The organism is Candidatus Brevundimonas phytovorans, from assembly GCA_029203145.1.
GTDB lineage: Bacteria > Pseudomonadota > Alphaproteobacteria > Caulobacterales > Caulobacteraceae > Brevundimonas > Brevundimonas phytovorans.
Genome location: CP119309.1, coordinates 2,328,203 through 2,385,250, shown reverse-complemented (window position 1 = coordinate 2,385,250; position 57,048 = coordinate 2,328,203). Strand labels below are relative to the sequence as shown.

Annotated in this window: 49 protein-coding genes (2 of these 49 only partly in view); 29 read left to right on the top strand and 20 right to left on the bottom strand. The window is 68.6% G+C overall.

Annotation, left to right across the window (positions count from 1 at the left end; genetic code table 11):
- Positions 1–41, top strand: the final stretch of a protein-coding gene (locus P0Y52_11720; GenBank protein WEK57203.1) for a DUF885 family protein. Its footprint begins 1,750 nt before the window's first position; 41 of the gene's 1,791 nt are visible here — the last part of the coding sequence; its start codon lies beyond the left edge, outside the window; the stop codon is at positions 39–41.
- A 56-nt stretch (positions 42–97) separates the two neighbouring features.
- Here the strand turns inward: P0Y52_11720 and P0Y52_11715 are convergent, their stop codons facing one another.
- The gene (locus P0Y52_11715) at positions 98–1,204 is read right to left on the bottom strand and encodes a DUF1176 domain-containing protein (GenBank protein WEK57202.1); all 1,107 of its coding nucleotides are present in this window, start codon (positions 1,202–1,204) and stop codon (positions 98–100) included.
- Between the two features lie 174 nt (positions 1,205–1,378).
- Here P0Y52_11715 and P0Y52_11710 point away from each other — a divergent pair, with 174 nt between their 5' ends.
- A complete protein-coding gene (locus tag P0Y52_11710; GenBank protein WEK57201.1) occupies positions 1,379–2,599 on the top strand; it encodes an NADP-dependent isocitrate dehydrogenase in 1,221 nt (406 codons plus the stop codon).
- 261 nt (positions 2,600–2,860) lie between these two features.
- Positions 2,861–3,409 carry a DUF2939 domain-containing protein gene (locus P0Y52_11705; GenBank protein WEK57200.1) on the top strand — a complete coding sequence of 183 codons (549 nt, stop codon included), beginning with the start codon at positions 2,861–2,863 and terminating at the stop codon, positions 3,407–3,409.
- Between the two features lie 191 nt (positions 3,410–3,600).
- On the opposite strand, the gene alaS is transcribed toward P0Y52_11705, so the two are convergent.
- The 4 genes from alaS to P0Y52_11685 all read right to left on the bottom strand — a co-directional run bounded on the left by alaS (position 3,601) and on the right by P0Y52_11685 (position 9,870).
- The gene (gene alaS / locus P0Y52_11700; protein WEK57199.1) at positions 3,601–6,246 is read right to left on the bottom strand and encodes an alanine--tRNA ligase; all 2,646 of its coding nucleotides are present in this window, start codon (positions 6,244–6,246) and stop codon (positions 3,601–3,603) included.
- Between the two features lie 133 nt (positions 6,247–6,379).
- Entirely contained in the window at positions 6,380–6,862 is a 483-nt protein-coding gene (rraA, locus tag P0Y52_11695; GenBank protein ID WEK57198.1) for a ribonuclease E activity regulator RraA, read from the bottom strand.
- A 256-nt stretch (positions 6,863–7,118) separates the two neighbouring features.
- Positions 7,119–8,198, bottom strand: a complete 1,080-nt coding sequence (gene recA / locus P0Y52_11690; protein WEK57197.1) for a recombinase RecA — start codon at positions 8,196–8,198, stop codon at positions 7,119–7,121.
- Positions 8,199–8,343: 145 nt separating this feature from the next.
- On the bottom strand, positions 8,344–9,870 hold the full coding sequence (locus tag P0Y52_11685) for a CHAD domain-containing protein (GenBank protein ID WEK57196.1): 1,527 nt from the start codon (positions 9,868–9,870) through the stop codon (positions 8,344–8,346).
- Between the two features lie 137 nt (positions 9,871–10,007).
- Here P0Y52_11685 and P0Y52_11680 point away from each other — a divergent pair, with 137 nt between their 5' ends.
- Entirely contained in the window at positions 10,008–11,573 is a 1,566-nt protein-coding gene (locus tag P0Y52_11680; GenBank protein WEK57195.1) for a GNAT family N-acetyltransferase, read from the top strand.
- Here P0Y52_11680 and P0Y52_11675 read toward each other — a convergent pair.
- From P0Y52_11675 to P0Y52_11665, 3 genes are all read right to left on the bottom strand, one after another.
- Positions 11,570–12,319, bottom strand: coding sequence for an SDR family NAD(P)-dependent oxidoreductase (locus P0Y52_11675; GenBank protein WEK57194.1), 750 nt, complete (start codon positions 12,317–12,319; stop codon positions 11,570–11,572). The two genes, P0Y52_11680 and P0Y52_11675, sit on opposite strands and share 4 nt — an antisense overlap.
- Before the next feature lie 125 nt (positions 12,320–12,444).
- The gene (acs, locus tag P0Y52_11670) at positions 12,445–14,385 is read right to left on the bottom strand and encodes an acetate--CoA ligase (protein WEK57193.1); all 1,941 of its coding nucleotides are present in this window, start codon (positions 14,383–14,385) and stop codon (positions 12,445–12,447) included.
- Between the two features lie 26 nt (positions 14,386–14,411).
- Positions 14,412–15,767 carry a DcaP family trimeric outer membrane transporter gene (locus tag P0Y52_11665; GenBank protein ID WEK57192.1) on the bottom strand — a complete coding sequence of 452 codons (1,356 nt, stop codon included), beginning with the start codon at positions 15,765–15,767 and terminating at the stop codon, positions 14,412–14,414.
- A gap of 172 nt (positions 15,768–15,939) precedes the next feature.
- Here P0Y52_11665 and P0Y52_11660 point away from each other — a divergent pair, with 172 nt between their 5' ends.
- Complete coding sequence (locus tag P0Y52_11660; GenBank protein WEK57191.1) at positions 15,940–16,554, top strand: response regulator transcription factor; 615 nt, start codon at positions 15,940–15,942, stop codon at positions 16,552–16,554.
- A 170-nt stretch (positions 16,555–16,724) separates the two neighbouring features.
- Here the strand turns inward: P0Y52_11660 and P0Y52_11655 are convergent, their stop codons facing one another.
- Together P0Y52_11655 and P0Y52_11650 are read right to left on the bottom strand one after the other, a co-directional pair.
- Positions 16,725–20,114, bottom strand: coding sequence for a PAS-domain containing protein (locus P0Y52_11655; GenBank protein ID WEK57190.1), 3,390 nt, complete (start codon positions 20,112–20,114; stop codon positions 16,725–16,727).
- An 89-nt stretch (positions 20,115–20,203) separates the two neighbouring features.
- Positions 20,204–21,877 carry an MFS transporter gene (locus P0Y52_11650; GenBank protein WEK57189.1) on the bottom strand — a complete coding sequence of 558 codons (1,674 nt, stop codon included), beginning with the start codon at positions 21,875–21,877 and terminating at the stop codon, positions 20,204–20,206.
- Positions 21,878–22,129: 252 nt separating this feature from the next.
- On the opposite strand from P0Y52_11650, the gene P0Y52_11645 reads away from it, so the two are divergent.
- The gene (locus P0Y52_11645; protein ID WEK57188.1) at positions 22,130–22,282 is read left to right on the top strand and encodes a hypothetical protein; all 153 of its coding nucleotides are present in this window, start codon (positions 22,130–22,132) and stop codon (positions 22,280–22,282) included.
- Between the two features lie 24 nt (positions 22,283–22,306).
- On the opposite strand, the gene P0Y52_11640 is transcribed toward P0Y52_11645, so the two are convergent.
- From P0Y52_11640 to P0Y52_11630, 3 genes are all read right to left on the bottom strand, one after another.
- Positions 22,307–23,752 carry an NAD-dependent succinate-semialdehyde dehydrogenase gene (locus tag P0Y52_11640; GenBank protein WEK57187.1) on the bottom strand — a complete coding sequence of 482 codons (1,446 nt, stop codon included), beginning with the start codon at positions 23,750–23,752 and terminating at the stop codon, positions 22,307–22,309.
- A 68-nt stretch (positions 23,753–23,820) separates the two neighbouring features.
- Positions 23,821–24,426 carry a response regulator gene (locus tag P0Y52_11635; GenBank protein WEK57186.1) on the bottom strand — a complete coding sequence of 202 codons (606 nt, stop codon included), beginning with the start codon at positions 24,424–24,426 and terminating at the stop codon, positions 23,821–23,823.
- The gene (locus tag P0Y52_11630) at positions 24,423–25,871 is read right to left on the bottom strand and encodes an ATP-binding protein (GenBank protein WEK59490.1); all 1,449 of its coding nucleotides are present in this window, start codon (positions 25,869–25,871) and stop codon (positions 24,423–24,425) included. The genes P0Y52_11635 and P0Y52_11630 overlap by 4 nt, the downstream gene beginning before the upstream one ends.
- A 388-nt stretch (positions 25,872–26,259) precedes the next feature.
- Between P0Y52_11630 and P0Y52_11625 the strand changes: the two genes are divergently transcribed.
- The 13 genes from P0Y52_11625 to P0Y52_11565 are packed head-to-tail and all read left to right on the top strand — an operon-like array spanning position 26,260 to position 36,621.
- Positions 26,260–26,982, top strand: a complete 723-nt coding sequence (locus tag P0Y52_11625) for a TorF family putative porin (protein ID WEK57185.1) — start codon at positions 26,260–26,262, stop codon at positions 26,980–26,982.
- 15 nt (positions 26,983–26,997) lie between these two features.
- A complete protein-coding gene (locus P0Y52_11620; protein WEK57184.1) occupies positions 26,998–28,941 on the top strand; it encodes a methyl-accepting chemotaxis protein in 1,944 nt (647 codons plus the stop codon).
- Positions 28,941–29,222, top strand: coding sequence for an STAS domain-containing protein (locus P0Y52_11615; GenBank protein WEK57183.1), 282 nt, complete (start codon positions 28,941–28,943; stop codon positions 29,220–29,222). The genes P0Y52_11620 and P0Y52_11615 overlap by 1 nt, the downstream gene beginning before the upstream one ends.
- Positions 29,219–29,584 (top strand): response regulator, encoded by a 366-nt coding sequence (locus P0Y52_11610; GenBank protein ID WEK57182.1) that lies wholly within the window; start codon positions 29,219–29,221, stop codon positions 29,582–29,584. Before P0Y52_11615 ends, P0Y52_11610 begins: the two co-directional genes overlap by 4 nt.
- Positions 29,585–29,597: 13 nt before the next feature.
- The gene (locus tag P0Y52_11605; GenBank protein WEK57181.1) at positions 29,598–31,877 is read left to right on the top strand and encodes a chemotaxis protein CheA; all 2,280 of its coding nucleotides are present in this window, start codon (positions 29,598–29,600) and stop codon (positions 31,875–31,877) included.
- 5 nt (positions 31,878–31,882) lie between these two features.
- The gene (locus P0Y52_11600) at positions 31,883–32,356 is read left to right on the top strand and encodes a chemotaxis protein CheW (protein ID WEK57180.1); all 474 of its coding nucleotides are present in this window, start codon (positions 31,883–31,885) and stop codon (positions 32,354–32,356) included.
- Positions 32,353–33,219, top strand: coding sequence for a protein-glutamate O-methyltransferase (locus tag P0Y52_11595; protein ID WEK57179.1), 867 nt, complete (start codon positions 32,353–32,355; stop codon positions 33,217–33,219). The genes P0Y52_11600 and P0Y52_11595 overlap by 4 nt, the downstream gene beginning before the upstream one ends.
- Positions 33,216–34,268 carry a chemotaxis response regulator protein-glutamate methylesterase gene (locus tag P0Y52_11590; protein ID WEK57178.1) on the top strand — a complete coding sequence of 351 codons (1,053 nt, stop codon included), beginning with the start codon at positions 33,216–33,218 and terminating at the stop codon, positions 34,266–34,268. The genes P0Y52_11595 and P0Y52_11590 overlap by 4 nt, the downstream gene beginning before the upstream one ends.
- Before the next feature lie 9 nt (positions 34,269–34,277).
- Positions 34,278–34,667, top strand: a complete 390-nt coding sequence (locus tag P0Y52_11585; GenBank protein ID WEK57177.1) for a response regulator — start codon at positions 34,278–34,280, stop codon at positions 34,665–34,667.
- Positions 34,664–35,209 (top strand): chemotaxis protein CheD, encoded by a 546-nt coding sequence (locus P0Y52_11580; protein ID WEK57176.1) that lies wholly within the window; start codon positions 34,664–34,666, stop codon positions 35,207–35,209. The genes P0Y52_11585 and P0Y52_11580 overlap by 4 nt, the downstream gene beginning before the upstream one ends.
- Positions 35,209–35,571, top strand: coding sequence for a hypothetical protein (locus P0Y52_11575; GenBank protein WEK57175.1), 363 nt, complete (start codon positions 35,209–35,211; stop codon positions 35,569–35,571). Before P0Y52_11580 ends, P0Y52_11575 begins: the two co-directional genes overlap by 1 nt.
- Positions 35,572–35,575: 4 nt before the next feature.
- Entirely contained in the window at positions 35,576–36,166 is a 591-nt protein-coding gene (locus P0Y52_11570; GenBank protein WEK57174.1) for a response regulator, read from the top strand.
- Positions 36,163–36,621 (top strand): chemotaxis protein CheE, encoded by a 459-nt coding sequence (locus tag P0Y52_11565; GenBank protein ID WEK57173.1) that lies wholly within the window; start codon positions 36,163–36,165, stop codon positions 36,619–36,621. The genes P0Y52_11570 and P0Y52_11565 overlap by 4 nt, the downstream gene beginning before the upstream one ends.
- Positions 36,622–36,774: 153 nt before the next feature.
- Here P0Y52_11565 and P0Y52_11560 read toward each other — a convergent pair whose 3' ends face one another.
- Both P0Y52_11560 and P0Y52_11555 read right to left on the bottom strand, forming a co-directional pair.
- A complete protein-coding gene (locus tag P0Y52_11560) occupies positions 36,775–38,148 on the bottom strand; it encodes a D-amino acid dehydrogenase (protein ID WEK57172.1) in 1,374 nt (457 codons plus the stop codon).
- Between the two features lie 247 nt (positions 38,149–38,395).
- Complete coding sequence (locus P0Y52_11555) at positions 38,396–40,093, bottom strand: alpha-amylase family glycosyl hydrolase (protein WEK59489.1); 1,698 nt, start codon at positions 40,091–40,093, stop codon at positions 38,396–38,398.
- Between the two features lie 176 nt (positions 40,094–40,269).
- Between P0Y52_11555 and P0Y52_11550 the strand changes: the two genes are divergently transcribed.
- Positions 40,270–41,565 (top strand): sugar MFS transporter, encoded by a 1,296-nt coding sequence (locus tag P0Y52_11550; protein WEK57171.1) that lies wholly within the window; start codon positions 40,270–40,272, stop codon positions 41,563–41,565.
- Between the two features lie 67 nt (positions 41,566–41,632).
- Here the strand turns inward: P0Y52_11550 and P0Y52_11545 are convergent, their stop codons facing one another.
- The 3 genes from P0Y52_11545 to P0Y52_11535 all read right to left on the bottom strand — a co-directional run bounded on the left by P0Y52_11545 (position 41,633) and on the right by P0Y52_11535 (position 44,279).
- Complete coding sequence (locus P0Y52_11545; protein WEK57170.1) at positions 41,633–43,300, bottom strand: MFS transporter; 1,668 nt, start codon at positions 43,298–43,300, stop codon at positions 41,633–41,635.
- Positions 43,301–43,546: 246 nt separating this feature from the next.
- Complete coding sequence (locus P0Y52_11540; protein ID WEK57169.1) at positions 43,547–43,888, bottom strand: hypothetical protein; 342 nt, start codon at positions 43,886–43,888, stop codon at positions 43,547–43,549.
- 4 nt (positions 43,889–43,892) lie between these two features.
- Positions 43,893–44,279, bottom strand: a complete 387-nt coding sequence (locus P0Y52_11535) for a response regulator (protein ID WEK57168.1) — start codon at positions 44,277–44,279, stop codon at positions 43,893–43,895.
- A 170-nt stretch (positions 44,280–44,449) separates the two neighbouring features.
- Between P0Y52_11535 and P0Y52_11530 the strand changes: the two genes are divergently transcribed.
- Genes P0Y52_11530 through P0Y52_11520 form a run of 3 tightly spaced genes read left to right on the top strand, consistent with a single transcriptional unit; the run spans position 44,450 to position 49,354 of the window.
- Complete coding sequence (locus P0Y52_11530; GenBank protein ID WEK57167.1) at positions 44,450–47,275, top strand: hybrid sensor histidine kinase/response regulator; 2,826 nt, start codon at positions 44,450–44,452, stop codon at positions 47,273–47,275.
- On the top strand, positions 47,272–47,736 hold the full coding sequence (locus P0Y52_11525; GenBank protein WEK57166.1) for a chemotaxis protein CheW: 465 nt from the start codon (positions 47,272–47,274) through the stop codon (positions 47,734–47,736). The genes P0Y52_11530 and P0Y52_11525 overlap by 4 nt, the downstream gene beginning before the upstream one ends.
- A 22-nt stretch (positions 47,737–47,758) precedes the next feature.
- A complete protein-coding gene (locus P0Y52_11520; GenBank protein ID WEK57165.1) occupies positions 47,759–49,354 on the top strand; it encodes a PAS domain-containing methyl-accepting chemotaxis protein in 1,596 nt (531 codons plus the stop codon).
- Positions 49,355–49,605: 251 nt separating this feature from the next.
- On the opposite strand, the gene P0Y52_11515 is transcribed toward P0Y52_11520, so the two are convergent.
- Together P0Y52_11515 and P0Y52_11510 are read right to left on the bottom strand one after the other, a co-directional pair.
- On the bottom strand, positions 49,606–50,415 hold the full coding sequence (locus tag P0Y52_11515) for a protein-glutamate O-methyltransferase CheR (protein ID WEK57164.1): 810 nt from the start codon (positions 50,413–50,415) through the stop codon (positions 49,606–49,608).
- On the bottom strand, positions 50,412–51,479 hold the full coding sequence (locus P0Y52_11510) for a chemotaxis response regulator protein-glutamate methylesterase (GenBank protein WEK57163.1): 1,068 nt from the start codon (positions 51,477–51,479) through the stop codon (positions 50,412–50,414). The genes P0Y52_11515 and P0Y52_11510 overlap by 4 nt, the downstream gene beginning before the upstream one ends.
- A gap of 129 nt (positions 51,480–51,608) precedes the next feature.
- Here P0Y52_11510 and P0Y52_11505 point away from each other — a divergent pair, with 129 nt between their 5' ends.
- The 6 genes from P0Y52_11505 to P0Y52_11480 all read left to right on the top strand — a co-directional run.
- Positions 51,609–52,562 (top strand): rhodanese-related sulfurtransferase, encoded by a 954-nt coding sequence (locus P0Y52_11505; GenBank protein WEK57162.1) that lies wholly within the window; start codon positions 51,609–51,611, stop codon positions 52,560–52,562.
- A 218-nt stretch (positions 52,563–52,780) separates the two neighbouring features.
- Complete coding sequence (locus tag P0Y52_11500) at positions 52,781–54,409, top strand: acyl-CoA dehydrogenase family protein (GenBank protein ID WEK57161.1); 1,629 nt, start codon at positions 52,781–52,783, stop codon at positions 54,407–54,409.
- A gap of 89 nt (positions 54,410–54,498) precedes the next feature.
- Positions 54,499–54,972, top strand: coding sequence for a helix-turn-helix transcriptional regulator (locus P0Y52_11495; GenBank protein ID WEK57160.1), 474 nt, complete (start codon positions 54,499–54,501; stop codon positions 54,970–54,972).
- Between the two features lie 117 nt (positions 54,973–55,089).
- Entirely contained in the window at positions 55,090–55,566 is a 477-nt protein-coding gene (locus tag P0Y52_11490) for a hypothetical protein (protein WEK57159.1), read from the top strand.
- The gene (locus P0Y52_11485) at positions 55,529–55,837 is read left to right on the top strand and encodes a hypothetical protein (GenBank protein ID WEK57158.1); all 309 of its coding nucleotides are present in this window, start codon (positions 55,529–55,531) and stop codon (positions 55,835–55,837) included. The genes P0Y52_11490 and P0Y52_11485 overlap by 38 nt, the downstream gene beginning before the upstream one ends.
- 162 nt (positions 55,838–55,999) lie before the next feature.
- Positions 56,000–57,048, top strand: partial view of a TonB-dependent receptor gene (locus P0Y52_11480; protein ID WEK57157.1) — the beginning only. It continues 1,285 nt past the right edge of the window; only the first 1,049 of its 2,334 coding nucleotides appear in the window; it begins with the start codon at positions 56,000–56,002; the stop codon falls past the right edge of the window.

Genomic DNA, 57,048 nt, shown 5'->3' with positions numbered 1-57,048 from the left:
CCCTGCCGCTGGCGGTGCTGGAAGCCCAGATGCGGGGCTGACCCCGCCCGTCGCAAAGACGTTCGGCCCGGATGTTTGCGTCCGGGCCGTTTTCATATCAGCGGCTGCGCCAGGTGGTCGGCCACTGGTCGGACGGCACGCCCCAGCACTCGCGCATCTCGCTCTCGGCCTGCAAGGCGAAGTCGCGACCCGTCCAGACCCAGGTGGAGGCGATGCCGCAGTCGCCGACTCCGCGCCCCTTGTTGAAGGCGCTCAGGGTGCGGCTGGCCGGATCATACTCGCCGTTGACCACCTCGTCGGCGGGTTCGCGCGAGGTGGGGAAGGCGACGGGCTGGGGGTTGGCGCCCCTAGGCCCGGTCACGAAGTAGCGCAGGCCGAAATTATAGGCGCCGGCGAAGCAGGGTACGCCCCACAGCTCCTGGTTCGGCGACAGGCGATCGACCGTGATCTGGGTCTGGAAGGTCGGGCTGAAGGCGGTGTCGCTGCGGCATTGTTTGACGTCGGCCCGCGCCTCGAAGGCGGCGGGCAGGACGGGCGGCGGCAGGTCGGTCTGGGCCACGGCCGGGGCGGGCGTCGGCCGGGGCAGGGGCGGGGCGGCAGGCACGGTCGAAGCGGGTTTGGCCCCGCGCCGCACCAGGGCGGTGGTCGTGCCGAGGCGGCCCTGGCGCTCGTCGATCCACAGCAAAGCGGCGGCCGCGCCCTTGGGCGACAGGGCGATGTCCTCGCCCAGACCGAGGCGACGCGCCTGGCTCAGGGCCAGGATGACTTCTGGCCCAGTGTTCGACATATGGCCCAGGGTGTCGCCATCCATGGTCAGGGCAAGGCGCCGGCCGTCCACCACCAGGGTCAGGCCCTCTGGCCCCGCCGCACGATCCACCAGGCCGGCGTGAACCTGCGGCCGGGCGTCGGGACCGGCGTCGAGCGTCACGCGGACCCAGCCGCCGGTCGCGCCGTCCGCCGCCGGACCGAAGGCCGAGCAGGTGTCGCCGTTGTCGCAGACGACCAGCCAGTCGCGGAACTTTCGGGTCTCGGGCCGGGACCCCTTCGCCGCCGTTGCGGCCGAGGCCGTCTCCGCAGGCGCATCAGATCCGGCGGTCGGCGGTGCGGCGCGCTCGTCGCCCTGACAGGCGGCCAGAAGCGGGGCGACCAGAAGCGGAGCAGCCAGAAGGCGGACGGGAAGAAGCAGCGAGCGGCGAGGCGTCATGAAGCGGTCCTGACAAGGCGGCGAGGAGCATGAGCGTGGGAATGGGCGTTCGGTTCAATCACCGACGTGACGACAGCCAGGTTCGGGGCGTCGTGCGCCTTTGCACCCGCGCTCGCGCCTCGCTATACCGCCCCCACGATTTCCTTCCCTGAATTTTAGAGACAGAGGCAGAGCATGGCCAAGATCAAGGTCGCCAATCCCATCGTGGACATCGACGGCGACGAAATGACCCGGATCATCTGGCAGTGGATCAAGGACAAGCTGGTCTTCCCCTATCTGGACCTGGACCTCGACTACTACGACCTCGGCATGGAAAACCGCGACGCCACCGACGACCAGGTGACGATCGACGCGGCCCACGCGATCCAGAAGCACGGCGTCGGCGTCAAGTGCGCCACCATCACGCCTGACGAAGCCCGCGTGGCCGAGTTCGGCCTGAAGAAGATGTGGAAGTCGCCGAACGGCACCATCCGCAACATCCTGGGCGGCGTCGTCTTCCGCGAGCCGATCATCTGCTCGAACGTGCCGCGTCTGGTGCCCGGCTGGACCCAGCCCATCGTCGTCGGCCGTCACGCCTTCGGCGACCAGTACAAGGCCACGGACTTCCTGTTCCCGGGCAAGGGCACGCTGTCGATCAAGTTCGTCGGTGAAGACGGCGAAGTCATCGAGCATGAAGTGTTCAAGTCCCCGTCGGCCGGCGTGGCCATGGGCATGTACAACCTCGACTCGTCGATCCGCGACTTCGCCCACGCCTCGTTCAGCTACGGCCTGGCGCGCAACTACCCGGTCTATCTGTCGACCAAGAACACCATCCTGAAAGCCTATGACGGTCGCTTCAAGGACATCTTCCAGGAAGTGTTTGACGCCGACTACGCCGCAGAGTTCAAGGCGCGCGGCCTGACCTACGAACACCGTCTGATCGACGATATGGTGGCCGCCGCCATCAAGTGGTCGGGTGGTTTCGTCTGGGCGTGCAAGAACTATGACGGCGACGTCCAGTCGGACATCGTGGCTCAAGGCTTCGGTTCGCTGGGCCTGATGACCTCGGTCCTGATGACGCCGGACGGCCAGATCATGGAAACCGAAGCCGCCCACGGCACCGTGACCCGTCACTACCGTCAGCACCAGAAGGGTGAAGCGACCTCGACCAACTCGATCGCTTCGATCTTCGCATGGTCGGCTGGCTTCAAGCACCGCGCCAAGCTGGACGACAACGGTGCTCTGCTCGAGTTCGCCGAGACGCTGGAACGCGTCGTGGTCGAGACCGTCGAGTCGGGCTTCATGACCAAGGACCTGGCCCTGCTGGTCGGCGACCAACAGTCGTGGCTGACCACCGAGGGCTTCCTCGACAAGGTCTCCGAGAACCTGAAGAAGGCCCTGCCGAACATCGGCTAAGGGCGTTTTGTTAGGCCGCGGTCAAAAGGCTCCGCCTTTTCGACCCGACGCGGCCTGACGCGCTCAAGCAGCGCGAAGCGCGATAGCGCAACAAGAATGAGGCCCGCCGGTTTCCTCCGGCGGGCCTTTTCTATTTTCCGCCAAGGGTTAACGACGCCCTTGAGCCCCCCTTCGAACCATGCCCTTAATGTCATTGGGGGTTTTCGAGGTCGTGTTGCACATGTCGCTTACCCGTCGCGTTCGTAAGGCAGGGGAGGGCCGATGAACCAGAAACTGATTATTCGACTGGGGGGCGCCGCCGTGGCGGTCTTCGTCCTGGCCTATGCCGCATCGCCCCTTCTGGCGGCGCGGTCGCTGGTGCAGGCGGCCAAGACCGGAAACGCGCAGGCGCTGGAGCGCCAGGTCGACTTTCCCGCCTTCCGCGCCAGTCTGAAAGACGAGCTGAGCGCCCGCATGGTCTCTGAAATGCGCAAGGACGACCGTCTGGGCGGCCTGTCGGGCCTGGGCATGCTGCTGGCCCCGACCCTGGTGTCGGGCGCCGTGGACGCCTTCGTCACGCCCCAGGCCATCTCGGTCATGGTGCAGGAAGGAAAAGCGCCCAAGCCCGATCTGGCCAGGACCGAGCCGGTCCCTGCACCCAAGCCCGACAGCCAGAAGGTGCGCCAGTCCTGGGGCTATCGCGACCTCGACACCTTCGCCGTCACCCTGACCCGTGACGACCAGCCGGACGAGCAGGTCTCCCTGCTGATGAAGCGCCGCAACCTGTTCGGCTGGAAGCTGGCGGGGATCGATCTGAGCAAGCCGGAATAGAAATATCCGCTCATCCCCGCGGAGGCGGGGACCCAGTGCTTTGGCGACAAGCGCAGACGGCCGGTGATGGTGCGCGAGGCTCTTGCGGGGTCCCCGCCTCCGCGGAGATGAGCGGATTATAGCTGACCAGCCAAAGAAAAAGGGCGGCGCATCGGATGCGCCGCCCTTTCCTGTTTCAGTGCCGAGAGGACTTAGCCCTTCAGCGCCGCCCGGATCGCGTCCAGACCGGCTTCGGCCTTCGATCCATCCGGCGCGCCGCCCTGGGCGAAGTCGGGCTTGCCGCCGGCGCCCTTGCCGCCCATGGCGATGACGGCGTCGCGGGCCAGATCAGCGGCGTTCACCTTGCCGGCCATGTCCGGCGTGGCGGCGACCGTGATGGCCGCCTTGCCGTCGGTGACGCCGACCAGGGCGACGACGCCCGAGCCGATCTGCTTCTTGAAGTCCTCGGCCACGCTGCGCAGGCCCTTGCCGTCCACGCCGTCGAGGACGCGGGCGATCAGGGTCACGCCGTTGATGGTTTCCGGGGCCGCATTGGCGCCCGCGCCGCCGCCCAGGGCCAACTGCTTCTTCAGGTCGGCGACCTGCTTCTCCAGCGCCTTGCGTTCGGCGCTCAGGGCCTCGACCCGCGCCGGGACGTCGGCGGTCTGGATCTTGAAGCTCTGGGCCAGTTGGCGGGCGACATTAGCCTGATCTAGCAGGAAGCGGCGGGCCGCCTCGCCGGTCAGGGCCTCGATGCGGCGGACGCCGGCGGCGACGCCGCCTTCCGACACGATCTTGAACAGGGCGATGTCGCCGGTGCGGGCGACGTGGGTGCCGCCGCACAGTTCGACCGAATAGGCGCCGTCGCCGGCCAGGGCGTGGCCCAGGGTCAGAACGCGGACCTCGTCGCCGTATTTCTCGCCGAACAGGGCCACGGCGCCGGCCTCGATGGCGGCTTCGGGGTGCATCAGCTGGGTCGTGGTCGGCAGGTTCTGGCGGATGACCGCATTCACCTCGTCCTCGATGCGGGCCAGCTCGTCCTCGGTGACGGGGGCGTTGTGGCTGAAGTCGAAGCGCATACGCTCGGCATCGACCATCTGGCCCTTCTGGGCGACGTGCGGGCCGAGCACGTTCTTCAGCGCGGCGTGCAGCAGGTGAGCCGCCGAGTGGTTGGCGCGGGTGGTCGGGCGCGAGCCCGGTTCGACCGTGGCCGTCACCGTCGCGCCGACGGTCAGGGCCGCGCCCTGGGCGATCTGCACCGCGTGAACGAAGAGGTCGGCGTGCTTCTTGGTGTCCAGCACGCGGCCTTCGCCATTGGTCCAGACGAAGCCGCCCTTGTCGCCGGCCTGACCGCCGCCTTCGGCGTAGAAGGGGGTCTTGTTCAGGACGACCTCGACCACTTCGCCGGCTTCGGCGGCGTCAACAGCCACGCCGTCCTTGAGGATGGCGACGACCTGGCCTTCGCCGGTTTCCGACTCATAGCCGGTGAACTCGGTCACGCCGTGCTGGTCGCGCAGGGCCAGCCAGGCGCCGGCCGAAGCCGTCTGGCCCGAGCCGGTCCAGTGCTCGCGGGACCGGGCGCGCTGCTCTTCCATGGCGGATTCGAAGCCGTCGACGTTGACCGAGAAGCCGCGACGACGGGCCTCGTCCTGCGTCAGGTCCAGCGGGAAGCCGTAGGTGTCGTACAGGGTGAAGGCCGTCTGGCCGTCCAGCATATCGCCGGCCTTGAAGTCCGTCGTCGCCTGATCGAACAGGTTCATGCCGCGGCCCAGGGTGGTGCGGAAGCGGATCTCTTCCTGCTTCAGCGTGTCCTCGATGAAGGCCTGGGCCCGGCGCAGCTCGGGATAGGCCTCGCCCATTTCCTCGACCAGGGTCGGCACCAGGCGGTGCATCAGCGGGTCGGACGATCCCAGCAGGTGGGCGTGGCGCATGGCGCGACGCATGATGCGGCGCAGGACGTAGCCGCGGCCTTCGTTCGACGGGGTCACGCCGTCGGCGATCAGGAAGGACGACGACCGCAGGTGGTCAGCGATGACGCGGTGGCTGGGGGCGCGCTCGCCCTCGGCCTTGGTGCTGGTCAGCTCTTCCGAGGCGCCGATCAGGCTCTTGAACAGGTCGACTTCGTAGTTGGAGTGGACGCCCTGCAGCACGGCGGCGATGCGCTCCAGACCCATGCCGGTGTCGACGCTGGGCTTGGGAAGGTCACGAACGATCTTATCGTTTTCCTTCTCGTGTTGCATGAAGACGTTGTTCCAGATCTCCACGAAACGGTCGCCGTCCTCGTCGGGCGAACCGGGAGGGCCGCCGAAGATGTGGTCGCCGTGGTCGTAGAAGATCTCGGTGCAGGGACCGCACGGGCCGCTGTCGCCCATGGCCCAGAAGTTGTCGGCGGTGGGGATGCGGATGATCTTGTCGTCCGAGAAGCCGGTGATCTTCTTCCAGATGTCGAAGGCTTCGTCGTCGGTGTGATAGACCGTGACCAGCAGGCGAGCGGGATCAAGGCCGAATTCCTTGGTCAGCAGCCCCCAGGCGCTCTCGATGGCGTGGTCCTTGAAGTAGTCGCCGAACGAGAAGTTGCCCAGCATTTCAAAGAAGGTGTGGTGACGCGCGGTATAGCCGACGTTGTCCAGGTCGTTGTGCTTGCCGCCGGCGCGGACGCACTTCTGCGAGGAGGTGGCGCGCTTGTAGGGCGGGGTGGCGGCGCCGGTGAAATAGTCCTTGAACGGCACCATGCCCGCGTTGACGAACAGCAGGGTCGGGTCGTTCTGCGGCACCAGCGGAGCCGACTGCACCTTCTCGTGGCCGTCGGCCGCGAAGTAGTCGAGGAAGGTGGAGCGGATCTGTTTCAGGCTGGTCATGGGCGTATCGCTCTAAGGAAGTCAGGCGCGCGGGGAGAATGTCGGAACGGGCGTCATATAGGGATTTTGCGCCGAACGCATCACTGGCGCGTGATGGCGTGCGCCGGGGCGCGCTTTTCCGCCCGGGCGGGCTCTAATCGTGCAGGCGATGCGGCGCGACGATGACCCCGTCGGCGTCGGCGTAGAGCCAGTCGCCGGGGGTGAAGATGACGCCGCCGAAGGCGGTGGGGATGTCGATTTCGCCGATGGCGTCGCGGTCGGCGCGCAGGGGGATGGCGCCGACGGCCCGGATGCCGATGCCCATGCTGTCGATCACGGCGCTGTCGCGGATGGCGCCGAAGACGATGATCCCGGCCCAGCCGTTGTCGATGGCCAGCCTGGCCAGGTTGTCGCCGACCAGGGCGCGCTTCAGCGAACCGCCGCCGTTGACCACCAGAACCGCGCCCTGGCCGGGCCGCTCCAGCGCCTGGCGGACCAGGGCGTTATCGTCCAGCACGCTGAGGGTGCGGATTGGGCCGTGGAAGGCCGTGACCTGCCCGAAGCTGCGGAACGGGACATGGCAGACCTTCACCTTGTCAGGATGGGCGTCGCAGAGGTCGGCGGTGGCGGGGGTCATGGGGGGCTCCGGTTCTTCACGGCTGAGTTTGCCCGGTGGGGAGGGCCGAGAACAGCCGGGGCGATGAGAAAAGAGAGGCCGATTTCAATACACCCGCTCATCCCCGCGGAGGCGGGGATGAGCGGATTTGTTGGTGCTAAAAAAAGAGGCCCGCCCGATGCGGATCGGGCGGGCCTGCTCCGTCCGGCCCGAGCCCCGCGGGGTCGTTCGGCGGGTCGCGGGGGACGGCGGACGGAGAAGCGGGGGGAGGGCGGGATCAGCCCTCCAGGTCTTGACCTTCGTCAGGCTCCGGCGTGCCCAGGAGCTCGTCGGCGATCTTGTTGGTCGAGGCGCGCACGGCGGCTTCGATCGAGGCGGCCATGTCCGGGTTCTGTTTCAGGAACTCGCGCACGTTCTCGCGGCCCTGACCGATCCGGGTCGAGTCGTAGCTGAACCAGCTGCCGGCCTTGTCGATGACCCCGGCCTTGACCCCCAGGTCGATGACCTCGCCCAGCTTGGAGATGCCTTCGCCGTACATGATGTCGAAGATGACTTCGCGGAACGGCGGGGCGACCTTGTTCTTGACCACCTTGACCCGGGTGGTGTTGCCGACGACCTCGTCGCGGTTCTTGATCGCGCCGGTGCGGCGGATGTCGAGGCGGACCGAGGCGTAGAATTTCAGCGCATTGCCACCCGTCGTCGTTTCCGGCGAGCCGTACATGACGCCGATCTTGTGACGGATCTGGTTGATGAAGAGGACGATGCACTTCGACTTGGAGATCGAGGCCGTCAGCTTGCGCAGGGCCTGGCTCATCAGGCGGGCTTGCAGGCCGGGCAGGCTGTCGCCCATCTCGCCTTCGATTTCGGCGCGCGGCGTCAGGGCCGCGACCGAGTCGATGACCACGATGTCCACGGCGCCGGAGCGCACCAGGGTGTCGACGATTTCCAGCGCCTGTTCACCCGTGTCGGGCTGCGACACCAGCAGGTCGTCCAGGTTGACGCCCAGCTTCTGGGCATAGACCGGGTCGAGGGCGTGCTCGGCGTCGACGAAGGCGGCCACGCCGCCCTTCTTCTGGACTTCGGCCACGGTGTGCAGGGCGAGCGTCGTCTTGCCCGAGGATTCCGGACCGAACACCTCGATCACTCGGCCGACCGGCAGGCCGCCGATGCCGAGCGCCATGTCCAGGCCCAGCGAGCCGGTCGAGACGCTTTCGATCTCGGCCACTACGCCGGCCTTGCCGAGCTTCATTACCGAGCCCTTGCCGAAGGCGCGATCGATCTGCGCGATCGCCGCCTCAAGAGCGCGTTGCTTTTCGCCGTCTTCTTTACCCACGAGCTTCAATGCCGCCTGTGCCATTGGTTTTCTCTCCCTTGCCATGATTCCATTCTGGGCTTTGGGAGAGACCCGCCAAGGACCCGCTCCCTCTGTGAGACGGACTATGTGCATGGTTTGTTCTGGTTCACAAGATGTTCTCATTCTCCTCGAGGAGAACAAATGCGGACTACGACCGTTTCTGACGTGATCGAGGCCGCGTCCAGAAGGGCCGCGCGCAGTGGAAACGCCCGCAGGCCTTGACCGCAGCGGCCAGCAGCCGGGCCCCGTCGCCCTCGCGCCGACCGACGACGCGGCCGGCTGAAAAGGCGAGCTCGGGGTCTTCCAGATGCGCCTCGCCGGGAATTCGGTCGCGGGCTACGGCCAGATCGTTCAATTCGCCCAGGGTGTCCTGCAACTCTTCCAGCGCCGTCAGATAGCGGGCGCGGCGACGGCGGGCGGGAAAGAGGTCGGCGAAGAACTCGGCGGCGTAACGCAGACGTTTGGCGCGGATGCGCAGGTGATGGCGGGCGTCGGCGTCGAGGTCGAACAGGTCGCGGGCGCGCCTTTCGACCTGATGGTGCAGGCGGCTGAGGGCCTCGACGGCGAAGGCTTCGACCGGATCGTCGGGCAGGGCCGCCGTCTCGATCCAGGCTGTCGTCTCCAGCATCAGCAGGGCGTAGCGCGGGGCGCCGACGGCGGCGAGCGCGCGGTCATAGGCCCGTCCCCTGGCGCTCAGCAGATGACGGCCCAGCGGCGCCAGACCAGGCGAAGGCGCCGCCAGCGCCGTCGGGTGGAAGACGTCGCGGAGGAAGACGTCGAGGTCGCGGGCGGCGTCGGTTTCGCCCGCCAGCCATTTCAGCTCGGTCTCGATGCGCCGACGATCGGCCTCGCCCAGCAGGGGCTTGAACACGCCGACGGCGGCGCGCAGACGGCGCAGGCCCACCCGCATCTGATGCAGGGCTTCGGGGCGGCGCACGATCCGCAGCAGTTCGGCGTTGGCCGAGACCTGGGCCAGACAGGCCAGGGCGATGCGCCGGAAGGCCAGGCCGGTCGCAATCTCGGGCGACAGGGACGTGGGCGCGGCGCGGCGGGGCGCGCGGTGGCTGCCCTCGGCCAGCCGCCAGCCGCGCTCGGCCTTGCTTTCGAACACAGGGACGATGGCCAGGTCGCGCGCCAGCCGCCGGGCCAGGGTGAATAGGGCGGCGGGATCGCCGGATTTCAGCTCCAGCTCCAATTCATAGATGGGCGCGCGGCGATCTTCCCCGTCTTGATCCCTGGCTGACAGGTCGCCGGCGTCGAAGGCGACCTCGATGCGGGCACCGTCCCGCTCGACCATGCGGACGCGGCGCACGACCGTGGTGGCGAAGCGGGGCGACAGGTCGCGGCGGCGCCCCTTCAGCAGCTTGTGCGCGGGGGTGGCCTTGAGCGCGGCCAGGTCCAGGGCTTCGGTGGCGACCGGAACCTCCCATTCGTCGCGGGCGGTCTGGCCGGGGGCCGCCTGGCGCTTCAGGGTCTGGACGAAGCCGTCGGGGGTGGTTCGCACCCTCAGGCTGCACCCGGCCGCGCGCAGCAGACCGTCGGGCGTGTCGAAATAGACCGAGCGCAGGGTCTGGCTGGTCTGCGGTCCTTGAAGCGCCGGGTGGCCCGACAGGCGCACGACCGCGCCCGGACCCAGCCGGAACTTCAGTTCGGTCTCCGTCGCGGCAGCCGTCATGCGCGCCAGCCTGTCCTGTGCGAGGCCTCATGATGAAGCGGTCGAGGCCTCGCGTCCAATCCACGACCGGATGACGGGGTTTTCCAGCGAATTCGCCCGCGCGTTGATCCACAGCCAAGCTGATGCGTTAGGTCAGGATGACCGAAATTCCTGCGCCCGCCCCGCCCGCAAAACCCGCCGTCCTGACCATCCGCAACGCCCGCATGGCGGACATCCCCGGCATCAACGGCCTGGTGGCGCGGGTGTACAAGGGCCAGCCCCCCTATCTGCCGGGGATGCTGCGCGGTCAGATCGCCACCTATCCCGACGGCCAGTTCGTGGTGGAGTTCGAGGGCGAGATCGTCGGCTACGCCGCCAGTTTCCGCATCGACGAGAAGGCGGCCATGGCGCCGCACACCTGGGACCAGATCACCGGCGGCGGCTATGGCGCGCGCCACGATCCGCACGGCGACTGGCTCTATGGGATGGAGGTCTGCGTCGATCCGGCCCGGCGGCGGTTGCGGATCGGCCAGCGTCTCTACGACGCCCGCCGCGACCTGTGCGAGGCCCAGAACCTGAAGGGCATCGTCTTCGGCGGGCGCATGCCGGGCCTGTCGCGCCGCAAGGGCGCCTATCCCGATCCGCGCGCCTATCTGGACGCGGTCATGGCGCGGCGGGTGAATGATCCGGTGATCGGCTTTCACCTGAGGTCAGGCTTTGAACCCGTCGGGGTGCTGAAGAACTATCTGAAGGACGACACCGCCTCCATGGGTCATGCCGCCCACATGGTGTGGCGCAATCCCTACTACCTGCCGGCGACCGGCAAGGGCGCGGCCTTCGCCACCAAGGAGACGGTGCGGGTGGCGACGGTCCAATTGCAGATGCGCAAGGTCGCCAGCTTCGAGGAGTTCATCGACAACGTCGAATACTTCGTCGACGTGGTGTCGGATTACCGCGCCGACTTCGTGACCTTCCCGGAACTGTTCACCCTGCAACTGCTGTCGCTGGAAAAGCGCAAGCTGACCCCGGCGGAGTCCATCGAGGCGCTGACCCGCTACACCCCGCGCTTCGTCAAGGCGATGCAGGATCTGGCCGTCGGCTACAACGTCAACATCATCGGCGGCTCGCACCCGACGCGGGCCGAGGACGGCGACATCCACAACGTGGCCTATGTCTTCCTGCGCGACGGCTCGGTGCACGAGCAGGAGAAGCTGCACCCCACCCCGAACGAGCGCCATTGGTGGAATATCAAGGGCGGCGACCGGGTCCACGCCATCCCCACCGACTGCGGGCCGATCGGGGTGATGATCTGCTATGACTCAGAATTCCCCGAACTGGCGCGGCGCCTGGCCGACGAGGGCGCGCGGATGCTGTTCGTTCCCTTCTGCACGGACAATCGTCAGGGCTATCTGCGGGTGCGCTATTGCTCGCAGGCCCGCGCCATCGAGAACCAGTGCTACGTCGTCCTGTCGGGCAGCGTCGGCAACCTGCCCAATGTCGAGAACATGGACATCCAGTACGCTCAGTCCTGTATCCTGACGCCGTGCGACTTCCCCTTCGCGCGGGATGGCGTGGCGGCGCAGGCCAGCGAGAACGTCGAGATCGTCACGGTCGCCGACCTGGACCTGTCGGATCTGGCCTGGGCCAAGGCCCAGGGCACGGTGCGCAACCTGCGCGACAGGCGCTTTGACCTCTACAAGACGGTCTGGGCCGACGGCGGCTAGCTCCGCGCCACCTGGAAGCCGGCGAAGGACTGGCTGACCGGCATCAACTCCAGCGCATTGATGTTGAGGTGCGCAGGCAGGCTGGCGACCCAGAACAGGGTCTCGGCGATGTCCTCGCCGGTCATCGGTGTCGCGCCGTCATAGAGCGCGTCCGACGCGCCCTGATCCCCGCCGGTGCGCACCAGGGTGAACTCGGTCTCGGTCATGCCAGGCTCGATCGAGGTGACGCGCACCCCCGTCCCGTGCAGGTCGGCGCGCAGGCCCAGCGAGAACTGGCGCACGAAGGCCTTGGTGCCGCCATAGGCGTTGCCGCCCTTGTAGGGATAGGTCGCCGCCACCGAGCTGATGTTCAGGATGGCGCCCTTGCGCGCGATCAGGCGCGGCAGCAGACGGCGGGTGATCGTGATCAGTCCGGTGATGTTGGTGTCGATCATCTGACGCCACTGGTCCAGATCGGCGTCCTGGGCGACGGCGGTCCCCAGGGCGAGGCCGGCGTTGTTGATGAGGGCGTCGATGTCGCGGAACCCTTCCGGCAGAGCGTCCAGGGCGGCGTCGATGGCGGCCTCGTCGCGGATGTCGAAGACGAGGGGATGGACCACGTCCGCGCCCAGTTCGGCGACCAGTTCGTCCAGACGCTCGGCGCGGCGGCCTGTGGCGATGATCTTCCAGCCGGCCGAGGCGAAGCGGCGCGCCGCGGCCTGTCCGATGCCCGCCGTGGCGCCGGTGATGAGGACGGTTCCGCTCATGGTCTGCTCCTGTTCGCTATCGGGGCTGTCTAGCCCCGCCGTGGCTCAGGCTCAAATGACGAAACGGCCGACGCCCCCTTTCAGGAACGCCGGCCGCTTGCTCCGGGGAGAGCAGGGGAGGGTCGTCAGGCGGCCCGGTTCTTCACCAGGTCGTCGACGACCGAAGGGTCGGCCAGGGTCGAGGTGTCCCCCAGCGCCCCCAGTTCGTTCTCGGCGATCTTGCGAAGGATGCGCCGCATGATCTTGCCGGAGCGGGTCTTGGGCAGGCCCGGCGCCCACTGGATCACGTCGGGGGCGGCGATCGGACCGATCTCGAGGCGGACCTGGGCGACCAGGGCCGTGCGCAGGGCGTCGGTCGCCTCGACCCCCTTGTTCAGGGTGACATAGGCGTAGATGCCCTGACCCTTGATGTCGTGGGGGAAGCCGACCACGGCGGCCTCGGCCACGTCGTCGTGCAGGACCAGGGCGCTCTCGACCTCGGCCGTGCCCATGCGGTGGCCGGAGACGTTGATGACGTCATCGACCCGGCCGGTGATCCAGTAGTAGCCGTCGGCGTCGCGGCGGCAGCCGTCGCCGGTGAAATACTTGCCCGGATAGGTCGAGAAATAGGTCTCGAAGAAGCGGGCGTGGTCGCCGTACACAGTCCGCATCTGGCCCGGCCAGCTGTCGGTGATGCAGAGGTTGCCCTCGGTCGCCCCTTCCAGCACGACGCCCTCGGCGTCCACGATCTGCAGCTCGACGCCGGGCAGGGGTTTGGTGGCCGAGCCAGGCTTGAGGTCGGTCGCGCCGGGCAGGGGCGAGATCAGGACGCCGCCGGTTTCGGTCTGCCACCAGGTGTCGACGATGGGCAGGCGGCCGTCGCCGACCACCTCGTGATACCAGCGCCAGGCCTCGGGGTTGATCGGCTCGCCGACGCTGCCCAGCAGGCGCAGGGACTGGCGGCTGGTCGCCTTCACCGGCGCGTCGCCTTCGCGCATCAGCGAGCGCAGGGCGGTGGGGGCGGTGTAGAAGATCTCGACCTTGTGCTTGTCGATGACCTGCCAGAAACGGCTGACCGTCGGATAGTTGGGCACGCCCTCGAACAGCAGGGTCGTGGCGCCATTGGCCAGGGGGCCATAGACGCCATAGGAGTGGCCCGTCACCCAGCCCACGTCGGCGGTGCACCAGAAGACCTCGCCGGGACGGTAGTCGAAGACCAGTTCGTGGGTCCAACTGGCCCAGAACAGATAGCCGCCGGTGGTGTGCAGCACGCCCTTGGGTTTGCCGGTCGAGCCCGAGGTGTAGAGGATGAACAGCGGGTCCTCGGCCTGCATCGGCTCGGGATGGCAGTGCGCCGTGACCTTGGCGGCCTCGGTGTCGTAGTCGAGGTCGCGGCCCTCGACGAAGCCGACCTCGGCCCCGGTGTGACGGATCAAGAGGACGCCGTCGACGCCCGACACCTTCTCCAGCGCCTTGTCGACATTGGCCTTCAGCGGCACCTTCTTGCCGCCGCGGCAGCCCTCGTCGGCGGTGATGACGAAGGTCGAGCCGCAGTCCTCGATACGCCCGGCGATGCTGTCGGGCGAGAAGCCGCCGAAGATGACCGAGTGGACCGCGCCGATCCGCGCGCAGGCCAGCATGGCGTAGGCGGCCTCGGGGATCATGGGCAGATAGATGGTGACGCGGTCGCCTTTGCGGACGCCGTTGGCCTTGAGCACATTGGCCATGCGGCAGACGCGCTCATGAAGTTGGCCGTAGGTGACATGCTCGCTGTCGGTCGGCTCGTCGCCTTCCCAGATGATGGCCGTGTCGTCAGCCCGGTGCGGCAGGTGGCGGTCGATGCAGTTGGCCGAGACGTTCAGCACCCCGTCCTCGAACCAGCGGATGCGGAAGTCTTCCTTGTCGAAGCTGACGTCCTTGATCTTCGACGGGAAGGTCATCCAGTCGAGACGTTTGGCCTGTTCGCCCCAGTAGGCGTCCGGGGTTTCGCGCGCGGCGATCCGGGCCGCTTCATAGCCGTCGCGGTCCATGTGGGCGACGGCGGCGAGGTCGGCGGGGACGGGATAGACTTCCGGTTCAGTGGACACGCGCGCTTTCCTCCAGTTTCTTGTTTTTAGAAGCCGTATTTGGCGAACAAAATCAGGCGGGTCATGTCGCCGTCAGCCCCTGATTCGAGTTCGCGGTCAGCGAACATCAGTTCAGCGCCCAGATCAAACGCTGTTACGGGCGACCAGATCAGGTTGGCGTGCAGGCTCTGGGCCGAGCGATTGGCGCCCGTTCCCGTCAGCAGGACGTCGTTGTCCACCTTCTGCGCCGACCAGATCAGGCTGGAGCGCCAGCCCGGCGTCCAGACGTGGCGATAGGCGGCGAACCCGGCCAGCACGCCGATGGCGTCCAGTTGTCCCGAGCCGTCCAGCACCGCGTCGTTGGAGAAGTTGAGCCCGACGTAGCGGCCGATGCCCTCGCCGCCGGTCAGCATCAGGCGGATGTCGTCCTGGGCGCCGACCTTGATCTTGGTCGAGGCCGACAGACCCCAGCCGACAGCTGTGTCGTCGATGGCGCTGACCGGGTTCTCATACTTGAGCTGACGCAGGAGACCCGCGAACTGCAGATCGCCCCAGGGGCGGCTGATGGCGTAGCGCGCCGTCAGATCGGGCAGGCTGTTGTCGTCGGCGATGACGCGGGTTCCGCCGCCGAAGGGGGTGATGGTGGTCTCGGGGTTCTCGACCGAGATCGAGAGGGGACCGCGCGTGTAACGGACCTGAACCTGGCGGGCGAAGACCGTGCCCTCGGCGGCGCCGACGAAGTCCGCCGATTCCGGCAGGACGGCGGTGTTCTGGAAGTTCGTCCACTCCTGACCGATCAGCCAGTTGTCGATGGTGACGAAGGCGCGGCGCAGGGCGGGGTTCGAGGCGCTGGTGATGCGCTGATCGCCGGCGCCGGGCAGGCTCTGGAAGTCCATCTCCAGCCGTGTCCCGACCTTGTGGCCGCTGACCAGACCGTCGGTGGTCAGCCAGAACCGGGTCTGGCGGGCGTTGAAGTCCAAGGCCGTGTCTTCCTCGGCCCCGCCGATCGGAATGGAGCCGGGCAGGTGATAGTCGCGCAGCAGGTCGCCGTTGGCGGGGTCGCCGCCGGAATAGCGGCTGGCCGAGCCGTCGACCTTGATGAAGCCGCCGAACTTGACCGTGTGATCGCCGATGCGGAAGCCCTCTTCGCGAGAGGCGGGCGCCGAGACCGGCGTCGCCGTCGGTCGGGTCTCCAGACGGATGATGTCCTGCGCCATCGCCTGGGATTGCGTCGTCTGCTGGGTGCGCGCCGCTGCGACCTCGGACTTCAGACTGTTCAGCTCGGCTTCGAGCTGGGCGATGCGGGCTTCGAGCGCCGCATTGGCGTCCTGCGCCCAGACGGCGCCGGGGGCGAACAGGAGCGCAGCCGCGGCCGCGCCGCCGAGAAGACGGAATCTTTCCATGTGACTTCCTCCCGGGTTCGTCTGATGCGAACCTCGAGACCGCAGCATTCCGTCCGAAGGCGGTTTGCGGCCATTAGCCATTGGTCTAGTTTCGACCAAAGTCGAGGCGCGGCATGGTGTCGTAACAACGCGGCCTCGACCCGAAAAAGAACCGCGTGCGGGAAGGATTTCCATGGATCGCATCGTCGTCGCCGACGACCACCCTCTGTTTCGGGCGGCGTTGAGATCGGCCGTGGAAAAGGCCGCACCCGGCGCCGTGATTGCGGAATGCGCCAGCCTCGCCGAGGTTCAGACGGCCTTGGCCGAGGGGGCGACCGACCTGCTGCTGCTGGACCTGAAGCTGTCGGACAGCGAGGGCATGGCGGGCCTGACCCGTGTCCGGGCCGAGCATCCCGCCGTGCCGGTCGCCGTGGTCTCGGCCAGCGAGGAGCCGCCGACCGTGCGCCGCGCCCTGACCCTGGGCGCCGCCGGCTTCATCCCCAAGTCCGCCGCTCTGCCGGTCATGGTCGAGGCCATCGCCGCCATCCTGTCGGGCGACGCCTGGGCCCCCGATGTCGGCGCGCCGGGGCCGGAGGAAGGCGACCTTGAAGCCCGCATCGCCAGCCTGACGCCGTCCCAGCTGCGCATCCTCGAAGGCCTGCGGGCCGGGCGCCTGAACAAGCAGATCGCCTTCGACCTCGGCGTCACCGAGGCCACCATCAAGGCCCACCTGACCAGCGTCTTCCGCAAGCTGGGCGTGCACAACCGGACGCAGGCCGTGATTTTGGCCCAGTCGATCGACCTGTAACGCCGCTTCTTTCCTCCCCATTTCATGGGGAGGGGGACCACGCAGTGGTGGAGGGGGCGACGCGACGTCAGCTGTTCTGGCTCCTGACCGGACAGGGCAGCGCCGCCCCCTCCGTCTCGTCCGCTGCGCGTCCGATCCACCTCCCCATCGCTGCGCGACAGGGAGGAAAATCAACTCGACAGAAACGCCTTCAGCGCCGCCGGCTTGACCGGCTTGGGCAGCAGGGTCGCGCCCGCCGCCGTGGCCTTTTCCTTCAGCCCCTCGCGGGTGTCGGCGGTCACAAGACCGATGCGGCGCAAACCGCGCGCGCGCAGGGAGTCCACCACCGTCAACCCGTCCGCACCGTCGCCCAGATGCAGGTCGACCAGGGCCGCGTCGAACGGTCCCCGGGCCGCGATCCCGTCGGCCACGGTCCGCGCCGTCGTCGCCTGCGCCCCCCAGCGGGTCAGAAGGGCCGTCAGGGCGTCGAGGATGGCCGGTTCGTTATCCACGCACAGCACCCGCAACCCCGCCAGCGGCAGGCGCGCGTCGCCCTCGGCCGGGGCGGGGGGAACCGCCCGCGCGGCGGCGCGCGGCGCGCTGACGCGGAAGGTGGTGCCGCGTCCCACCCGCGAAGCCATGGACAGGGGATGGCGCAGCAGGTCCGACAGCTTTTGCACGATGGCCAGGCCCAGACCGGCGCCCGGCTCGTCGACGGGGGCGCCGGGCAGACGCACGAACTCGCCGAAGACGCTTTCACGGTCGGCGTCGGGGATGCCGCGTCCGGTATCGCAGACCAGCATCTGCACCGTGTCGCCGTCGCGCCGCGCGCCGACCAGCACCCGGCCCTTGTCGGTATAGCGGATGGCGTTGCCCACCAGGTTCTGCAGCATGGAGCGCAGCAGGTCGGGGTCCGAGGCGACCCACAGGCCCGACGGCACAACGCTCAGCCGCAAGCCCTTGGCGCGGGCCATGGGGGCGAATTCCCGGCGCAGCTCGGCGAACAGGGCGTCCAGCGACAGGGGGGCGACCGCAGGCTGGACCCCGCCCGCCTCCAGCTTGGACAGGTTGAGCAGGGCCGTCAGCAGGCGGTGGGCGCTGTCGATGGAGCGGTCGGCGTTGGTCGCCAGCCCGCGCCCCGGCGACCCCGGCGCCAGCGACGGCTCCTCCTTCAGGGCGGCGATGAACAGGCGCGCGGCGTGCAGGGGTTGCAACAGGTCGTGGCTGGCGGCGGCGAGGAAGCGGGTCTTGGAGGCGGTGGCGTCTTCGGCCAGACGGCGAGCCTCCTCCAGCCGTTCGGTGCGGTCGGCGACGCGGGCCTCCAGCCGCTCGTTGGCTTCTTCCAGATCGCGGGCGGCGCGGCGCAGGGCGGTGATGTCGGTGTAGCTGGTGGCGTAGCCGCCGCCGGGGATCGGCGCGCCGGACGAGCGCAGGATGCGGCCGTCGGGCTGCTCGCGCTCGTGGTCGTGGGGGATGCGACGGGCCAGGGCCTCCAGCCGCCGTTCGATCCAGGCTTCGATGTCGCCCGCGTCGGCGTCGGTCTCGCCGCGCTCGGCGTTCAGGCGATAGACGGCGGCGATGGGCAGGCCGACATGAACAAAGCCGGCGGGCAGACCGAACATCTCGACATAGCGGCGGTTCCAGGCGGTCAGGCGCAGGTCTTCGTCCACCACGCTGACGCCCTGGTCGATGTTGTCCAGGGTGGTCTGCAACAGGTCGCGGTTGAACTGGACCGCCTGAGAGGCCTCGTCCAGCATCCGCACCACGTCCTCGGGGGCGCGACCCCCGGCGGCCAGGGCGGCGGCGATGACTCGCCGGGCCGAGGCGGCGCCGATGGCCCCGGCCAGCATCCGCTCGGCGGCGCGGGCGAGCCCGGCGTCGGCGGGGTCGGCGTCACGCAGCTTGATTTCCGTCTCGCGCGCCCAGGCGGCGAAGGCGCGCTCGGCCCGCTCGTCGCCGATGAAGCGGGCGACCAGGGCTTTCAGGTCGCCGACCGAGGCGCCCGAGGCGCCGCCGCGCCCCTCCATCCAGTCCGGCCCCAGCCGGTCGACGAAGGCGCGGGCCTGGACCTGATCGATCAGGCGCGGGCGGCTCAGCTTCGACACCAGAATAAAGACGCCGAGGTTCAGGCCCAGGCTGAGGAAGACCCCGGCCGCGAACGGATCGCTCAGCCCCAGCATGGCCGGGATGTTCAGACCGAAACCGGGGGCCAGTTGCGGCGCCGCCAGCATGACCAGCCAGACGGTCATGCCGACGCCCAAGCCCGCCAGCGCCCCGCGCGAGCGCCCGCCGCGCCACAGCACGGCGCCGAACAGGGCCGGGGCCAGCTGGGCCAGGGCGGCGAACGACACCAGCCCCATGGCCGCCAGTCCGCTGGAGCGGTCCATCGCCTGATAATAGACCCAGGCCATCAGCAGCAGGGCGATGATGGCCACGCGGCGGATGTTCAGGATAGCGCGCGTCATGTCGCCCGCCCGCTCGCCGCGCCTGCGCCGCTCGGCGGCCAGTAGGGGCAAGACCAGATTGTTGGACACCATGGCCGACAGGGCCACGGCCTCGACGATGACCATGGCCGTCGCCGCCGAGAAGCCGCCGACGAAGACGATGGCCGTCAGGGCCGGCTGGCCCGCATTCAGCGGCAGGGCCAGCACCAGCAGGTCGGGATTGACGCTGGGCGCGAACAGGCCGCCCGCCGCCACCAGGGGCAGGACCGCCAGGCTGGTCAGCAGCAGGTAGAGGGGAAAGATCCAGCGCGCCCGCTTCACCTGGGCCGGATCGCCGCCCTCGACGAAGGCGACGTGGAACTGACGCGGCAGGCAGAAGATGGCCAGGGTCGCCACCAGGATGATGGCCCAGAAGCGCCCGTCCAGATCGGGCCAGCGCGCCAGGTCGCCGAGGCTGGCGGTCACGTCCGCCGTGGCTGGGGCGTGGCGCAGCAGCATCAGGGCGAACAGGGCCACGGCCAGCAGGGCCGCCAACTTGACGATGGACTCGATGCCGATGGCCTGGATCAGGCCGCGATTGTGCTCGGTCAGGTCGGGACGCCGCGCCCCGAACAGGATGGCGAACCCGGCCAGGACCCCGGCCATGACCAGGACCGTCAGACTCTCGGAGCCCGCCACCGGCGTGCCCTCGGTGATCATCTCCCCGGCCATCGACAGGGATTTCAGCTGAAGCGCGATGTAGGGCAGGGAGCCGAGGATGGCGACCGTGGCCACCGCCGCGCCCAGCGCCGGGCTCTTGCCGTAGCGCGAGGAGATGAAGTCGGCCATCGAACCAACGTTCTCGCGCCGGGCCGCCGCCGCAATGCGCTTCCACAGCGGAAACAGCACCGTCACCCCGAGCGCCGGGCCCACATAGATGGGCAGGTATTCCCAGGCCGAGCGCGCCGCCGTTCCCACGGCCCCATAGTAGGTCCACGAGGTGCAGTAGATGGCCAGAGACAGGGCATAGAGCGACGGTCCCAGCGCGCCGCCGCGCGTCTTGATCGACGGCCGCTCGTACCACCAGGCCACTGCAAAAAGAGTGGCCATATAGGCGGCCACCAGGGCCAGGGTCGCGAGGCTGAACATGACGGGCATGTGGGACGGAGCCGGGCTGTGGGACAAGAACAAAAAGAAGGGCGGCTCGACCGAAGCCGAACCGCCCGCAGGTTGGCGAACCTTATGGATCAGGCGTTCAGATCGACGTCCTTGCCTTCCTTGACCAGCAGGAAGCCCAGCACGACCGTCGCGAGCGCCACCACGATCGGATACCAGAGGCCGTAGTAGATATTGCCTGTGGCCGCGACCATGGCGAAGGCCGTGGTCGGCAGGAAGCCGCCGAACCAGCCGTTGCCGATGTGATAGGGCAGGGACATCGAGGTGTAGCGGATCTTGGTCGGGAACATCTCGACCAGGGCCGCCGCGATCGGCCCGTAGACCATGGTCACGTAGAAGCCGAGGATGAAGAGGATCGCCACCACCATCGGTTTGTTGACCAGGGCGCTGTCCGCCTTGGCGGGATAGCCGGCGGTGGACAGGGCCTCGCCCAGACCGGTTTCCCAGATCTTCTTCTGCGCGGCGAAGTCGGCGGTGGTCAGGGCGTCGCCGCGGAAGCTGGGGATGACCGCCTGATCGCCGATGCGCACCTCGGCCACGGTCCCGGCGGGGGCCGCGACATTGGTGTAGGTCACGCCGGCCTTGGCCAGATAGGACTTGGCCACGTCGCAGGAGTGGTTGAACACCGTCTTGCCCACGGGGTCGAACTGCAGGTGGCAGTCGGCCGGATCGGCATAGACCGTGACCGGCGCCGAGGCCGCCGCCGCCGCCAGACGCGGGTTGGCCGCTTCCGTCAGGGCGTTGAACAGCGGGAAGTAGGTGATCGCCGCCAGCAGACAGCCGGCCAGGATGATCGGCTTGCGCCCCACCTTGTCCGACAGCCAGCCCCAGAAGATGAAGAAGGGCGAGGCCAGCAGCAGGGCGACGGCCAGCATGACGTAAACCAGCGAGGCGTCGACCCGCAGCACGCGCTCCAGGAAGAAGAGGGCGTAGAACTGACCCGTGTACCAGATCACGGCCTGGCCCGCCGTCAGACCGACCAGGGCGATCAGCACCAGCTTCAGGTTGGGCCACTTCATGAAGCTGTCCTTCAGGGGCGTGGTCGAGCCCTTGCCTTCGGCCTTCATCTTCTTGAACGAGGGGCTCTCGGCCAGCTTCAGGCGGATCCACAGCGAGACGCCCAGCAGCAGGATCGAGACGATGAAGGGAATGCGCCAGCCCCAGTCGAGGAAGGCTTCCTCGCCGACGGTGAAGCGCACGCCCAGGATGACGGCCAGGCTGAGCACCAGGCCCGCCGTCGCCGTGATCTGGATGAAGGAGGTGTAGAAGCCGCGCTTGCCGTGCGGGGCGTGCTCGGCGACGTAGGTGGCGGCGCCGCCGTATTCACCCCCAAGCGCCAGACCCTGGATCAGGCGCATCAGCACCAGAATGATCGGGGCGGCGATGCCGATGGCCGCATAGGGCGGCAAGAGGCCGACCACGAAGGTCGACAGGCCCATCAGCAGCATGGTGACGAGGAAGGTGTTCTTGCGCCCCCAGAGGTCGCCCAGTCGTCCGAAGACGATGGCGCCGAAGGGCCGGACGGCAAAGCCTGCGGCAAAGGCCATCAGGGCGAAGATATAGCCGGTGGTCTCGTTCACGCCCGAGAAGAACTGGGTGGTGATGATCGCGGCCAGAGAGCCGTAGAGATAGAAGTCGTACCATTCGATGACGGTGCCGACGGACGACGCCAGAATCACGAGCCGGTCATCCTTGTTGACCGTGTGTTCCGCGCCCTCCGCCGCATCCATGGTGCGGTCGGTCATGGGCAGTCCCTTCCTTCAAGGTCGCAGGTCGCGACCGTTTCCTCGCGATCCTGTTGCCGGATCGTCGAAGAGGAGACTGACAGTAAGGCGGCGGATTTGCAGAGAGCGACTTTGGTCGAACGGCGACCTCTATCGACGGAAGAGGACGCAAAACTTGGCCCGAAAGGCGTTTCCGTGTTGTCGTGAGCCGCGACAGAGGCCACATGAAGGTTTGACGTCGCCGTTTGGCGACCCCGGCGCGAGAGGACATCAATGGCCCGTAAGCCCAACTACAGTTTCGAACGGCAAGAGCGCGAACGCGCGGACGCCAAGAAGGCCGAAGCCAAGGCCGCTGCGAAAGCCGCCAAGAAGGCCGCCAAGGCCGCGGGCGAAACCGGCGACGACGAAGCGCCGTCCGAGGACTGACGGCGGAGACGGACCTGCCGGGCCCTACAGGCCCATGCAGATGTATTTCAGCTCGAGGTAATCCTCGATGCCGTGGCGCGAGCCTTCGCGGCCCAGGCCGGATTGCTTGATCCCGCCAAAGGGCGCGACCTCGGTGGAGATCAGGCCGGTGTTGACGCCGATCATGCCGGTCTCCATCGCCTCGGCCACGCGCCAGACCCGGCCCATGTCGCGCGCATAGAAGTAGCCGGCCAGTCCGAACTCGGTGGCGTTGGCCAGGGCCAGACCCTCCTCTTCGGTCTCGAAGCGCACGACGGGCGCGACGGGGCCGAAGGTCTCCTCCTTGCAGATCAGCATATCGGACGTGACGCCCGACAGCACCGTCGGCTGGAAGAAGGTCCCGCCCAGGGCATGGCGTTCACCGCCCGTCGCCACCGTCGCGCCCTTGGCCAGGGCGTCGGCGATGTGTTCCTCGACCTTCTTGATGGCCTTGGCGTCGATCAGCGGGCCGATCTGCACCCCCTCCTCCAGTCCATGGCCGACCTTCAGCGCGGCGGTCGCCTGGGTCAGCTTGGCCACGAACGCATCGTGGACGGAGGCCTGCACATAGAAGCGGTTGGTGCAGACGCAGGTCTGGCCGCTGTTCCTGAACTTGGAGGCCACGGCGCCGGCCACCGCCGCGTCGATGTCGGCGTCGTCGAAGACCAGGAAGGGAGCGTTGCCGCCCAGTTCCAGGCTCATCTTCTTGATGGTTTCGGCGGACTGCCGCATCAGGGTGCGGCCGATCTCGGTCGAGCCGGTAAAGCTGATCTTGCGCACGGTCGGGTTGGACGTCAGTTCGCCGCCGATGGCCGAGGCTGAGCCGGTCAGGACGTTGAACAGCCCCTTGGGCAGGCCTGCCTCCTCGGCCAGAACCGCCAGGGCGAGGGCCGACAGCGGCGTCTGGCTGGCCGGTTTCAGCACCACGGCGCAGCCGGCGGCCAGGGCCGGGCCGACCTTGCGGGTGATCATGGCGGCGGGGAAGTTCCACGGCGTGACGGCCCCGACCACCCCGACCGGCTGACGGATGGCGATCAGGCGCTTGGTCGCGTCATGGCTGGGGATGACCTCGCCATAGGCGCGCTTTCCCTCCTCGGCGAACCATTCGATGAAGCTGGCGGCATAGGCGATCTCGCCTTTCGCCTCGGTCAGGCTCTTGCCCTGTTCGCGGGTCAACAGGCGACCCAGCGCCTCCTGTTCCGACATCATCAGGTCGAACCAGCGGCGCAGAATCCGCGCCCGTTCCCCCGCTGTCCTGGCGGCCCAGGGCTTCATGGCGGCCTCGGCGGCGGCGATGGCGCGCCTGGTCTCAGCGGCGCCCATGTTGGGCGCGGTCGCCAGCACCTCGCCCGTCGCCGGGTCCGTCACCTCGAAGGTCGAGCCGTCGTCAGCGTCGATCCAGCAACCGTCGACATAGGCCTGATGACGAAGCAGGCGGGCGGGATCGGACATGGGCGGCTCCTGGCGCGAGGGGAGCCGTCATAACGCGCCGCAAGCCGTGGGGCTGCAAGCCGAAACCGCTAACCGAGCGTCAGTCCCATGCGCACCAGGGAGGACAGGCTGTCGGCCTCCATCTTGGCCATGACCTTGGCGCGAAACACCTCGACGGTGCGCGGACTGATGTCCAGGTCCAGGGCGATGGCCTTGTTGGAGTGACCGTGAATCAGGGCTTCGAAGACCTGACGCTCGCGCGGGGTCAGCCGGACCAGCCGCTGTTCGGCGGCGGCGCGCGCCGCCTGCTCGTGGCCGACGTCGTTCAGCCGGGCCAGGCAGCCGCGCACGGTCTCGATCAGGCGGCGAGGGTCAAAGGGCTTTTCGATGAAGTCGACGATGCCGGCCTTCATCATCTGCACCGCCATCGGCACGTCGGCGTGGCCGGTGATGACGATGACGGGCCAGGCGTGGCCGCGCAAATGGGCCAGGCGGCGCACGATCTCGTCGCCGTCCATGTCGGGCATGCGCACGTCAGTGATGACGCAGGCCGTGGCGTCCTCAGGCAGAAGGTTGAAGAAGTCGACCCCGCTGGCGAACCCCCGCGCGCGAATGCCCTCGCCGCGCAGCAGCATCAGCAGGGAATCGCGGACGGCGGCGTCGTCGTCGATGATGAAGACGGAATGGAGGCTCATGCGTTCTCGACGCTCGGTTCGCGGTTAAGGTTGAACGAGAAGGCGGCGCCCCCCAGCGCGCTCCTCGAGACTTGCAGTCGGCCGCCGTGGCGTTCGACGATGGTGCGCGTGACCGACAGGCCCAGACCCATGCCCCCGGTCTTGGTGGTGGTCATCGGCTGGAAGATCCGGTCGATCTGATCGTCGGCGATGCCAGGGCCGTTGTCCTCGACGCTGATCCGGTAGTGTCGGTCGGAAATCGGCCGTCCGAAGATGACCACCTCGGGCGCCGCCGCGTGATCGTTGACGGCCTCGACGGCGTTGCGGACCAGGTTGACCATGGCCTGCTGGAACTGGATGCGTTCGGCCTGAACCGCGTCGTCGTCGGCGGCGATCTCCAGGCGGATGGCCACGGCCTTGCTGGACCCGATCATGGTCAGAATGGGCGCCACGTCCTCGACCATGGACGAGGCGCGTTCACGATCCAGCGCGCGGCCCTCCAGCGTCAGAAGCTCGCGCATGCGGCGGATGATCTTGCCGGCGCGCAGCAACTGTCCCTTGGCCAGTTCGACAGTGCGCAGGGCGCTGTCGCCCAGGACGCCGGCCCGCTCCATATCCACCTGGCTGGCGTGCAGATAGGTGGCGGCGGCGCTCAGGGGCTGGTTCAGCTCATGGGCCAGGGTGGCGGCCATCTCGCCCAGGGAGTTGAGGCGCCAGACCTTGTTCAACTGGGCGTGCAGTTCGCGCGCCTGGGCGTCGGCGGCGTGCCAGCGGCTGAGATCGGTCAGACACAGGGCGATATGAGGATGGCCGTCCGCATCGGGGGCCACACCGTACTGGATGCTCAAGGGAAAGCTGGTCCCGTCCGGGCGCAGTCCGGTCCAGTGGCTGTCGCGCGCCGCCAGCGGGCCGCCGGACGCGCCCTTGGCCAGGACCGCCGCGGCGTCGAAGCCGGGCGCCAGGTCGGCGAAGGGGCGCCCCGCGGCGTCGGCGTCCGACAGGCCGAACAGGCAGGTCGCGGCGGGGTTGAGATGGCGCACCTCGCCGGCGCCGTTCAGCGTCACCACGGGCACCGAGGCCAGGGCGGTGTTGAGCATGGCGTCCTTGTCCGCCAACTGGCGCGACAGGTCGCGAGTGCGGCTCTGCAAGGACCAGCAGATTTCGGCCAGGATCCACGACACCGCCGCGAACAGGGCGGCGTTGGTCACGGCGTCGCTCAGGCTTTCGCGCGGCACCAGGGTCAGGTTGACGGTGATGGACAGGATGACGGCCAGGGCGGTGGCGGCGCGCCGCGACAGCAGGGCGGTGATCAGCACCGCCGGCAGCATGGGCAGATAATAGAACTGCCCCAGGCCTTCGAGCAGGCTTCTGAAGCCGACGGCCCCGGCTACGGCGACAAGCGCCAGCACAAGGCCGCTCCAGCGGCGCCGGGAAATGGCGCCCGCGAGACGCAGGGTGTGGTCCATCACGGATTGAATTGGGGTTTCCTCACGCGTCTGGATCACCAAAGGTGAGGTGGTGGAAGAACAATGTATAGAATCTGTCGAGGGGCGCCTTCTATACATTGGTCGAATGTTTCGCAAACCGGGCGTCAACCATGATGATCTCCGGCCACATTCAAGTCTTAATCGATATCACCGTTTTGCATGGGGGCGAAAAAATGGCCATTACTGCAAACATGGTTTCCGCGCGTTAAGGATAGGGCTTTCGCCGCTCGCCGCCCCGACGAAGGCTTGAGGGCAGGGCGGCCGCACCAGACGGATTCTCTCATAGTGCGGAGTTATACGTAGCTTCTGATTTACAGAAATCTACGGTTGTTCGGGTCACATAAGCCTCATGATCACTGAGGTAAAAATGCTCGAACAGCGTTGCGTTAATCGCCAGAACGGCGTCGCCATCATCCCGCTCCTCGCCGGCCTTGCCGTTGCGATGGGCGCCAGCGCCGTCCAGGCGCAGTCTTTTGACACTCTGAGATTCGACGCCCAAATCGGCGTCGCCAGCGAATATGTCGGCAAGGGTCTGGGCAAGAGCGCCGGCGACCCCAGCGTCAACGGCTCGGTCGAGGTTTCCAGCGGCGCTTTCTACGCCAGCGCCTTCGCCTCCACCGCCAAGCTGTCGCAGGGCTCGGACGCCGAGATCGTCAGCACCCTCGGCTGGCGCCCCGAAGCCGCCGGCTACAAGTTCGACTTCGCGGTCGTGAACCGCGATCTGCCCGGCACCCGCGCCGGCGTCGACGCCAACTACTGGGAATATCAGGCCGACGCCTCGCGCAAGCTGGGTCCGGTCAACACCCGGCTGCGCGTCAACTACACGCCTGACGGCTTCGCCGCGACCAAGGAGGCCTGGTGGGTCGAACTGCAGGGCACGGTTGCGGTCGGGCCCAAGACCAAGGCCTCGGCCGCGATCGCCGACCGCACCGCCGACGGCGGCGCCGAATACGCCGCCTGGAATGTCGGCGTGAAGCACAAGCTGACCGAGAAACTGGCTCTGGATGTCCGCTGGTACGACACCGACAGCCATGCGCTGGGCGACAACTACGATGGGCGCCTGGTCGGCGCCCTCGGCTACGCATTTTAAGTTCGGGGGGGAACTATGAGCTTCATCAATAATCTGCCGGTTTCTAGAAAACTTTTCGCAGCCTTTGCCGCCGTCTTTGTCGCCATTGCGACCATGGGCGCCGTGATTGGCTACAACCTCTGGCAACTGGAGGTCGCAGACAAGCAACGGAGCGAGGAAAACGCGATCAATCGCCAGACCTCGACCGCTGAATTCTATCTGGCAAAGCAGGAAAACGCGATGCGCGGTTTCCTGCTGTCGACCGACAACTATTACCTGGAGCGCGTGGACGGGCACCGCGCCAAGTTCAAGAAGGCGCTGGCCGACATTCGCGCCGAGGTCGGACCGGATCGCGCGGCTCATATTGATGAAGCCAACAAGGCGGCTGACGCCTGGTTCGACAACATCGTCACCAAGGGCTCCGCCCTGGCCCGCAACCCCGCAACCCGCGCCGAAGCGGTCGCCATGGTCGGGCCGAATGGCCCCGCAGACGGCTATATCGCGCCGGTCGAAGACGCGGTCGAGGCGCTGCGCGCAAAGAATGACGTCGCCTTGCAGGCGGCTCGCGACGAACAGGACGCGGCCACCCGAACGGCGTCGATCAGCCTGCTGATCGGCCTGATCGCCGCCGCCGTGATCGCCATTGTGGCGGGCTTCGTCGTGACCGGTCTGATCGCCAAACCCATCACCGCCATGACGGCGGCCATGCGTCGCCTGGCCGGCGGCGACAAGACGATCGAGGTCCCGGCCATCGGTCGCAAGGACGAGATCGGTCACATGGCCGACGCGGTTCTGGCCTTCAAGGACGCCGCCATCGCCAATGACCGCCTGGAAGCCGAGGCCGTCGCCCAGCGCGCGGCCGCCGAACAGGAACGCGCTCAGATCGAGGCCGAGAAGGCGCGCGCGGCCGAGGAAGACCGCGTCGCCATCACGGCGCTGGGCGTGGGTCTGTCGGCCATGGCCGAAGGCGACCTGACGCACCGGATGACGGTCGACGTGGCCCCCAAGGCCGAGCAGTTGAAGGCGAATTTCAACGCCGCCATCGCCCAGCTGGAACAGGCCGTGGCCGTCGTGGTCGGCAACGTCGCCGCCATCCGCTCGGGCGCCGGCGAGATCAGCCAGGCGTCGGACGACCTGTCGCGCCGCACCGAGCAACAGGCCGCCAGCCTGGAAGAGACCGCCGCCGCCCTGGACGAGATCACCGCCACGGTGAACCGCACCGCCGACGGCGCACGGCAAGCCTCCAGCGTGGTGCAGCAGGCGCGCGGCGACGCCGAGACCAGCGGCAATGTGGTGCGCGACGCCGTCGCGGCCATGAGCCAGATCGAGGCCTCGTCCAACCAGATCGGCGACATCATCGGCGTCATCGACGAGATCGCCTTCCAGACCAACCTCCTGGCCCTGAACGCCGGCGTAGAGGCCGCGCGTGCGGGCGATGCGGGTCGCGGCTTCGCCGTGGTGGCCTCGGAAGTCCGGGCCCTGGCCCAGCGTTCGGCCGAAGCCGCGAAAGAGATCAAGACCCTGATCTCGGCCTCGGGCCAGCAGGTCGGCGCGGGCGTCAGCCTGGTCGGCCAGACCGGTCAGGCCCTGCAACGCATCGTCAGCCGCGTCGCCGAAATCGACGGTCTGGTCTCGGAAATCTCGGCCTCGGCCCAGGAACAGGCCACCGGCCTGCAACAGGTCAACACCGCCGTGAACCAGATGGACCAGGTGACGCAGCAGAACGCGGCGATGGTCGAACAGTCGACCGCCGCCAGCCACTCGCTGGCGCAGGAGGCTGATGTTCTGGCCGCCTCGGTGTCGCGCTTCCGCACCGGCCAGGCGGCAGCCCCGGTCGCGGCGCGCCAGCCTGCCCCGGCGCAGGTTCGCAAGCCCCAGCCGGTGGCCCAGACCGTGGCCGCCATGAAGACGGTCGGTCGCGGCGGCGCCGCCCTCAAGCCCGCGCCCGTCGCGGCGGAAGACGGCTGGGAGGAGTTCTGATGTCGGCGGCTCTCTCGCTTCCGGCGGTGCTTGATCTGCGCGCCGCCGAGCCCCTGAAGACCCAACTCCTGGCCGTTCGCGGCCAGGAGACCACCCTGGACGGTTCCGCCGTCGAGCGGCTGGGGGGGCTCTGCCTTCAGGTCCTGCTGTCGGCGCTCGCCACCTGGCGCGCCGATGGTCAGGCCTTGATCTTCGTCAATGTTTCCGAGGCCTTCGCCTCGCAATGGAGCGCTTTCGGCGCCTCCGCCGCGGACCTCGCTCCGCAAGGACAACTCGCGTGACCAAGACCATCCTGACCGTCGATGATTCCCGCACCATGCGGGACATGCTGATGCTGGCGCTGAAAGACGCCGGCTATCGCGTGGTTCAGGCCGAGGACGGGATCCACGGTCTGGAGGTGCTGCGGGCCGAAAACCCCGACATCGTCATCACCGACATCAACATGCCCCGCATGGACGGCTTCGGCTTCATCGAGGGCATGCGCGCCGACCCCAATCACAAGGCCACCCCGGTCCTGGTGCTGACCACCGAGAGCGACGCCGCCAAGAAGCAGCGCGCTCGCGAGGCGGGCGCCACCGGCTGGATCGTCAAACCCTTCGACCCGGCCAAGCTGGTCGACGCCGTCCGTCGCGTCGCGGCCTGAGGACACCAGACTTATGAGCGACGATCCGTTCGAGGCCATCAAGGTCACATTCTTCCAGGAGTGCAGCGAACTGCTGGGCGATCTGGAAACCAACCTGCTGGCGCTGGAAACCGGCGAAGGCGACATCGAGACGATCAACGCCGTCTTCCGCGCCGTGCACTCGGTCAAGGGCGGGGCAGGGGCCTTCGGTCTGGAAGACCTGGTCCGCTTCGCCCACGTCTTCGAGACCCTGATGGACGAGCTGCGCTCGGGCCGTAAGGAGTGCGACGACGTCACGATCAAGACCCTGCTGCGCGCCTCCGACGTCCTGGCCGACCACATCGCCGCCGCTCAAGGGACCGGCGCGCCGGTGGACGCCGCGCGTTCGGCCGGTCTGGTGGCCGAACTGGAGGTTCTGACCCACGGCCAGGCCACGGCCGCTGCGCCCGTCGCCGTCGCCGACGACGAGGATGACTTCGGCTTCAAGCCGCTCACGCTGGACCTGGCCGACTTCGGCGCCCCCGCTGAGCTGCCGTCGCTGGACCTGCCGCCGCTCGACCTGCCGGACCTGGCCGACCTGTCGGCGCCGCCGTCTGCGCCCCTGGCCGCCGGATGGCGCATCGTCTTCCGCCCGCATCCGCGCCTCTACGCCAGCGCCAACGACGTCAGCCTGCTGCTGCGCGAACTGAGCCGCCTGGGTCAGACCTCGGTGCAGCTGGACGCCAGCGGCCTGCCGTCGCTGGACGCGCTGGAGGCCGAGGACGCCCATCTGATCTGGACCATCGACCTGACCGGCGCCGCCTCCGAAGCCGCCGTCCGCGACGTCTTCGACTTCGTCGAGATGGACTGCGACCTGAGCATCACCGCCCTGGCCGGAGAGGCCGCACCCGCCGCGGTCGCCCTGCCGCCGCTGCCGGTTCTGGACGCCGCCCCCGCCGAGCCCGAGTTCGACCTCGCCGCCCTGCTGGCCGCAGCCGCCGCTCCCACCGAAGCCGCTCCCCAGGTCGCCCCCGCCGCGCCGACGCCGGCCGCCGCGCCCAAGCCGGTCGCGCCCGCCGCTCCGGTCCCCGCGGCCCCCGCCGCCGCTGCGCCCGCGGCCCCCGCCGCCGTCGCCCCGGTGACGATCCGCGTCGATCTCGACCGTGTCGATCGCCTGATCAACGTGGTCGGCGAACTGGTCATCCAGCAGGCCATGCTGGCCCAGCGCGTGATGGAGAGCGGCCTGGCCCGGTCGTCGGACATCGCCCTGGGTCTGGAAGACCTGGAGTTGCTGACCCGCGACATCCAGGACAGCGTCATGGCCATCCGCGCCCAGCCGGTGAAGTCGGTGTTCCAGCGCATGCCGCGCCTGGTCCGCGAAGTCGCCGAGATGACGGGCAAGCGCGTGCGTCTGGTCACATCGGGCGAAGACACCGAGGTCGACAAGACCGTGGTCGAACGCCTGGCCGAGCCGATCACCCACATGCTGCGCAACGCCATCGACCACGGCCTGGAAAGCCCTGAGGAGCGCGAGGCCGCCGGCAAGCCTGCCGAGGGCACCGTGCGACTGGCCGCCCTGCACCGCTCGGGTCGGATCGTCATCGAGATCGCCGACGACGGCAAGGGCATCAACCGCCCCCGCGTGCGCGGCATCGCCGTGGAGCGCGGCCTGATCGCCGAGGACGCCGTCCTGACCGACGACGAGGTCGACAATCTGATCTTCCTGCCCGGCTTCTCGACCGCCGAGACCATCACCGACGTCTCGGGTCGCGGTGTCGGCATGGACGTGGTGCGTCGTTCAATCCAGGCCCTGGGCGGTCGCATCTCGATCAGCTCCAACCCCGGCAAGGGCTCGACCTTCACCCTCAGCCTGCCGCTGACGCTGGCGGTGCTGGACGGCATGGTGGTCGCCGCCGCCGAGCAGACCCTGGTGGCCCCCCTGTCGGCCATCGTCGAGAGCCTGACCCCGCGCGTGGAGGATATCCATCACGTCGGCGGCCATGACGCCGTGATCCGCTTCCGCGAGGAGTTCGTGCCCATGGTCGACGTGGGCCGGGTCATGGGCTTCCGTGACGACGCCACGCCCCTGATGGGCGGGGTGGTCATGATCGTCGAGACCGAGGCCGGCTCGCGCGCCGCCCTGCTGGTCGACGCCATCAACGGCCAGCGCCAGGTCGTCATCAAGAGCCTGGAAACCCACTACCGCCACGTCGACGGCGTCTCCGCCGCGACCATCCTCGGCGACGGCAGCGTCGCCCTGATCCTCGACATCGACGCCCTGGTCCTCGCCGGGCGCCGCAAATCCAACCGCCCCGAACTGAAGATGGCGAGCTGAACACCATGACCGAAGTCACCTCCAACGTCGCCGGCGCCGACCGCGAACTGATCGCCTTCCGCATCGGCGAGCAGGAATTCTGCGTCGACATCATGAACGTCCGCGAAATCCGCGGCTGGACCCCGGCGACGCCCCTGCCGCGCTCGCCGTCCTACATGAAGGGCGTGATCAACCTGCGCGGCATCGTCCTGCCGATCATCGACCTGGGCGCCCGCTTCGGCCTGGCCACGGCCGAGCCCACGGCCCGCCACGTCATCATGGTGGCCCATATCGGCAGCCGTCTGGTCGGCCTGCTGGTCGATGCGGTGTCGGACATCGTGCAACTGACCGATTCCACCATCCAGCCGACGCCCGACGTCGCCAGCGACCATGTGAAGACCTTCGTCCAGGGCATCTTCGCCGTCGAGGGCGGCCGCATGATCAGCCTGATCGACCTCAACCACGTCCTGCCGGCTGAAAGCGAAGCCGAAGCCGCATGACCAACGCCGCCGGGCGCACGTCCCTGGTCGAAGGCGAGTTCGTCTTCACCGCCGAGGACTTCCGCCACATCGCCCAGACCCTGCACGCCCACGCCGGCATCGCCCTGAGCGAGGGCAAGGCCGCCCTGGTCTATTCGCGTCTGGCCAAGCGCCTGCGCGTGCTGGGTCTGCGCAGCTTCCGCGACTACTGCGCCCTGATCGAGGGCGTCGAGGGCGTGGACGAGCGTCAGGCCATGACCGCGGCCCTGACCACCAACGTCACCCGCTTCTATCGCGAGCCGCACCACTTCGATCACCTGCGCGACAAGGTCATGCCGGAACTGGCGGCGCGGGCGCGGGCCGGGGGGCGGGTGCGGCTGTGGTCGGCGGCCTGCTCCAACGGTCAGGAGCCCTATTCCATGGCCCTGACCGTGCTGGACGTCCTGCCGGAAGCGGCGGATCTGGACGTCCGCATCCTGGCCACCGACATCGACCCCAATATGGTGGCCGAGGGCGCGGCGGGCGTCTATTCCGACGAGTTGCTGTCGCCTGTGCCCGCCTCGGGGCGCAAGCATTTCACGCCGGTCGCCGGCCGTCCCGGCTGCTTCAGCGCCGACGCGACCCTGCGTCGTCTGGTGAGCTTCCGCGAGCTGAACCTGATCGGCGACTGGCCCATGAAGGGCAAGTTCGACGTCATCTTCTGCCGCAACGTGGTCATCTATTTCGACGACGCGACCCAGGAGATGGTCTGGAGCCGCTTCACCCCGATGATGGCCCCCGGCGCCACCCTCTATATCGGTCACTCCGAACGCGTCAGCGGTCCGGCGGTGGCTCAGCTGCAGACCTGCGGCCTGACCGCCTACAAGCTGGGGGGCCGGGCATGAGCCATCCTGCCCAAAACCCCGTGCGCGTTCTGATCGTCGATGACAGCGCCACCATGCGCAGCCTGATCAGCGCCGTCCTGCGCCGCGACCCGGACATCTCGGTCGTCGGCACGGCGGCCGATCCGCTGGAGGCCCGCGCCGCGATCAAGGAGCTGAACCCCGACGTCATCACCCTCGACGTCGAGATGCCCAATATGAACGGGCTGGAATTCCTCGAGAAGATCATGCGCCTGCGGCCCATGCCCGTGGTCATGGTCTCGACCCTGACCCAGGCCGGCACCGACGTCACCCTGGCCGCGCTGGAGATCGGCGCCGTGGACGCGGTGGCCAAGCCCGCCCCCGGCGTCTCGGCTCAGGAAGCCTTCGGCGACCTGGCCGAGAAGGTGAAGATCGCCGCCCGGTCGCGCGTTCGCCCGCTGGAGCCGCGCCAGACGCGCGCCGTGGACGGCGCCTATCGCGCCGACCCCAACCATATTCTGGCCATCGGCGCCTCGACCGGCGGGGTCGAAGCCCTGCTGAATATCCTGTCGGCCTTCCCGGCCAATGGCCCGGCGACGGTGGTGACGCAGCACATGCCCGCCACCTTCACCAAGAGCTTTGCCGCCCGCCTGGACAAGGCCTCGGGCGCCACCGTCACCGAGGCCGTGGACGGCGCCCCCCTGATGCCGGGCCACGTCTATATCGCCCCGGGCGGCGAGACCCATCTGGAGGTGTCGGGCGGCCGTTGCCGTCTGGTCGCCGCCGATGTGGTCAACGGCCACCGTCCGTCGGTGGACGTTCTGTTCAACTCGGTGGCCCGCCTGGGCCGGCCGATGACCGGGGTCATCCTGACGGGAATGGGCAAGGACGGGGCCAAGGGCCTCTTGGCCATGCGTCAGGCCGGCGCCCGCACCCTGGGCCAGGATGAGGCCAGCTGCGTCGTCTACGGCATGCCGCGCGCCGCCTTCGAGCTGGGCGCCGTGGAGCGCCAGCTGTCTCTGCCCCGTCTCGCCTCCGCCATTCTCGATCTGTGCGCCGCCGGTGCGGCCGCCTCAAAGCCTGTTGCGTAAGGACTGCCTATGCCCGCCGCTTCCGCCCTCAATGTTCTGGTCGTCGACGACCAACTGACCATGCGTTCCCTGATCCGCAACAGCCTGCAACAGATCGGCGTGCGCGAAATCTCCGAAGCCGCCGACGGCGAGCTGGCCCTGCGCTCGATCATCACCAAGCCGGTGCATCTGGTCATTTCCGACTTCAACATGCCGAACCTGGACGGTCTGGGCCTGCTGCGCGCCATCCGCGCCCATCCGCCGACCTCAAAGACCGCCTTCATCATGCTGACCGGCCGCGCCGACCGCGAACTGGTGCAGCGCGCGGTGCAGTTCGGCGTGAACAACTACCTGGTCAAACCCTTCACGACCGCCCAGCTGAAAGAGAAGCTGGAAGGCGTCTTCGGCCCCCTGACATGATCGGCGTCGGCGATCAGCAGACGCCCGAAAGGCGCGTCCATGTCGGCCAGGGCGATCATCATGTGACGTCCGATCCCGCGGTCGTGCTTTCGACCGTGCTCGGCAGCTGTGTCGCCATGTGCCTGCGCGACCCGGTGGCCAAGGTGGGCGGCATGAACCACTTCCTGCTGCCCGAGGGTGCGGGCGCGGGCACCGATGCGGGACGCCGCTACGGCGCCTACGCCATGGAGCTGCTGATCAACGACGTGCTGAAGGCCGGCGGTCGCCGCGAGCGTCTGGAGGCCAAGCTGTTCGGCGGCGGCCGCATGTTCGACTCGCTCAAGGACGTCGGCACATCCAACGCCGATTTCGCCGAACGCTTCCTGGCCGACGAAGGGATTCCCGTCATTGGCGCCAGCCTTCGGGGCGCCGGGGGGCGTCGACTGCATTACTGGCCGGTGACCGGTCGGGCGTTGCAACGCGCGGTCACGGACGCGGTCGCCCCGCGCCCTGCGCCGCCGCCCTTGCCGCCCGTGGACTCCGGCGCGCTGGAGCTTTTCTGATGAGCCAATACGACGCCAAGGGTCTGTTGAGCGCGGTCGCCGCCGAACTGGACGACATCCGCGCGGGCGTGGACGAGGCCGGCGGCCTGGTGTCCGAGCTGCTGCGCCTGGCCCCGCCCGAACAGCGCCTCGGCTTCCTGACGCGGATGCAGGCCTTCGACGTGCTGAGCCAGCGGGTCGACGCCCTGGCCGGTCTGGCCGCCGCCCTGTCCGAGGATCAGCCGATGGATACGGCCCTGGCCGCCCTGCCTCTGGCCGAGATGGCCGACCGCCTGCGCGAGCTGTCCTTTCGGGTGAAGCCGTCGTCGTCCGCCATCGCCTCCGTCGCCCCGGTCTGCGGCGACCTGATGCTGTTCGACTGACGCCATGAGCGCGGCCGATCGGGTGAATCTGGAGCAGTCGACCGTCCTTCTGGTCGATGACAATGCTCAGGCGCTGGACATGCTCAGCTCCGTCTTTCAGGGCTTCGGCGTCAAGGAGCAGATCAAGTGCGCCTCGGCGGTCGAGGCCGTGCGCATCATCCAGAACCGAACCGTTGATCTGATCGTCATCGACTGCGCCGATCCGGCGATGGACAGCTACGCCTTCGCCCGCTGGCTGCGGCGTGAGACTCCGGCGCCCTTGCGCTTCATTCCCATCATGCTGCTGACCGGCCACGCCTCCCAGGCCAAGGTGCAGGAAGGCCGCGACTGCGGCGTCAGCTTCGTCGTCACCAAGCCCCTGACCCCCGCGGTGCTGCTGCGGCGCATCCTGTGGCTGGCGGGCGATGAGCGCGAGTTTGTCGAGAGCGAGAACTACGTCGGCCCTGACCGCCGCGTCCGCAACTTCGGCCCGCCGCTGGGCATTCCGGGGCGTCGCCAGGACGATCTGTCCGCCCACGTCGGCGCCGCGGTCGAGGCCAATATGGATCAGTCCGACATCGACATGTTGCTTAAACCCCAGAGGGTCGCGCTATGACCGAAGCTCGCACCCTGAAGATCAAGACCACCCTGGCGCGCCAGATGGCCCAACCGGGCGGCCGCACCGTCGCCGATATCGAACGCCGCGCCAACGAGCGGCTGGAGCGTCACCGCGACGATGTCATGATCACCGTCGCCGGAACCGTGACCGAGCTGGAGCTGGTCGTCGCCGCCGCCGCGCCGGGGTCGGAGCCCCAGGTTTACGCCCTGGCCTCGGCCCTGCTCGCCACAGCGGGTTTCTTCGACACCGGGCCGCTCTATGACGCCGGCTACAGCCTGTGCGACGTGGCCGACCGGATGCAGACCAACAAGGCCTGGAGCTGGCCTACGGTCGCCGTCCATGTCCAGGCCATGCGTCTGATCCTGACCGCCGGCTGCCAGGCGGACGCCACCAGCGAGGCCTTGCTGGCCGGGTTGCGGTCGGTGGCGGCCAAGACGCGGCAGGATACATAATTCCTTCTCCCCTTGAGGGAGAAGGTGGCCCGCAGGGCCGGATGAGGGGTGTCAGCGGGACGATCTGACATGAGGCTTGGTACGAATTTCTTTGCACCCCTCATCCGTCAGGCTTCGCCTGCCACCTTCTCCCTCAAGGGGAGAAGGAAGTCCTCACCCGTACCGCGCAATCCCCAGATCCGCCGTCTCGATGTCCGGGGTCTTGCCGCTGATGATATCGGCGATGACGCGGGCCGAGCCGCAGGCCATGGTCCAGCCGAGCGTCCCGTGGCCGGTGTTCAGGAACAGGTTGTCGAACCTGGTCCCGCCGATGACCGGCGTGCCGTCCGGCGTCATCGGGCGCAGGCCGGACCAGTAGCTGGCCGCCTTCAGATCGCCAGCGCCGGGGAACAATGACCCGACCGAATGCTCCAGCGTCTTGCGGCGCGGTTCCGGCAGGACGTTGTTGTAGCCCGAGATCTCGGCCATGCCGCCGACGCGGATGCGGTCGCCCAGACGGGTGATGGCCACCTTGTAGCTCTCGTCCATGATGGTCGAGACGGGGGCGGCGGGTTCATTGATGATGGGCGCGGTGATCGAATAGCCCTTCACCGGATAGACCGGCAGGGTCAGGCCCAGCGGCTTGACCATCTGCGGCGAATAGGACCCCAGGGCGAGCACATAGGCGTCGGCGGTGATCCGGCCCCGGCTGGTCTCGACGCCGCTGATCCGGCCCTTGTCGGTGATCAGGGCCTTGATGGCGGTGTCATAGAGGAAGGTCACGCCTTGCCCGGTCGCCACATCGCTCAGCGCATTGGTGAATTTGAAGCAGTCGCCGGTCTCGTCCTTCGGCAGGCGCAGGCCGCCGACGAACAGGTCGCGCGTGGCCGCCAAACCCGGCTCGGCGGCGACGCAGCCGTCCTGATCCAGCACCTCGAACGGCACGCCGCCCTGGCGCAGGACTTCGGTGTCCTTGTAGATGCCGTCCAGCTGCTTCTGGGTGCGGAACAGCTGAAGCGTGCCCTGCGTGCGGTGGTCGTATTGCAGGCCCAGCTCGCTGTTCAGGGCGGTCTGAACCTCCTGGCTATAGTCGGCCAGACGCACCATCCGCGCCTTGTTCAGCGCATAGCGGGCCGAGGTGCAGTTCCTCAGCAGGGCCAGCAGCCAGCGCACGGTGGCCACGTTCATGTGCGGCTGCAGGATCAGCGGGGCGTGGCGCATGAACAGCCACTTGACCGCCTTGGCCGGAATGCCGGGCGCGGCCCAGGGCGAGGAATAGCCGGGCGAAATCTCGCCCGCGTTGGCGAAGCTGGTCTCCAGCGCCGGGCCGCTCTGGCGGTCGATCACCGTGACCTCATGGCCGGCCTTGGCCAGATAGTGGGCCGTCGTCACCCCGATGACGCCGGCGCCCAGGACTGCGATCTTCATGGTCTTGACCCTACGCGAAGTTCCCCGCGCCGCTTCCCTAGAGCCTGGTCGGTTGAGGTGGAAGCGCTTCGCGTTTCCACCGACGCCGTGAATCAGGCTCCAGGATAGATGCTGGAGCAAATATCTGGGTTCAGATGCGAAGGCATCTGAACCGATTTCGCTCTAGACCAGTTTTTGCGTTTGTCGAGCGTTGGCGGAACGTGTGCGCTGCAACATGTCGCTGTGTTGAAACGGTTGGACGCAGACTCGATGCTACGTGAGCGGAAATTCTCTCATGGACGTGGCACGGCGACCATCCCTTATCCCGCTCATCCCGGCGGACGCCGGGATCCAGTGCTTTGGCTGCAAGCCCAGTGTTGGGAAGGCGCTATTTCGCCGTAGCGCCTGTGGTTCGTGCTGGATCCCGGCGTCCGCCGGGATGAGCGGTGGGGGGTGATCCGGGGCGAATTCGGCCTATCTGTTTGCGCAGCAGAACTCCGCCCAGCGGGGGCAGGGACCCAGCTTCACCGACATAGACGGCGTCGACAACGACATAGCCCTCGGGCGGCGTCCAGGCCTGCGGCTCATGACCCAGGTTGAACACGGCCAGCAGGGTTTCATCGCCGCCCTCGCGGCTGAAGCTCAGCAGGGGTTCGGTCGTCAGCACCCTCATCGTCCCGGTCCGTAGCGCCGGATGGGCGCGGCGCAGGGCCAGGATGCGGCGCGTGGCGTGCAGCATCGACGCCGGATCGGCCTCCTGCACGTCCGCCGCCAGCGCCGGATGGCGGGCGTCGATGGGCAGCCAGGGTTCGACGGTTGAAAACCCGGCATAGGGGGCGTCGGCCTTCCACGGCATCGGGGTGCGGGCGCCGTCGCGGCCCAGGGTCTGCGGCCAGTTGGCGACCGCCTCGGGATCGACCAGCCGCTCGAACGGCACCTCGCCCTGCGGCAGACCCAGTTCCTCGCCGTAGTAGACGAAGACGTTGCCGCGCAGACAGACCAGCAGCAGCATCAGCATCTCGGCCAGTCGGCGCTCGTCGCGGCCCTCGGCCCAGCGCGACACGGCGCGCGGCGCGTCGTGGTTGGAGAAGGCCCACGAGGGCCAGCCCTCATTCGGCTCGTCGGGCCACATGGCCGCGCCCGTCTTGACCAGGTCCGCCGTCAGCCGCTCGGCGTAGAGGTAGAGAAAGCCATAGGCGCTGTTCAGCCGCCGGTCGTCGGCGGTGTATTGCTTCATCTCGCGCGCGGCGTGGTCGCCGCCGACCTCGGCCACGGTGAAGCGGTCTTCGTAGCTGTCGGTCAGCGCCCGCACCCGCCCCAGAAACGGCAGGATGTCGGGGGACGACTGGTTGTGAATCTTGTCCTGAAAATCAAAGGGCCGGGTGCGCTTGCCGCCTGGCGGCAGGGGCGGATTATCCCGCAAGCCCGGATCGCCGATCATGAAGTTGACGGCGTCCAGTCGAAAGCCGTCCACGCCGCGGTCCAGCCAGAACCGGCCCACGGCCAGCAGGGCCTCCTGCACGGCCGGATGGCGCCCGTTCAACTGCGGCTGCTGGGGCAGGAAGTTGTGCTGATAATACTGGCCGCGCCGCGCGTCCCAGGTCCAGCCCGGCCCGCCGAAGACCGACTGCCAGTTGTTCGGCGGCGAACCGTCGGCCTTGGCGTCGGCCCAGACGTACCAGTCGGCGCAAGCATTGGTGCGGTCCTGTCGGCTGGCCTGAAACCACGGATGCTGATCCGAGGTGTGCGACCAGACCTGATCAAGGATGATCTTCAGCCCCAGAGCGTGGGCTTTCGCCAGCAGGGCGTCGAAATCGGCCAGGGTCCCGAAGACTGGATCGACGTCGCAATAGTCGGCCACGTCATAGCCGAAGTCCTTCATCGGCGAGGGATAGAAGGGCGAGATCCACACCGCGTCCACGCCCAGCGACGCAATATGATCCAGATGGGCCGTGATCCCCTTCAGATCGCCGACGCCGTCGCCTGTCGTGTCGGCGAAACTGCGCGGATAGACCTGATAGACGACGGCGCCGCGCCACCATTCCTGATGGGCGTCGGGGCCGGACGTGGCGGAGGCGATGATCATGAGGGTCGTGGCCACGGTGGTCGGGCGCATGAGAAAAGGCAATGCTTCACGTCGGGCAGGCGGCCCGCGCCGGATCAAGATTTCGGCACGGCGGGCGCCGCCTCTGGACGCCGCGTCGTCCTGCCTAGACAGTCGCTCCATCGCCGCGCCCAGACGCGGTTCTACGGGAAGCGGTCATGAGCCAATCTCAGTCCGGCACGACGGCGCGCGGCGCGGGCCTCGCCTTCGCCTATGTCACCAGCCTGTTTTTCGCCTGGGGCTTCGCCACCTCGCTGATCGACCCGCTGATCGCGGCGGTGCGGCGGGTGTTCGACCTCAGCTATACCGAGTCCTTTCTGACCACCTTTTCCTGGTTCATCGCCTATGGCGTGGCCTCGCTGCCGGCCGCGGCGGCGGTGTCGCGTCTGGGCTATAGCCGGGGCATCATCGCCGCCCTTCTGACCATGGTGCTGGGCTGTCTGATCGTGCCGGTCGCCACCTTCCTCGACTTCTACCCCGGCATCCTGCTGGCCCTGTTCGTCATCGCCTCGGGCGTCACCCTGTTGCAGGTCGCCGCCAATCCTCTGGTGGCCGAACTGGGGACCAAGAAGAGTTCGCACTTCCGCCTGGTCTTCTCTCAGGCCTTCAACTCCCTCGGGGCCACGGTCGGGCCGTGGCTGGGGGCGCACGTCCTGCTGACCGGCGGGGTCTTTGCGGCGGGCGCGGTCGTCACCGTGGCCACGCGCGGCGAGTCCCTGCGCAGCATCGACATCGCCTTCCTCGGCATGGGGGCCTTCTTCGCCCTGATCGCCGCCTTCATCTTTTCCGCCCGCAAGCAGATCAACGCCGCCGCGCCCGCCCACGACGCCGCCGAGCCGGTCGGCGCCGCCGCTATCTTTTCGGCGCTGAAGTCGCGCTGGGCCCTGTTCGGCGGCCTGGCCATCTTCATCTACGTCGGCTCGGAAGTGGCCATCGGCAATATGCTGACCAACTTCCTGTCCGGCCCGGCTGTGCTGAACATTCCCGTGGAGGCGGCGGGCAAGATGGTCGCCCTCTACTGGGGCGGCGCCATGGTCGGTCGCTTCGTCGGTTCCTGGCTGCTGACCAAGGTGCGCGCCAGCCTGCTGCTGACGCTGTGCACCTTGGTCGCGGCCTTGCTGTGCCTGATCGTGACCCAGACGGGGGGCGTGACGGCGGCCTATGCGGCCCTGGCCGTGGGCTTCTTCAACTCCATCATGTTCCCCAGCATCTTCACCCTGACGCTGGAGCGGTCGACCGCCCCGGCGGCCTCGACCTCGGGCCTGCTGGTCTTCGGCATCATCGGCGGGGCCATCCTGCCGCTGCTGGCGGCGCAGGTGGTGGACCGCTCGGGCGACATCCACCTGGGCTTCTTCGTGCCGGTGGCGGGCTATCTGCTGCTGACCGTCTTCGCCGTCGCCTGCGTCCGTACCCGAGGCCGGGAGGCCGAAGAGCCGGTCGCTTCGCCGCACTAGGGGGGCGGTGCGCTTTTATCCGCTCATCCCCCGCTTCCGCGGGGATGAGCGGGCGTGGGGGATGATCCTACGACGCCCGCGTCGGGTCGGTCAGAGGCTCGCCGTAGTGGCGATCCTCGTGCAGGTTGGCGGCCAGGGGGGCGGTGGTGCGCTCGATCAGGCGGTGGACCACGGGTTTGTCCGGTCCCTGATGCAGGGCGTAGATGCGGCGCGAGATGTCGGCGTCGGCTTCGGTGATGCGCTGGTTGTGGCGCACATAGTCCAGCCAGGTCGCGGTCTGGTATTTCTCGACCCAGACATCCGGCTCGGCCAGGTCGCGCAGCAGGCGCCACTGGCGGGCGCCGTCGCGGCGGCGGACGCGGCGCCGTTCGTCCATGACGGCCAGGAAGTCGTCGATGTCCACGTCCCGGATGCGATAGGCGATGGAGACGACGATCGGCCCGCTGCGCGGCTCGATGGCCAACTGGGTCTCCGGCTCGGTCCAGCGCCGCAGCAGGTCCATGTTGAGGTTGGCGGTCGAGGGCAGGGGCACGCGCAGGCCGATCAGCACCGACAGCAGCAGCACCCCCGACGACAGGCCCAGCGCCGTGTCCAGACCCTGGCTCTGGGCCAGAGTCCCCCACAGCCAGCTGCCGCCCGCCATGCCGCCAAAGGCCGCCATCTGATAGAGGGCCAGGGCCCGCGCCACGACCCAGCGCGGCACCGACATCTGCACCGTGACGTTGAAGGTCGACAGCACCAGCACCCAGCCCGCGCCGGCGATCAGCAGGGCCGGCAGGGTCAGGGCCAGCCAGGGGCTGTAGCCGATGGTCGCCGCCGCCACGGCGAAGGTCAGGGCGGCGACGCGGACGATGGTCTCGGTCTCGAACCGGGCGCGCAGCCTGCCGATGAACAGGGCCCCGCCCACGGCGCCGACCCCGAAGGCCCCCAGCAGCAGGCCGAAGATCAGGGGGCCGCCGCCGCCTTCGCGCGCCACCAGAGGCATAAGGGCCTGAACCGCGCTGGCCCCGACCCCGAAGACCACGGCGCGCAGCAGCACCGCCGTCACGCGCGGCGACAGGAAGGCGTAGCGCACGCCCCCCGCCATGGCCGCCAGAAGACCCTCGCGCGGCAGGGTCGGCTTGGGTCGATCCGGCGTCCAGCGGAACAGGACGATCAGCAGGCCGATGTAGCTGACGGCGTTGACCGCAAAGGCCGCCGCCGCCCCTGCCGCCGCCACGATCAGGCCGCCGATGGCCGGGCCGACGCTGCGGGCCATGTTGAAGCCCATGGAGTTCAGGGTCACGGCCCCGGCCAGATCCTCACGCGGGACCATGTCGCCGACGGACGCCTGCCAGGCCGGGCCGTTGAAGGCCACGCCGCAGCCGATCAGGAAGGTGAAGCTGAGCAGCACCCAGGGCGTGACCAGACCCATCCAGGTCATGACCGACAACCCCGCCGAGACCAGCAGCATGAAGCTCTGGGCGGCCAGCATGATCTTGCGCCGGTCCACCGTGTCGGCCAGGGCCCCCGCCGCCAGCGACAGCAGCATGATGGGCAGGGTGACGGAGGCCTGAACCAGGGCCACCATCTGGGCCGAGGCGATCGAAGACATCATCCAGGCCGCGCCGACAGACTGGATCAGACCGCCGAAATTGGTCGCCAGACTGGTGATCCAGACGGCCCGGAAGACCGGATGGTTCAGCGGCGCCAGCGCCCCGGTGCGCGCAGGCGGCGCGGTCTGGGGGGCGGTCATGGCGCGGACCGGCTGTGGCGGAAGATCAGGATGGCGGCGCCCGAACGGTGACTGCGGAACGAAGCCCTACTGCACCCCTTTGGCGACGGCTTGGCAAGGCGCGTGGGGAATATTGGCGCCTTCTCTTGCTCCCGCTCACCCCGGCGGACGCCGGGGTCCAGTGAGAGCCCCAGACGCAACGACGGCCCTCGGGGCGGTTGCAGCCAAAGCCCTGGATCCCGGCGTCCGCCGGGATGAGCGGTGTGTCTAGGAACCCAGCAGGGCGTCCGCCGCCGACTGGTTCAGGCCCGTCTCGCCCGCCATGGCGGGTCCGTTCAGAAGGGCGGCGTCGGGACGCGGCGCCGCCTTGCGCCCGGTCAGGGCCGTCAGCAGCCGGGCGATCCTCTGATCCGCCAGGTCCTGAAAGCTGCACGCGGCGAGGATGCTGTGAAAGCTGGCCGTCACCGCCTCGGCGTCCATCGGGGCCGTCTGCGCCAGGGTCAGACCCTGTTCGGCGGCGGACAGCAGGTCGTCGGCGGCGGCGGCCAGTTCGCGCCTCAGATGATCGATCTCGGCCAGAATCTGTTGCGGCGTCATTTGGAGGGTCATGGGGTCAGATCTCGCCCACCACCGAGGACAGCTTCTGCTTCAGCACCGCCAGGGTGAAGGGCTTGATGACGTAGTTGTTCACCCCGGCCTGCCGCGCGGCGATGACGTTCTCGACCTTGGCTTCCGCCGTCACCATGACGAAGGGGGTCTTTCTGGTGCGTTCCTCGGCGCGGACCTGTTTCAGCAGTTCCAGCCCGGTGACCGGCTGCATGTTCCAGTCCGACAGCACCAGGCCGTAGGTCTTCTCTTTCAGCAGGGCCATGGCCGCCGCCCCGTCGGGCGCATCGTCGACGTTGACGAAGCCCAGCTGGTTCAGCATGCCCCGCACGATCCGCACCATCGACTTGTAGTCGTCCACCACCAGGACGTTCATGCTCTTGTCCGCGGCCATTCTATCCCTCGTTGCACTGTCGCGACCGAACCGGCCGCTGTGATTGGAGACGGCGCGACCCCTCAGGGGCAGCGATACACTTTTAAGCTGCATAAATTTAAGCTTGGCTTAACCGATGCGACTCATGGTTGTGTTCAGAAAGGGCGGCGGCAGTCGTCCTGAAGGGGGCGATGAGCGTGGACGACGTCATCATCGAGTTCGTGTCCGAGGCCCGCGAGGGCATAGAGGCCGTGGACGCCAAGCTGGTCCGCTTCGAGCAGACGCCGGACGACCCGGACCTGCTGGGCGACATCTTCCGCCTGATCCACAGCCTCAAGGGCGGCTCGGGCTTCCTCGGCCTGATGCGGCTGCAGACCGTGACCCACGCCGCCGAGAACGTGCTGGGCCTCTATCGCGACGGGACGCTGGCGGTGGACGCCGCGTCCGTCACCGTCATCCTCGATGCGGTGGACGTGGTCCGCAATATCATCGAGGGCCTGGCCGACACGGGCGCCGAGCCCGACGGCGACGACAGCGCCCTGATCGGGCGGCTGGACCGCATCTATGCGGGCGACAGCGCCCCGGCGTTGGTTGCGCCCGCCGCATCGCGCCCCCTGCTGGAACGGGTCGGCGGCGAGGCCACGCTGGACGCCGCCTGCGAGGGCGCGCTGGCCCTGCTGGTCACGGCCCCTGACACGGGCCCTCTGTTCGCCGGGATCGATCTGGACCGCGTGCAAGCCGAATGGCGCGAGGCCCTGTGCGGCGTGGCCCGCGCCACGGCGGCGCCCGGCGCCTTGCAGCGCGCCCTGGCCGAGACCTTCGGCGCGGCGCTGGCGTCCCATGAAGCCGCCTTCGTTCAGGCCGTGCGTCAAAACCTGATCGATCTGGAAGCCGAGGCCGAGGCGGTCGATATGCTGCTGGCCGCTCCGACCGACGAACGCGAGGTCGAACCCGCTCGCGCCGACCGCGCCGAACCGGCCAAGGGGCCGCAGACTATCCGCGTCGGCGTCGATGTGCTGGAAGGCCTGATGACCATGGTCAGCGAGCTGGTGCTGATCCGCAACCAGTTGATCCAGACCCTGCGCGACCAGCCCGAGACCCCCTTCGCCGGGCCGCTGCACCGGCTGAACCAGGTGACCAGCGAACTGCAGGAAGGGGTGATGACGACCCGGATGCAGCCGATCAGCGGCGCCTGGGCCAAGCTGCCGCGACTGGTGCGCGACCTGGCCTCGGACCTGGGCAAGCGCATCGACCTGATCATGACCGGCGAGGACACCGAGCTGGATCGCCAGGTCATGGAGCTGATCCGCGATCCCCTGACCCACATGATCCGCAACGCCGCCGACCACGGGCTGGAAACGCCGGAGCAGCGCCGCGCGGCGGGCAAGCCCGAGACGGGCCGCATCACCCTTCTGGCCCGGCACGAGGGCGGGGCCATCCTGATCGAGATGGCCGATGACGGGCGCGGCCTGCCCGCCGCCCGCATCCGCGACAAGGCGGTCGAGGCGGGCCTGATCTCCGCCGCTCAGGCGGCGGCGATGAGCGACGCCGAGGCGCGCCAGCTGATCTTCCTGCCCGGCTTCTCGACCGCCGCCTCGGTGACGGCGGTGTCGGGGCGCGGCGTCGGCATGGACGTGGTGCGCACCAATATCGAGGCCATCGGCGGGGCCATCGAACTGGCCTCGGTCGAGGGGCAGGGGACGCGCTTTTCCATCCGCATCCCCCTGACGCTCAGCATCATCGCCGGTCTGGTGGTCGAGTGCTGCGGCGAGCGTTTCGCCATGCCCCAGGCCAGCATCATCGAACTGGTCAGCGCCAATGGCGCGGCGGGCCGACGCATCGAACAGATCAATGGCGCCGAGGTGCTGCGGCTACGCGACCGCCTCTTGCCTCTGGTCTCGCTTCAGGCCCTGCTGGGGCTGGAGGCGCCGGACGGCCCGCGCGGCGAGGCCTGTATCGTCGTGGCCCGCGTCGGGGCCTTCGACTTCGGCGTCATCGTCGACCGAGTGTTCGACACCGAGGAGATCGTGGTCAAGCCGGTGGCGACCATCCTGCGTCACCTGAAGCTCTATTCCGGGGCCACCATCCTCGGCGACGGGGCGGTGATCATGATCCTCGACTTCAAGGGCATGGCGGTCGAGGCGGGCGCCGGCGCCCTGCTGAACGGCGGCGAGGACATGGCTGCCGAGGCCGCTGTTTCGGATGACCGCACAGAGTCTCTGCTGGTCTTCCGCGCCGCCGACGGCGGGCTGAAGGCCGCGCCTCTGGCCGGGGTGGCCCGCATCGAGGAACTGGAGCCCGCCGCACTGGAATGGGCCGACGGGCGCTCGCTGTTGCAGTATCGCGGCCAGTTGATGCCGGTGCTGAACCCGGACGGCGCGCCCCTGTCGTCGGCGCCGCCGACCAAGCGGCCCCTGCTGGTCTTCTCGCGCGGCGAGCGCAGCTTGGGCCTGATGGCCGAGGAGATCGTGGACATCGTCGAGGCGGCGGCGACCGCTGAACTGGCGGGCTCGTCCACCGGGGTCAGCGGCAGTGTCGTGGTCGCGGGCCGGGCCACGGAACTGATCGACGTTGACTTCTACTGGCGCCGTTGCGACGGCGAGGCGCGCCCCGAGGCGCAGCCGGTCGCGGCCCAGAACGTCGGCGCCTTCGTCCGCGCCTCCAAGCGTCTGCTGGTCGTGGACGAAAGCCCCTTCACCCGGATGCTGCTGGGGCCGCTGCTGGCGCAGGCCGGCTACGAGGTCGAGGTGGCGGGCGACGCCGAGGCGGCGCTGGCGATGCACGACGCCGGGCTCGCCTTCGACCTGATCCTGGCCGACACCAGCCATGCGGGACCGGCGGCGCGACGCATGGCCAGCGCCTTTGGCCGCGCCTCGGCCTGGCACGCCACGCCCTTGTTGGGGCTAGGGACGCGCCGGATGGCGGGCGGCGACCCGGCTGACGACGGCCTGCTGGCCGATGTCGCTGAGGCCCTGTCGGACACGCCCTCTTCTCATGACGATCAGGAGGCCGCATGACGTCCGCATCTTCCGACCCTTCGCTCGAAGGTCTGGTCGCCGTCCGCGTCGGCGATCAGATGATCGGCGTCCCCCTGCTGCGCGTTCAGGACGTGATCGCCCCAGTGCGCATCGACCGCGTGCCTCTGGCCCCGTTCGAGGTGGCCGGGTCGCTGAACCTGCGCGGCCGCATCATCACGGCGGTGGACATGCGTCGCCGCCTGGGCCTGCCGCCGCGCGAGGCCGGCCAGCCGCATATGAGCGTCATCGTCGAGCGGGGCGGCGAGCTCTACGCCCTTCAGGTCGAGGACGTCGGCGACGTCCTGTGGCTGGACCGCGCGGCCAAGGAGCCTCTGCCCGTCACCCTGGCCCCGGAATGGCGGGCGCTGTGCGACGGCCTCTACCGCCACGACGACGCCTCCCTGCTGATCCTCAACATCGAACAGACCTTCACCCTGTCCGCCCCGGCCGCTGCGGCCTGAGCGAACTATCAAGGAGCCTGCCATGTCGCGCACCGCCGCTGCCCACGCTGCTGAACGCCTGGACGACCTGATCGTGGCCGGGCCCGAGGACGATCCCGACGCCTTCGCCCGCGCGGTGGTGCGGTCCACCTCGGCCGCCCTGATGATGGTCGACCGCGACCTGACCATCATCGACCTGAACGACGCCACCCGCGCCCTGCTGAAGGCCAATGAGGCCGCCTTCGCCCGCGCCTTCCCCGGGGTGGCGCTGGACCGGATGGTCGGGACCTCCATCGACGTCTTCCACAAGGACCCCAGCCACCAGCGCGCCATGCTGGCCCACCCGCTGGCCCGACCGCACATCGCCGAGATCAGCGTCGGCGACCTGCGCTTCGCGCTTCGGGTCATGTCGGTGCTCGACGCCGGCGGCGACTACGTCGGCAATGTGCTGGAGTGGAACGACGTCACCGAGCTGCGCAAGCACGCCGGGATGCTGGAGGCGCTCAGCAAGGCCCAGGCGGTGATCGAGTTCAATCTGGACGGGACGATCCAGAGCGCCAACGGCAATTTCCTGAGCACCACCGGCTATCGGTTGGAGGAGATCGTCGGCCGCCACCACTCCATGTTCGTCGATCCGGCCGAGGTGCAATCGGGCGCCTATCGCGCCTTCTGGGAGAAGCTGGGGCGCGGCGAATACGACGCCGGTCAGTACCGCCGGGTCGGCAAGGACGGGCGCGAGGTCTGGCTGCAGGCCAGCTACAACCCCATCCTCGACGCGCGCGGGACGCCGCTCAAGGTGGTCAAGTTCGCCACGGACATCAGCGCCCAGAAACAGGTGGCGGCGCGGGTGACGGAAATCTCGGGCATCGTCGCCTCGGCGGCGTCGCAGATGCGAGCCACCGCCGAGAGCATGGCCGGCACCGCCGAGGAAACCACGCGCCAGGCCGGGGCGGTGACGGCGGCGGCGGAAGTCACCTCGGTCAACGTCCAGACCGTGTCGTCTGCGGGCGAGGAACTGACCGCCTCGATCAGCGAGATCGCGCGTCAGGTGGCGGAATCCAGCAGCATCTCCCAGCACGCCGTGACCGAGGCCGACCGCACCAGCGAGGCGATCCGCACCCTGGCGGACGCCGCCCAGAAGATCGGCAATGTCGTCACCCTGATCAACGACATCGCCGGCCAGACCAAGCTCTTGGCGCTGAACGCCACCATCGAGGCCGCGCGGGCGGGCGAGGCGGGCAAGGGCTTCGCCGTCGTGGCCTCCGAGGTGAAGAGCCTGTCGGACCAGACGGCGCGGGCCACCCACGAAATCTCGTCCCAGGTGGCGGCCATGCAGTCGGCGACCCAGACCTCGGTCGGGGCCATCGGCAGCATCACCGACACCATCCGCAAGGTGGCGGACATCGCCTCGGCCATCGCCGGCGCGGTCGAGGAACAGTCCGCCGCCACCCGCGAAATCGCCGCCAATGTGACCCAGGTGGCAGAGGGCACGCGTCAGGTCTCGACCAGTATCGCCGGGGTCAATGCGGCGGCGGTCCAGACCAGCGACGCCTCGTCGGAACTGCTCAACGCCTCAGGCGAACTGGCCCGACAGGCCGAAGCCCTGACCGCGGAAATGGATCGTCTCGCCGCCGCCTGAGCCCCCTGCGGGCCGCGACGCGACGGAGGGGGCGAAGGCGGCAGGCCCCGCCTTCGCCCCCTGAGTCATTGGCGGGGCGCTTTCTCTTGATCCTCCCTTGTCGCGCAGCGACGGGGGAGGGGGACCGCGAAGCGGTGGAGGGGGCGAGCGGCGAGTGCTGCGTTCTAATGGTCAGAACTTGAGCATGAGGCCGCCCCCTCCACCACGCTGACGCGTGGTCCCCCTCCCCCGCAGGCGGGGGAGGATTGATTTCAGCCGCCCGGCTTGAACACCCCGCGCAGCCCGACGACGGGCGCAAAGGCGCTGTCCAGCCCCACCACCGTCTCCGCACTGCCCAGCACCAGGGCCCCATGCGGTTCCAGCGCCTGACCGATCTGGGTCAGGGCGGTCTGCTTCCGCTCGCGGTCGAAGTAGATCAGCACGTTGCGGCAGAAGATCAGGTCGAACCGGCCCAGCCCCGCCGTCCCCGCCAGCAGGTTATGCGGCGCGAACCGGACCATCGACCGCACCTGCGGCGACAGCAGCCATTGATCGCCCGCCCGCGTGAACCAGCGCGCCAGCCGCGCCTCGCTGAGGCCGCGCCTGACCTCGAAGTCGCTGTAGAGGCCGGTGCGGGCGCGCTCCAGAATGGGCTGCGACATGTCGGTGGCCAGAATGTCGATGCGCCAGCCGGGCATTCTTGCCTGCTCCTCCATCAGCAGCATGGCCAGGGAATAGGGCTCCTGTCCGCTGGAACAGGCGGCGCTCCAGATACGCAGGGTTCGGCTCTGCGCCCGCGCCGCGATCAGGTCGGGCAGGATGACGTCGCGCAGCTGATCGAAGGGCGTCGTGTCGCGGAAAAAGAAGGATTCATGCGTCGCCATGGCATCGATGCAGCGCTGGGCCAGCGGCCCCATAGGCTCGGCGCCGACCTTGGCCAGCAACTGATCCAGCCCCAGGAAGCCGTCCTTGCGCGCCAGCGGCTCCAGCCGGCTTTTCAGCAGATAGTCCTTGTCCGCCGTCAGCACGAGGCCGGAGCGGTCCAGCACCAGCTTGCGAAACCCCTCACAGGCGACGGTCATGCGCAGGCCCTCCGAACCCAGGGCGCAATCTGATTGAGCGGCAGGACCGCCTCGGCCAGTCCGGTGCGCGCGGCGGCGCCGGGCATCCCCCAGACCACGCTGGTCGCCTCGTCCTGAACCACAAAGCGCCCGCCCGCCTCGGCCACGCTGCGGCAGCCTTCGGCCCCGTCCGCGCCCATGCCGGTCAGGATCACCGCCAGCAGACCGGGGCCATAGACCGCCGCCGCCGACCTCAGCATGGGATCGACCGAGGGCCGGCAGAAGTGCTCGGGCGGCTCCTGATTCAGGCGGATCACCGGGACCTGTCCGCTGCGGCCCACCGTCATGTGCCAGCCGCCCGGCGCGACATAGACGCGGCCCGGCAGGACGGGCTCGCCGTCGCGCGCCTCGGCGGCGGGGCGTCCGCCCGCCCGCTCCAGCTGTTCGGCCAGCATGGCGGTGAAGGTCGGGGGCATATGCTGGGTCAGCAGCACCGCCTGTTCCAGCTCGCCCTTCAGCGCCTGAAACAGGGTCATCAGGGCGGGCGGCGCGCCGGTCGAGCCGCCGATGGCCACGACCTGGGGCCGGACGGGGGGCGACAGAGAAGCGGTGCGGACGGGGGCTGCGACAGCGGTAATGGTTGGGGAGGGCACGGCGCCCCGCCCGCCAAGCGCCTTCACCTTGGCGATCAGTTCGCGGGCGAATTCGTCGGCCCCGACCAGTCCGCCGGTCTCGGGCTTGGGCACATAGTCGGCGGCCCCGGCCTGCAAGGCTTGCAGGCTGATGCGGGCGTTGCGCCGCGTCAGGGTCGAGGCCATGACCACCCGCGCCTCGGGCTGCAGCTTCAGGATCAGGGGCAGGGCGGTCAGCCCGTCCATCACCGGCATCTCGATATCCAGCACCACCACGTCGACCGGGGTGCGCGCCAGTTCGATCAGGGCCGCCTCGCCATTGGCGGCGCGCGCCACGACGCGCAGCGCCGGGTCGCGCTCCAGCGTCTGCACGATCAGGCCGCGCACGATGGCGCTGTCGTCCACGACCATGACGCGAACGCGGGGATCTCGAACGGGCGCGGCTTCCGGCAAGGCGAGCATCCTTCAGGTTGAATACGATGTGTAACTCATAGTTGTAAACAAGCTGTCGCCGTGACGCGCGGGGCTGCGGGGCCTATAGAGGCCGCTTCCTTTTCATCGCCGCCCGCCGGGACGCCTTTCGTGACGACTGAATCTGCAACGCCCGTCTGCGTCGCCGCCCTCTATCGCTTCGCGCCGATTGCGGATCGCGAAGCCGTGCAGGCGCATCTGCTGGACCTGTGCGGGACCGAGGTGCGGGGCACCCTTCTGGTGGCGCACGAAGGGCTGAACGGCACCATCGCCGGGCCCGAGGCCGCCGTCGCCCGCGTCGTGGACGGCGTGCGCGCCCTGCCCGGTTTCGACCGGCTGGAGCTGAAATACTCGACCGCCGAGGTCATGCCGTTTCACCGCATGAAGGTGCGGCTGAAGGCCGAGATCGTCACCATGGGCGTGACCGACATCGACCCGGTCGAAGGCGTCGGCGCCTATGTCTCGCCCCAGGACTGGAACGCCCTGATCGCCGATCCCGACACCATCCTCATCGACACCCGCAACGATTATGAGGTCGAGGTCGGCGTCTTCGAGGGCGCCATCCAGCCCAACACCCGCACCTTCCGTGAGTTTCCCGACTGGTTCAGGACCGAGGGCCGCGCCCTGCTGGACCGGCCCAATCCGCCCAAGGTCGCCATGTACTGCACCGGCGGCATCCGCTGCGAAAAGGCCACCGCCTTCCTCAAGGCTGAGGGCGTCGAGCAGGTCTTCCACCTGGAAGGCGGCATCCTGAAATACCTTGAGACCATCCCCGAGCCCGAGAGCCTGTGGCGCGGCCACTGCTTCGTCTTCGACGAGCGGGTGGCGGTCGGTCACGGCCTGAAGGAAGGCGACCACAGCCTGTGCCGCGGCTGCCGTATGCCGGTCAGCCCCGAGGCGCGCCTGTCGCCGCTTTATGTCGAGGGCGTCTGCTGCGACCGCTGCCATGCTGCGCGCACGGACGAGCAGCGCGAGGGTTACGCCGAGCGGCAGAAGCAGATGGAGATCGCGGCGCGGCTGGGGATCGAGCACGTCGGCGCAGGGCCAAAGCGGGCCGACCCCTAATCTCCGTCATCCTCCGGCGAGCGTAGCGAGACCGGGGGACCCAGCGGCGCCGAAGGCGATCTTCGTGCTGAGCGCGACGCGTGGGTCTTTCGCCCTACGGGCGCCGCTGGGTTCCCCGGTTCCGCGCAAGCGCGGCCCGGAGAATGACGGAAGAGGGGGCTGTTCTTCTCCTCGTCCGCCCGTGCCATGCTCGCTCCGAGCCTGAACGGAGCCCGCCCATGTCGTCCTTCCGTCCCGTCGCCGATCTGGACACCCACGAGGTGACGAACCAGCCGCCGCCGCTGGAGGACCTCAACCTGTTCACCGGCGACCGGGCGCTTTTCGACGCTGTGCGCCGAGCGGGCGGCCAGCAGCACGAGGCCCGGCTGACGAGCCTCGGCGTCCGCTGCGGTTCGGCCGAGGTCATCGACTGGGGCGTTCAGGCCAACCGCGTCCCCCCGGTGCTGGACACCCACGACCGCTATGGCCGTCGCATCGACGAGGTGACGTTTCACCCGGCCTATCATCAGCTGATGGCGCTGGGGCTGGAGGCGGGTCTGGCCTCCGCCGCCTGGGACGGGACGCCCAACGGTCATGTCCTGCACGCCGCCATCCTGTTCCTGACGGGGCAGGCGGACTCGGGGACCAGCTGTCCCATGACCATGACCTACGCCTCGGTTCCGGCCCTGGCGGTCGAGCCCGGCGTCGGCGCTTCTTGGGTCGAGAAGATCAAGGACGGGCGCTACGACCCCGCCGTCCGCCCCGCGCCCGACAAGACCGGCGTCACCCTCGGCATGGCCATGACCGAGAAGCAGGGCGGTTCCGACGTGCGCGCCAACGCCACCCGCGCCGAGCCGACGGCCGAGGACGGCTGGTATCGGCTGACGGGGCACAAGTGGTTCTGTTCGGCGCCCATGTCCGACGCCTTCCTGACCCTGGCCCAGGCGCCCGGCGGCCTGACCTGTTTCCTGCTGCCGCGCTGGCTGCCCGACGGGACGCGCAACGCGGGCTTCCGCGTCGTGCGGCTGAAGGACAAGATGGGCGACCGCTCCAACGCCTCGTCCGAGGTCGAATATCATGGCGCCCTGGCCCAGAGGATCGGCGAGGAGGGGCGGGGCGTCGCCGCCATCATCCGCATGGTCCAGCACACGCGGCTGGACTGCGTGATCGGCTCGGCCCAGCAGATGCGCGGCGCCTTGGCCCAGGCCGTCTGGCACGCCGCCCACCGCACCGCCTTCCAGAAGCGGCTGATCGACCAGCCGATGATGGCCGCCGTCCTGGCCGATCTGGCGCTGGAGAGCGAGGCGGCCACCGCCCTGTCGCTGCGGCTGGCGCAGACCTTTGATCAGGACGACGCCCTGGCCCGCCTGATGACGCCGATCGCCAAATACTGGGTCTGCAAGCGGGCGCCGGGCATGATCTATGAAGCGATGGAGTGTCTCGGCGGCGCCGGCTACGTCGAGACCGGCCCCATGCCGCGCCTGTTCCGCCAGTCGCCGCTGAACGCCATCTGGGAGGGCTCGGGCAACGTCATCGCGCTTGACGTGCTGCGAGCCTTGGGGCGCGAGCCGGACGCGGTTGAGGCTCTGCGCGACTTCCTGACGGCGCGGGGCGGCGTCGACCCCGCCTATGACGCCTGGCTCGCCGGTCTCGACCTTGCCGGAGCCGAGCAGGCGGACGCGCGCTTCACCGTCGAACGCCTGGCCCTGGCGCTTCAGGCCGCGGTGCTGCTGGAGGCCGAAAGTCCGGTCGCCGAGGCCTTTTGCCGACTGCGGCTGCAAGCCCGCGGCGGCCTCTATGGGGCCTTCGAGGCGGGCCTCGACCTGCGCGCCCTGCTGGATCGGGCCATGCCCGGCGGCGCGGGGTGACGTCTAATAACCACGGCGTCAATAAAACGTCAGGTTGCGCTCAATTCATCACTAGACGAAATGACGATTTCCTCGTTAACGCTGGCCGCGTGACGCTGGACCCTGACCTTCCGAAACTGACCCCCCGCGAACTGGAGATCGTCCGGCTGGCCGGCCTGCGCCTGGGCGACAAGGAGATCGCCCAACAGCTGAACCTGTCGCCGCGCACCGTCCAGAACCATCTGCACCGCGCCTATGAAAAGCTGGGCGTTTCCGACCGCTTGCAGGCCGCGCGCCGCCTGAGTGATCTCTACTCAGGGGGATCAATCCCCATTCCCGACGCCGCGCCGGTTGAGCCATCTGCCCCTGTCTCTGCAACGCCTTCGACAGCGTTCGGCGACGGGAAGACGCGGACGTCGCTTTATCAGCGATATGTCGCGTTGGAAGGCTGGCGCCGACCCAGGAAGCTGGGGGGCTCCCTGTTGTGGCTGATCCTCGCCTGGTCTCTGATCTGGCTGCTGATCGCCGCAGTCGGCGCCAGCCTCGCCAACCCCGTCCTCGAAGCGATCGAAAGCCTGCGGTGATTTTCAATCCTCGGGGTGAATATCGATGATGACAGGTCAATGAGACAGCGCCCGCATCGGGTCGCCGCTGCCGCCGTGGGCGCGCGCGGACGGCGCGCGGGCTGATTTCGAACCATCATGCATCCCGTCCAGATCATCCTCATCCTCGCCAATCTGATCGCCTTCGCCCTGCTCTTGTGGCGGGGCGGGACGGTCGAGCGGCTGGCGGTGGCGGCGCTGACGGCGGCCCAGGTCCTGTCGGTGTTTCTGGTGCCGTGGGACATCAACGGGCTTCGGGTCGGGGTGATGCTGGTGGATGTGGCCCTGTTTGCCGCCCTTTGGGGCCTGGCCGAACGGGGTCGTCGCTGGTGGCTGGTCGCCTGCGCCGGATTTCAGCTGATCATGGTGGTCAGCCATCTGGCGCCCCTTCTCGCTCACGAGCGATTGGGCTGGGCCTCCGTCACCTTGCAATGGATCGCCTGGACCTTCGTCAGCCTGACGGCCTTCGCCGGGGTCTGGGAGGCCGGGGCCGATCAACGCTTCGCCCGGGAGGGGCGCGATGGCGCAAGAATGGACCATGGAGGCGGCGCGCGCGCTGCTTCATCAGTGGAATAGACGCAAGGTCGACGGCGCGGTGCGCGTCGGCGGGCTGCTGGTCGACCTGGACGCGGTGGAAACCTGGCTTCTGGGGCAGCAGCCGGCGTCCCTGGTCGAGGCCGAACGGCTGCTGGACCTGATCGCGGCTCATGAGGCGGGCCTGGACGGCGACCTGACCGGCCTGTGCCGCGTCGGCGGGGCGGTGCGTAACGATGTCAGCCGTCATCGCAGCCGTGTGGACGTCAGTTTCGCCCCTTGCGCCTCCGGGCCCATGGCCGGGCGGGCCTGAAAAGTCATCATTTGCTGACGCGAGGGAAGGCTTTCAACGCGTCAGCCTGACTGCTAGAGCGCGACTTCTGTCCGCGACAAAGGCCGTGCGCCGTCGCTCCGCAAAGCGGTTCCCCCCTTCATGAACTCCCCTGTCCGCGCCGCGTATCTCGCGTCCGTCGCCTTGCCCCTGCTCGTTTTCGCCGCGCCCGTTTTCGCCGAAGACGCGGCGATCGCGGGGCCGAGCCAGGTGTCCGACATCGTGGTGACGGCCCAGCGGCGCGAAGCGACCCTGGCGGCCACGCCCCTGTCTCTGACGGTGGCGGGCCAACCCCTGCTTGACGATGCGGGCGTGCGCGACATCAAGGACCTGCAGATCCTGACGCCGGGCCTGATCGTGGCCTCGACCTCCAACCAGACCTTCACCACGGCCCGTATTCGCGGCGTCGGCACGGTGGGCGACAATCCGGGGCTGGAAAGCTCGGTCGGCGTCATGATCGACGGGGTCTATCGCCCGCGCAACGGCGTGGCGCTCGGCGATCTCGGCGAGATCGAGCGTATTGAGGTGCTCAAAGGCCCGCAGCCCACCCTGTTCGGCAAGAACGCCTCGGCGGGCGTCATCAACGTCGTCACCGCCGCGCCGTCGTTCACCCCGCGTCTGGCGGGCGAAACGACGTTTGGCGACTACGGCGTGGCGGGCGGCTCGGCATCGCTGACGGGACCCATCGTCGATGAGGTTCTGGCCGGGCGGCTCTACGTGGCCACGCGTCGTCGCGACGGCCTCTATGACGTCAGGACCGGCGACGGCCCGCGCACCGAAGCCGACGATCAGAACGAGCACTACGACACCCTGCGCGGCCAGCTGTTGTGGCGCGCGACGCCCGACCTGACCGCCCGCCTGACCGCCGACTGGACCGAGCGGGACGAGCGTTGCTGCGTCGGCGTGCAGCTTGTGACCGGCGGAACCGCGCCCTTGCTGGCGACCTTCGCCCCCGATGGCGGGGTGGCGGCGACGCCCAACCCGTGGGCGCGTGTCGCCTACTCCAATCGTGACACCAACACCCGTATCCGCGACCGGGGTCTGGCCCTGCACCTGAGCGCCGACCTGGGCTGGGCGACGCTGGAAAGCACCACGGCGGTGCGCGACTGGCGCGGCGTCATCAGTCAGGACTGGGACTTCACCTCGGCCGACCTGGCCTATCGTCCCGACGACGGCAGCTGGTCCAACCGCTT

Excerpts from the sequence above, each read along its gene's own strand:
- P0Y52_11715 (WEK57202.1), bottom strand. The coding sequence starts at position 1,204 with ATGACGCCTCGCCGCTCGCTGCTTCTTCCCGTCCGCCTTCTGGCTGCT.
- P0Y52_11710 (WEK57201.1), top strand. The coding sequence starts at position 1,379 with ATGGCCAAGATCAAGGTCGCCAATCCCATCGTGGACATCGACGGCGAC.
- P0Y52_11705 (WEK57200.1), top strand. The coding sequence starts at position 2,861 with ATGAACCAGAAACTGATTATTCGACTGGGGGGCGCCGCCGTGGCGGTC.
- alaS (WEK57199.1), bottom strand. The coding sequence starts at position 6,246 with ATGACCAGCCTGAAACAGATCCGCTCCACCTTCCTCGACTACTTCGCG.
- rraA (WEK57198.1), bottom strand. The coding sequence starts at position 6,862 with ATGACCCCCGCCACCGCCGACCTCTGCGACGCCCATCCTGACAAGGTG.
- recA (WEK57197.1), bottom strand. The coding sequence starts at position 8,198 with ATGGCACAGGCGGCATTGAAGCTCGTGGGTAAAGAAGACGGCGAAAAG.
- P0Y52_11685 (WEK57196.1), bottom strand. The coding sequence starts at position 9,870 with ATGACGGCTGCCGCGACGGAGACCGAACTGAAGTTCCGGCTGGGTCCG.
- P0Y52_11680 (WEK57195.1), top strand. The coding sequence starts at position 10,008 with ATGACCGAAATTCCTGCGCCCGCCCCGCCCGCAAAACCCGCCGTCCTG.
- P0Y52_11675 (WEK57194.1), bottom strand. The coding sequence starts at position 12,319 with ATGAGCGGAACCGTCCTCATCACCGGCGCCACGGCGGGCATCGGACAG.
- P0Y52_11665 (WEK57192.1), bottom strand. The coding sequence starts at position 15,767 with ATGGAAAGATTCCGTCTTCTCGGCGGCGCGGCCGCGGCTGCGCTCCTG.
- P0Y52_11660 (WEK57191.1), top strand. The coding sequence starts at position 15,940 with ATGGATCGCATCGTCGTCGCCGACGACCACCCTCTGTTTCGGGCGGCG.
- P0Y52_11655 (WEK57190.1), bottom strand. The coding sequence starts at position 20,114 with ATGCCCGTCATGTTCAGCCTCGCGACCCTGGCCCTGGTGGCCGCCTAT.
- P0Y52_11650 (WEK57189.1), bottom strand. The coding sequence starts at position 21,877 with ATGACCGACCGCACCATGGATGCGGCGGAGGGCGCGGAACACACGGTC.
- P0Y52_11645 (WEK57188.1), top strand. The coding sequence starts at position 22,130 with ATGGCCCGTAAGCCCAACTACAGTTTCGAACGGCAAGAGCGCGAACGC.
- P0Y52_11640 (WEK57187.1), bottom strand. The coding sequence starts at position 23,752 with ATGTCCGATCCCGCCCGCCTGCTTCGTCATCAGGCCTATGTCGACGGT.
- P0Y52_11635 (WEK57186.1), bottom strand. The coding sequence starts at position 24,426 with ATGAGCCTCCATTCCGTCTTCATCATCGACGACGACGCCGCCGTCCGC.
- P0Y52_11630 (WEK59490.1), bottom strand. The coding sequence starts at position 25,871 with ATGGACCACACCCTGCGTCTCGCGGGCGCCATTTCCCGGCGCCGCTGG.
- P0Y52_11625 (WEK57185.1), top strand. The coding sequence starts at position 26,260 with ATGCTCGAACAGCGTTGCGTTAATCGCCAGAACGGCGTCGCCATCATC.
- P0Y52_11620 (WEK57184.1), top strand. The coding sequence starts at position 26,998 with ATGAGCTTCATCAATAATCTGCCGGTTTCTAGAAAACTTTTCGCAGCC.
- P0Y52_11615 (WEK57183.1), top strand. The coding sequence starts at position 28,941 with ATGTCGGCGGCTCTCTCGCTTCCGGCGGTGCTTGATCTGCGCGCCGCC.
- P0Y52_11605 (WEK57181.1), top strand. The coding sequence starts at position 29,598 with ATGAGCGACGATCCGTTCGAGGCCATCAAGGTCACATTCTTCCAGGAG.
- P0Y52_11600 (WEK57180.1), top strand. The coding sequence starts at position 31,883 with ATGACCGAAGTCACCTCCAACGTCGCCGGCGCCGACCGCGAACTGATC.
- P0Y52_11595 (WEK57179.1), top strand. The coding sequence starts at position 32,353 with ATGACCAACGCCGCCGGGCGCACGTCCCTGGTCGAAGGCGAGTTCGTC.
- P0Y52_11590 (WEK57178.1), top strand. The coding sequence starts at position 33,216 with ATGAGCCATCCTGCCCAAAACCCCGTGCGCGTTCTGATCGTCGATGAC.
- P0Y52_11585 (WEK57177.1), top strand. The coding sequence starts at position 34,278 with ATGCCCGCCGCTTCCGCCCTCAATGTTCTGGTCGTCGACGACCAACTG.
- P0Y52_11580 (WEK57176.1), top strand. The coding sequence starts at position 34,664 with ATGATCGGCGTCGGCGATCAGCAGACGCCCGAAAGGCGCGTCCATGTC.
- P0Y52_11575 (WEK57175.1), top strand. The coding sequence starts at position 35,209 with ATGAGCCAATACGACGCCAAGGGTCTGTTGAGCGCGGTCGCCGCCGAA.
- P0Y52_11570 (WEK57174.1), top strand. The coding sequence starts at position 35,576 with ATGAGCGCGGCCGATCGGGTGAATCTGGAGCAGTCGACCGTCCTTCTG.
- P0Y52_11565 (WEK57173.1), top strand. The coding sequence starts at position 36,163 with ATGACCGAAGCTCGCACCCTGAAGATCAAGACCACCCTGGCGCGCCAG.
- P0Y52_11555 (WEK59489.1), bottom strand. The coding sequence starts at position 40,093 with ATGATCATCGCCTCCGCCACGTCCGGCCCCGACGCCCATCAGGAATGG.
- P0Y52_11550 (WEK57171.1), top strand. The coding sequence starts at position 40,270 with ATGAGCCAATCTCAGTCCGGCACGACGGCGCGCGGCGCGGGCCTCGCC.
- P0Y52_11545 (WEK57170.1), bottom strand. The coding sequence starts at position 43,300 with ATGACCGCCCCCCAGACCGCGCCGCCTGCGCGCACCGGGGCGCTGGCG.
- P0Y52_11540 (WEK57169.1), bottom strand. The coding sequence starts at position 43,888 with ATGACCCTCCAAATGACGCCGCAACAGATTCTGGCCGAGATCGATCAT.
- P0Y52_11535 (WEK57168.1), bottom strand. The coding sequence starts at position 44,279 with ATGGCCGCGGACAAGAGCATGAACGTCCTGGTGGTGGACGACTACAAG.
- P0Y52_11530 (WEK57167.1), top strand. The coding sequence starts at position 44,450 with ATGAGCGTGGACGACGTCATCATCGAGTTCGTGTCCGAGGCCCGCGAG.
- P0Y52_11525 (WEK57166.1), top strand. The coding sequence starts at position 47,272 with ATGACGTCCGCATCTTCCGACCCTTCGCTCGAAGGTCTGGTCGCCGTC.
- P0Y52_11520 (WEK57165.1), top strand. The coding sequence starts at position 47,759 with ATGTCGCGCACCGCCGCTGCCCACGCTGCTGAACGCCTGGACGACCTG.
- P0Y52_11515 (WEK57164.1), bottom strand. The coding sequence starts at position 50,415 with ATGACCGTCGCCTGTGAGGGGTTTCGCAAGCTGGTGCTGGACCGCTCC.
- P0Y52_11500 (WEK57161.1), top strand. The coding sequence starts at position 52,781 with ATGTCGTCCTTCCGTCCCGTCGCCGATCTGGACACCCACGAGGTGACG.
- P0Y52_11490 (WEK57159.1), top strand. The coding sequence starts at position 55,090 with ATGCATCCCGTCCAGATCATCCTCATCCTCGCCAATCTGATCGCCTTC.
- P0Y52_11485 (WEK57158.1), top strand. The coding sequence starts at position 55,529 with ATGGAGGCGGCGCGCGCGCTGCTTCATCAGTGGAATAGACGCAAGGTC.